At 68.1% G+C, this 43,389-nt stretch carries 40 protein-coding genes (1 of these 40 cut by a window edge); 17 read left to right on the top strand and 23 right to left on the bottom strand.

The window, feature by feature from the left end; all coding sequences use genetic code 11:
* A partial coding sequence (locus ABN034_RS28210) for a PASTA domain-containing protein (RefSeq protein WP_349694012.1) occupies positions 1 to 642 on the top strand: 642 nt, incomplete at its 5' end.
* A gap of 23 nt (positions 643 to 665) precedes the next feature.
* Here ABN034_RS28210 and ABN034_RS28205 read toward each other — a convergent pair.
* Positions 666 to 4,787 carry a S8 family serine peptidase gene (locus tag ABN034_RS28205; protein WP_349694011.1) on the bottom strand — a complete coding sequence of 1,374 codons (4,122 nt, stop codon included), beginning with the start codon at positions 4,785 to 4,787 and terminating at the stop codon, positions 666 to 668.
* A gap of 219 nt (positions 4,788 to 5,006) precedes the next feature.
* On the opposite strand from ABN034_RS28205, the gene ABN034_RS28200 reads away from it, so the two are divergent.
* Complete coding sequence (locus ABN034_RS28200) at positions 5,007 to 5,987, top strand: helix-turn-helix domain-containing protein (RefSeq protein ID WP_349694010.1); 981 nt, start codon at positions 5,007 to 5,009, stop codon at positions 5,985 to 5,987.
* A 30-nt stretch (positions 5,988 to 6,017) separates the two neighbouring features.
* Here the strand turns inward: ABN034_RS28200 and ABN034_RS28195 are convergent, their stop codons facing one another.
* A complete protein-coding gene (locus tag ABN034_RS28195; protein ID WP_349694009.1) occupies positions 6,018 to 6,620 on the bottom strand; it encodes a hypothetical protein in 603 nt (200 codons plus the stop codon).
* Positions 6,581 to 6,784: a hypothetical protein gene (locus tag ABN034_RS34615; RefSeq protein WP_502879105.1), complete on the bottom strand. Its 204-nt coding sequence runs from the start codon at positions 6,782 to 6,784 to the stop codon at positions 6,581 to 6,583. Before ABN034_RS34615 ends, ABN034_RS28195 begins: the two co-directional genes overlap by 40 nt.
* Positions 6,785 to 6,911: 127 nt before the next feature.
* Between ABN034_RS34615 and ABN034_RS28190 the strand changes: the two genes are divergently transcribed.
* Positions 6,912 to 7,601 (top strand): GntR family transcriptional regulator, encoded by a 690-nt coding sequence (locus ABN034_RS28190; protein WP_349694008.1) that lies wholly within the window; start codon positions 6,912 to 6,914, stop codon positions 7,599 to 7,601.
* Between the two features lie 58 nt (positions 7,602 to 7,659).
* Here ABN034_RS28190 and ABN034_RS28185 read toward each other — a convergent pair whose 3' ends face one another.
* The 3 genes from ABN034_RS28185 to ABN034_RS28175 all read right to left on the bottom strand — a co-directional run bounded on the left by ABN034_RS28185 (position 7,660) and on the right by ABN034_RS28175 (position 9,378).
* Positions 7,660 to 8,901 carry an ankyrin repeat domain-containing protein gene (locus ABN034_RS28185; protein ID WP_349694007.1) on the bottom strand — a complete coding sequence of 414 codons (1,242 nt, stop codon included), beginning with the start codon at positions 8,899 to 8,901 and terminating at the stop codon, positions 7,660 to 7,662.
* 116 nt (positions 8,902 to 9,017) lie between these two features.
* Entirely contained in the window at positions 9,018 to 9,152 is a 135-nt protein-coding gene (locus ABN034_RS28180) for a hypothetical protein (protein WP_349694006.1), read from the bottom strand.
* Positions 9,153 to 9,192: 40 nt separating this feature from the next.
* Positions 9,193 to 9,378, bottom strand: a complete 186-nt coding sequence (locus ABN034_RS28175) for a hypothetical protein (RefSeq protein ID WP_349694005.1) — start codon at positions 9,376 to 9,378, stop codon at positions 9,193 to 9,195.
* 492 nt (positions 9,379 to 9,870) lie between these two features.
* Between ABN034_RS28175 and ABN034_RS28170 the strand changes: the two genes are divergently transcribed.
* The 5 genes from ABN034_RS28170 to ABN034_RS28150 all read left to right on the top strand — a co-directional run bounded on the left by ABN034_RS28170 (position 9,871) and on the right by ABN034_RS28150 (position 13,399).
* Entirely contained in the window at positions 9,871 to 11,199 is a 1,329-nt protein-coding gene (locus tag ABN034_RS28170; RefSeq protein ID WP_349694004.1) for a TrkH family potassium uptake protein, read from the top strand.
* A complete protein-coding gene (locus ABN034_RS28165; protein ID WP_349329487.1) occupies positions 11,192 to 11,863 on the top strand; it encodes a potassium channel family protein in 672 nt (223 codons plus the stop codon). Before ABN034_RS28170 ends, ABN034_RS28165 begins: the two co-directional genes overlap by 8 nt.
* A 43-nt stretch (positions 11,864 to 11,906) precedes the next feature.
* Entirely contained in the window at positions 11,907 to 12,323 is a 417-nt protein-coding gene (locus tag ABN034_RS28160) for an ATP-binding cassette domain-containing protein (RefSeq protein ID WP_349694003.1), read from the top strand.
* Between the two features lie 132 nt (positions 12,324 to 12,455).
* Positions 12,456 to 12,710: a hypothetical protein gene (locus ABN034_RS28155; RefSeq protein WP_349694002.1), complete on the top strand. Its 255-nt coding sequence runs from the start codon at positions 12,456 to 12,458 to the stop codon at positions 12,708 to 12,710.
* Positions 12,711 to 12,718: 8 nt separating this feature from the next.
* Positions 12,719 to 13,399 (top strand): uridine kinase family protein, encoded by a 681-nt coding sequence (locus ABN034_RS28150; protein WP_349694001.1) that lies wholly within the window; start codon positions 12,719 to 12,721, stop codon positions 13,397 to 13,399.
* A 42-nt stretch (positions 13,400 to 13,441) separates the two neighbouring features.
* Here the strand turns inward: ABN034_RS28150 and ABN034_RS28145 are convergent, their stop codons facing one another.
* The 9 genes from ABN034_RS28145 to ABN034_RS28105 all read right to left on the bottom strand — a co-directional run bounded on the left by ABN034_RS28145 (position 13,442) and on the right by ABN034_RS28105 (position 22,922).
* Positions 13,442 to 14,452: a fumarylacetoacetate hydrolase family protein gene (locus ABN034_RS28145; RefSeq protein WP_349694000.1), complete on the bottom strand. Its 1,011-nt coding sequence runs from the start codon at positions 14,450 to 14,452 to the stop codon at positions 13,442 to 13,444.
* Entirely contained in the window at positions 14,449 to 14,745 is a 297-nt protein-coding gene (locus ABN034_RS28140) for a putative quinol monooxygenase (protein ID WP_349693999.1), read from the bottom strand. The genes ABN034_RS28145 and ABN034_RS28140 overlap by 4 nt, the downstream gene beginning before the upstream one ends.
* A 2-nt stretch (positions 14,746 to 14,747) precedes the next feature.
* Positions 14,748 to 15,629, bottom strand: coding sequence for an amidohydrolase family protein (locus tag ABN034_RS28135; protein ID WP_349693998.1), 882 nt, complete (start codon positions 15,627 to 15,629; stop codon positions 14,748 to 14,750).
* Entirely contained in the window at positions 15,626 to 16,789 is a 1,164-nt protein-coding gene (locus tag ABN034_RS28130; protein WP_349693997.1) for an NAD(P)-dependent oxidoreductase, read from the bottom strand. Before ABN034_RS28130 ends, ABN034_RS28135 begins: the two co-directional genes overlap by 4 nt.
* On the bottom strand, positions 16,786 to 17,910 hold the full coding sequence (locus ABN034_RS28125) for a mandelate racemase/muconate lactonizing enzyme family protein (protein ID WP_349693996.1): 1,125 nt from the start codon (positions 17,908 to 17,910) through the stop codon (positions 16,786 to 16,788). Before ABN034_RS28125 ends, ABN034_RS28130 begins: the two co-directional genes overlap by 4 nt.
* A gap of 55 nt (positions 17,911 to 17,965) precedes the next feature.
* Entirely contained in the window at positions 17,966 to 18,451 is a 486-nt protein-coding gene (locus ABN034_RS28120; RefSeq protein WP_349693995.1) for a VOC family protein, read from the bottom strand.
* Positions 18,448 to 19,716 carry a Gfo/Idh/MocA family protein gene (locus ABN034_RS28115; RefSeq protein WP_349694016.1) on the bottom strand — a complete coding sequence of 423 codons (1,269 nt, stop codon included), beginning with the start codon at positions 19,714 to 19,716 and terminating at the stop codon, positions 18,448 to 18,450. The genes ABN034_RS28120 and ABN034_RS28115 overlap by 4 nt, the downstream gene beginning before the upstream one ends.
* 13 nt (positions 19,717 to 19,729) lie before the next feature.
* Positions 19,730 to 20,518: a hypothetical protein gene (locus ABN034_RS28110; RefSeq protein WP_349693994.1), complete on the bottom strand. Its 789-nt coding sequence runs from the start codon at positions 20,516 to 20,518 to the stop codon at positions 19,730 to 19,732.
* Positions 20,519 to 22,082: 1,564 nt separating this feature from the next.
* Positions 22,083 to 22,922, bottom strand: coding sequence for a helix-turn-helix transcriptional regulator (locus tag ABN034_RS28105; RefSeq protein ID WP_349693993.1), 840 nt, complete (start codon positions 22,920 to 22,922; stop codon positions 22,083 to 22,085).
* 216 nt (positions 22,923 to 23,138) lie between these two features.
* Between ABN034_RS28105 and ABN034_RS28100 the strand changes: the two genes are divergently transcribed.
* Complete coding sequence (locus ABN034_RS28100; protein WP_349693992.1) at positions 23,139 to 25,436, top strand: glucosidase family protein; 2,298 nt, start codon at positions 23,139 to 23,141, stop codon at positions 25,434 to 25,436.
* Positions 25,437 to 25,445: 9 nt separating this feature from the next.
* On the opposite strand, the gene rhmD is transcribed toward ABN034_RS28100, so the two are convergent.
* From rhmD to ABN034_RS28085, 3 genes are read right to left on the bottom strand one after another with little or no spacing between them, the layout of a single operon-like run.
* Positions 25,446 to 26,720, bottom strand: a complete 1,275-nt coding sequence (gene rhmD / locus ABN034_RS28095; protein ID WP_349693991.1) for an L-rhamnonate dehydratase — start codon at positions 26,718 to 26,720, stop codon at positions 25,446 to 25,448.
* A 59-nt stretch (positions 26,721 to 26,779) separates the two neighbouring features.
* Positions 26,780 to 27,502 carry a class I SAM-dependent methyltransferase gene (locus ABN034_RS28090; RefSeq protein ID WP_349693990.1) on the bottom strand — a complete coding sequence of 241 codons (723 nt, stop codon included), beginning with the start codon at positions 27,500 to 27,502 and terminating at the stop codon, positions 26,780 to 26,782.
* A gap of 49 nt (positions 27,503 to 27,551) precedes the next feature.
* Positions 27,552 to 27,986 carry a MarR family winged helix-turn-helix transcriptional regulator gene (locus ABN034_RS28085; RefSeq protein ID WP_349693989.1) on the bottom strand — a complete coding sequence of 145 codons (435 nt, stop codon included), beginning with the start codon at positions 27,984 to 27,986 and terminating at the stop codon, positions 27,552 to 27,554.
* 83 nt (positions 27,987 to 28,069) lie between these two features.
* On the opposite strand from ABN034_RS28085, the gene ABN034_RS28080 reads away from it, so the two are divergent.
* The 3 genes from ABN034_RS28080 to ABN034_RS28070 all read left to right on the top strand — a co-directional run bounded on the left by ABN034_RS28080 (position 28,070) and on the right by ABN034_RS28070 (position 30,770).
* A complete protein-coding gene (locus ABN034_RS28080; RefSeq protein WP_349693988.1) occupies positions 28,070 to 29,260 on the top strand; it encodes an MFS transporter in 1,191 nt (396 codons plus the stop codon).
* A 108-nt stretch (positions 29,261 to 29,368) separates the two neighbouring features.
* Positions 29,369 to 30,283, top strand: a complete 915-nt coding sequence (locus ABN034_RS28075; protein ID WP_349693987.1) for an aminoglycoside phosphotransferase family protein — start codon at positions 29,369 to 29,371, stop codon at positions 30,281 to 30,283.
* A gap of 208 nt (positions 30,284 to 30,491) precedes the next feature.
* On the top strand, positions 30,492 to 30,770 hold the full coding sequence (locus ABN034_RS28070; protein WP_349693986.1) for an SHOCT domain-containing protein: 279 nt from the start codon (positions 30,492 to 30,494) through the stop codon (positions 30,768 to 30,770).
* A gap of 110 nt (positions 30,771 to 30,880) precedes the next feature.
* On the opposite strand, the gene ABN034_RS28065 is transcribed toward ABN034_RS28070, so the two are convergent.
* From ABN034_RS28065 to ABN034_RS28055, 3 genes are all read right to left on the bottom strand, one after another.
* The gene (locus tag ABN034_RS28065; protein WP_349693985.1) at positions 30,881 to 31,438 is read right to left on the bottom strand and encodes a phytanoyl-CoA dioxygenase family protein; all 558 of its coding nucleotides are present in this window, start codon (positions 31,436 to 31,438) and stop codon (positions 30,881 to 30,883) included.
* 37 nt (positions 31,439 to 31,475) lie between these two features.
* Positions 31,476 to 33,422, bottom strand: a complete 1,947-nt coding sequence (locus ABN034_RS28060) for an ABC transporter substrate-binding protein (RefSeq protein ID WP_349693984.1) — start codon at positions 33,420 to 33,422, stop codon at positions 31,476 to 31,478.
* Between the two features lie 269 nt (positions 33,423 to 33,691).
* Positions 33,692 to 34,561 carry a phytanoyl-CoA dioxygenase family protein gene (locus tag ABN034_RS28055; protein WP_349693983.1) on the bottom strand — a complete coding sequence of 290 codons (870 nt, stop codon included), beginning with the start codon at positions 34,559 to 34,561 and terminating at the stop codon, positions 33,692 to 33,694.
* 73 nt (positions 34,562 to 34,634) lie between these two features.
* On the opposite strand from ABN034_RS28055, the gene ABN034_RS28050 reads away from it, so the two are divergent.
* Positions 34,635 to 35,522: an AraC family transcriptional regulator gene (locus ABN034_RS28050; protein WP_349693982.1), complete on the top strand. Its 888-nt coding sequence runs from the start codon at positions 34,635 to 34,637 to the stop codon at positions 35,520 to 35,522.
* On the opposite strand, the gene ABN034_RS28045 is transcribed toward ABN034_RS28050, so the two are convergent.
* On the bottom strand, positions 35,498 to 36,979 hold the full coding sequence (locus tag ABN034_RS28045) for a sulfatase-like hydrolase/transferase (protein ID WP_349693981.1): 1,482 nt from the start codon (positions 36,977 to 36,979) through the stop codon (positions 35,498 to 35,500). The two genes, ABN034_RS28050 and ABN034_RS28045, sit on opposite strands and share 25 nt — an antisense overlap.
* Positions 36,980 to 37,204: 225 nt before the next feature.
* On the opposite strand from ABN034_RS28045, the gene ABN034_RS28040 reads away from it, so the two are divergent.
* Together ABN034_RS28040 and ABN034_RS28035 are read left to right on the top strand one after the other, a co-directional pair.
* Positions 37,205 to 39,340: an ABC transporter substrate-binding protein gene (locus ABN034_RS28040; protein ID WP_349693980.1), complete on the top strand. Its 2,136-nt coding sequence runs from the start codon at positions 37,205 to 37,207 to the stop codon at positions 39,338 to 39,340.
* A gap of 79 nt (positions 39,341 to 39,419) precedes the next feature.
* On the top strand, positions 39,420 to 40,229 hold the full coding sequence (locus ABN034_RS28035; protein WP_349693979.1) for a GmrSD restriction endonuclease domain-containing protein: 810 nt from the start codon (positions 39,420 to 39,422) through the stop codon (positions 40,227 to 40,229).
* Positions 40,230 to 40,551: 322 nt separating this feature from the next.
* Here ABN034_RS28035 and ABN034_RS28030 read toward each other — a convergent pair whose 3' ends face one another.
* Positions 40,552 to 42,018, bottom strand: a complete 1,467-nt coding sequence (locus tag ABN034_RS28030; protein WP_349693978.1) for an aminotransferase-like domain-containing protein — start codon at positions 42,016 to 42,018, stop codon at positions 40,552 to 40,554.
* 174 nt (positions 42,019 to 42,192) lie between these two features.
* Between ABN034_RS28030 and ABN034_RS28025 the strand changes: the two genes are divergently transcribed.
* The gene (locus ABN034_RS28025) at positions 42,193 to 43,323 is read left to right on the top strand and encodes a Gfo/Idh/MocA family protein (RefSeq protein ID WP_349693977.1); all 1,131 of its coding nucleotides are present in this window, start codon (positions 42,193 to 42,195) and stop codon (positions 43,321 to 43,323) included.
* Positions 43,323 to 43,389, top strand: the beginning of a protein-coding gene (locus tag ABN034_RS28020) for a cupin domain-containing protein (RefSeq protein ID WP_349693976.1). It continues 302 nt past the right edge of the window; the window shows 67 of its 369 coding nt (coding positions 1-67); it begins with the start codon at positions 43,323 to 43,325; its stop codon lies beyond the right edge, outside the window. The genes ABN034_RS28025 and ABN034_RS28020 overlap by 1 nt, the downstream gene beginning before the upstream one ends.

Below are 43,389 nucleotides of genomic sequence, written 5' to 3'. Positions count from 1 at the left end.
ACCCCCGCCCCCGAAGGCTCCACCATCACCGTCTACTACTCCAGCGGCCTCATCGAAGTCCCCGAAGTCCTCGGCGAAAGCCAAGCAGTCGCCGAAGCACGACTAGAAGACGCCGGCTTCAAGGTCAGGCAGGTGGAGCAGGAGTCCGCCGATGTGCCACGCGGAACGGTCATCGAGCAGACCCCGACCGCCGGCGAGCGTCGCCAACGAGGCTCCACCGTCACCATCGCGATCTCCGGCGGCAAGCCGCAGGTCACGGTGCCGGGTGGCCTGATCGGATCACAGGTCGCCCAGGCACAGGCGATGCTGGAGTCCCAGGGCTTCAACGTCGACACGGTCGAGGATCCCCGGTCCTCCGAGGCCCCCGGCACCGTCACCGCGGTCGACCCCGCCGAAGGGAGCAGCGTCGAGGCCGGCTCGACGGTCACCCTCTACTACACCCCCGCGCTGGTCCCCGTGCCCGACGTCGTCCAACAGAACGAAGACGACGCAGAGGCAGCGCTGAGCCAGGCCGGATTCAGGGTGCGGACGATGAAGCAGCGGACCTCCGACGTCCCGCCAGGCACAGTCATCGCGCAGGACCCGGGCGCCGGCGAACAGCTACCACAAGGCTCCACCGTCACCATCGTCGTGGCCGGGTAACCGGCAAAGAGCCACTGTCCGGCCTAGGCGCCGGCATCGAGGCCGTAGGCGCGGGAGATGGTCTGCTCGATCGTGTTGCCCTCCGCGTCCTCGGCGTACGCACGAATACCAACGGCTCCGCTGGTCTGGTGAAGTGGCGGGTGGGTGATCACGGCGCGGTAGGTGTTGCGGCCGAGCTCTGACGTCGCCACCCGCTGCCAGTGCTCACCATCGTCGAAGGTCACCGACAGCTCGACGGACGTGAGTCGGGGCTCGGGGTCAACCTGCGCACCGTGGTAACCGCTGATCGTGATCGCGTGGGTGCTGCTTGCCGGCCGCGTGTTGTCAGAGTCGAGGTCGAGGCCGTATCTCAGATAGAGCAGGTGTTCGGCCTCGCATGGTGCGTTCGGGTCACCTCCGATGAGAAGTTGGCCCCAGCAGCGGTATTCCGGCGAGGTCGCCCCGGACGCACGGCTCGAGGAGAAGGTCCAGGCGGTGTCGACGTTCCTGGCGTAAAGGGTGCCGGGATAGAGGTCGGCGTAGCTCAGCGTGTAGCGGTACGTCGACTCCCCCGCGGGCAGTTCGTAGGTGGGTATGGGAATCTCGATGCAGAAGAACAGGCAGCCCAGGAAGAACGTGCCGATCTCGAGGGGCACCTCTTCCGCTCCCCGGTAGAGGTGCTGTTCGTAGCTGGCGTCGCCTCCTTGGAGGTCCGGGCTGAGGTACCACGTGATGTCGCCCAGATGGTTCGTCTCGCTGTCGGTGAGATTGAACATCGGCGTGAACGTGTCGACCGTACGACATGCTGGACAGAACGTCGCGTCGACGCCGAACACCGGCACCGCGTTGCCGAGGGCCTGCACATCGCTGGCGAACCTGCTGACCCCGGGCACCAGCGGTGATGATCCCCAGGTCTCGGTTCTCCTACCCGGTCGGTCGAAAAGGTCGATCGCTTCCTGCCGCGGACCATCGCCGTAGATGGTCTGCCGCTGCCAGAGCATCGTGTCGCTGAGCGGCCCGACGTATTCCGTCCGCGACCGCGGAGCCGAAGACGCCAACGCGACGGAGTGGGCGGTGCCGACGATCTCGCCGGCCCGTTGGGCGGCCCACTCGGAGGTCACCTGTACCGGCTGGTCGGCGTGGATCCGGTTGTCGATCCGGTAGAGGTCGTGGCTGTCGACCTTGTGGTCCGGATCGCCGGACACCTTGTCCGCATAGAACTTCAGCGCATAGACGTACGTACTCTCGGCACTGCCCACGGTCTTGACGATGATCTTGTCGTGCGCGGACTGCAGAGTACGGACGAGCGCACGTCCCTCGTCGGCGGGCAGGCTGAGGGTGGGAATGGGGTAGACCGGCCACTGTCGCGTGGCGTCGAGAAATGCCCGACCGCTCGCACCGAAACCGACGACCGCGGCCGCACCGGCGTTCGCGGCGGTGGTCACCCGGTCGAGGGCGTCGGCGGAGCAGGTGTCCTGGCAGATGTCGTCCAACGACAGCAGGACGAGCTTGCCGCGAACGTCGACCCCCGCGAAGTCGTCGGGAAGACCGTTGCCGGCGTTGACCAACTGCAGGTCATGATGCCCGTCCAGCTTCGGATACTTCGGGTCGACGCCCTGGTACGCGGGGTTCAACCGGCCGGGTTGCCCAACTGCCGTCATGCGGATCAACGGCTCGCCACGAAGGTGCTGGCTGACCGAGCCGAACGTGCCCTGGGTGACCTTCCCGGTCGGCAGCATCCAGTAGTTCTGGGCGCCGTAGGCGGCGTCGACGTCCCCTTCCACGTGCCACCGCTTGCGCGCATCGATGCGCTGGTACCCCATCCAAGCGTCGTAGCTCTCAGTCGGTCTCGGCGTCTCGACGGTGAGCTTCTTCGCCTTCTGCAGGTCGAAGCTGACCCTGGTGTCGGCGGAGAGGTCGACCTGTGGGGCGATCGGGAGGGCGTGGTTCCACTCGCCGTCGACGTCCTTCCAGCTGACGCTGGTGGCCACCATGTAGGGGCCTTTGGCGAGCGTGACCGTGCCGGAGTCGCCCGGCAGGTAGACCGGGCCGTCGTCGAGGTCCTCCCGGCCGTCCATCCGTACGACGAGCGGTCGACCCACCCGCACCTGGGTGGCGCCGGTCGGCGCGTTGGTCGAAACGGTGAGGGTCGCCGTGGCTGGCGCGTTGTAGATCCCGATCGTCGTGGTGAGGCGAGTCTCCGCGTTCGCGTCGGTCGCGCGGACTGTTCCCTGGTACGCACCGCCGCCGATCACCTTGCGGGGATCGAGTCTGGCGCTGATGCCCACGCTTCCATGCGCCGGGACGACGACGGTCGTCCGGTCGAGCGTGAGCGTTCCGGTGGGCGCGGGCCCGCCGTCGTACGCACGAAGTTCGGGGAGCAGTGTCAACGTCACCGGTTTCGCCGTGATGTTCGTATAGGTGAGGGCCCTCGAGATCGGATCTGCCTGCGGGTAGGCCACGTGCCCGAAGTCGAGGCTGCCGTCGGCGTACACGCCCTGGCCGACCGCGCGAGCAAGGTCGACCCGCCCGGTGCCCTGCTCGTAGGCGGTGGAGTTGCCGGCTTTGGCCGTACTCATCAAGGCGTGCTTGAGCCGCGGCGCGGTCCAGTCCGGGTGTTGCTGGGCGAGGATCGCGGCGGCACCGGCCACGTGCGGCGTCGCCATCGAGGTTCCGGAGAGGCTGGTGTAGAAGTCGTTGACCGGGGTGCCCTGCGTCGTGTCGTTGGCCCGCGCGGCGACGATGCCGACACCGGGTGCGGCGATGTCCGGCTTCAGACCGCGGTCGCCGGCTCGCGGACCACGACTGGAGAACGACGCCACCGCATCGGACCGGTCGACCGCGGCCACGGTCAGTGCGGAGTCCGCGGCCCCCGGCGCACCGATCGTCTGTGCGGCTGAACCTCTGTTGCCGGCCGCGATGACGAACAACGCCCCCGAGGTAGCGGTCAGGTTGTCGACCGCCTGGCTCAGCGGGTCCGTCCCGTCCGTCGGGTCGCCGCTGAGGCTCATGCTCACGACCCGGGCATCGTGGTCGACGGCCCATTCCATGCCGTCGATCACCCAGGAGAAGTTGCCTGACCCGTCGTCGTCGACCACCTTGGCGTTCAGCAGGTCAGCGCCGGGCGCGACGCCCCGGTATCTCCCCTCCGACGCATCGCCGGTTCCTGCGACGGTCGAGGCCGTGTGTGTGCCGTGGCCCAGGTGGTCGGCAGGGTCGGCCTCGGTCGTGAAGTTCTGTTGCTCGATCACCTTGCCGGCGAGGTCGGGATGCTCGGCATCGATGCCGCTGTCGAGAACGGCGACCGTGACCCCGGTGCCGTCGAAACCGGCTGCCCACGCGTCCGGTGCGCCGATCTGCGGCACGCTCCGGTCGAGATCCGCATGCACCTTGCGGTCGAGCCAGATGCTGGCGAGACCACCACGCAGCGTGGACGGCGATCCCTGCCCCGCCTGCTTCGCTGACGCCACCACGGCCGACCAGAACGTCGTCGCCCGCTCCTTCTCCACATCGACCGCGACCGCGTGGACACTTTCCAGAGTGCGCCGTCGCGCACTGGCCGGCAGGGCCTCAGCTCGCGCGGGCACGGTCGTCCGCCAGGTCGACGCCGGATACCGAAGGATCACCGGAAGGTGGGTGCTCCGGCCGTCGGCGTAGCCGTTGGCTGCCAGGTAGCCGACGTCGAACAGGCCCAGGTCCAGCCGACGGTCGGCGATGAGCGCGGTCGCGTCGGACGGTACGACGTACAACTCCTCGCCGTGCTTCAGCGTCTGGAACGCCACCGGTGGCTGGCCAGCGCGCGCCGCGGGAGTGATGCCGCGAATCGCGGGCCTGCCGTCGGGAGCGACGCCGACACTCACCCGGTCACCGCTGATCAGCGTGACCTCGTTCACCGGCGTTCCGACGGCGGGTGCGGGCACCTGGGCGCTCTGGGGGGCGGCACCAACTGCTGCCGGCGCGGGTGCGGCGCTCGCGTTGGTCGCACTGGCAGCACGTTCACTGACGGCACCCGCCGCGCCGACGCCGCTGGTGGCGCTGGTGGCGCTGGTGGCGCTGGTGGCGCGCGCTGAGCTGGCGGCACCCGCGGCACCGGAGACGAGCAGCGCCACGACAGCCAGGCCGGCTATCCCCGCCCTCGCGCCGAACAGTCCGGATGGTTGTCTCATGGACGCTCCTTGGTCCTGGCACAGCGCAACCCCGGAACCGGGGAGTGGAGGGTGGAATTCGGCCGCGGGTGAGGAGGACGATCTGTCACCGAGAGCCGGCTACGCCGCCGTTGATCGTCCGTGGCGCTACTATCCCGCCGTACTCTCGGACGGCACAAGACCGCCAGACGGCGGATATGTGGCTGTTGGCGGATGTCCGCCAGTCCGGATCGGAGAGAGATGTTCGAGGTCCTCGGGCTCACAGCGACGGAGACGGCGCTCTACACGGCCCTCATCAACAATCCCCGTTCGACCGCGACCGAGTTGGCTGGCCACGTGGGCATCTCGGAGCAGGAAGCCGACCATGCCGCTCACCATCTGGTCCGGCGGGGGTTGGCCAACCGGCTACCAGGTGCGGAGCCGCGTTACCTCGCGGTGGCACCGGACATCGCACTCGACCCCCTGATCGCCCGACACGACGAGCAACTCCGGCAGGCCCGCCAATCCAGCCACGAGCTTCTGGCGGCGTTCCGCGAGTCCTCCCGCCACATCCACCCCGCCGAACTGATCGAGGTCATCACCGGAACGGACAACATCATCAGCCGCGTCCTCCATTTCCAGGAGACCGCACGGGTGCAGCTTCGAGGCTTCGACCGGCCGCCCTACGCGATGCGTCCGGGCTCCGGCAGGTCGACAGAGGTACGACGGCTCGCCGAAGGTGTCACCTATCGCGTCATCTACACGCCGGAGGCGCTGACGTGGCCCGGCCGCGCCGGCAGTGACATCCGGGCGGGATGCGAGCACGGCGAGCAGGCGCGTGTACGCCCGGACCTCCCGGTGAAGCTGATCATCGTCGACGACCGGCAGGCGTTCGTTCCCGTGCACACGGGGCGCAACCAGGTCGAGGCCGCGCTGGTGGTCCATCCCTGCGATCTCTTCGACGCACTGGTCGCTCTCTTCGAGTCCGAGTGGGAGCGGGCGGTCCCCCTGCGGTCGTTCGTACCCGGTGATGAGCATCCGGGCTACCCGAGCCAACCCGACGAGACCACCGCCGCGTTGCTGCTCTGCCTGTCGGCAGGGCTCACCGACACCAACATCGCTCGCTCCCTCGACAGCAGTCTGCGGACGACGCAACGGCACATCCAACGGCTCATGCGCGAACTCAACGCGTCGACCCGGTTCCAGGCGGGAGTGGAAGCGCGTGAACGGGGCTGGGCATAGCCCCCGCGACACGTCCTTGCATGTCGGCAGTCAGCGTGAGTGAGGAGCTGACCCGTCGATGATGTGATGCACTTCCTCGATCTCGAGCGTCGTTCGTGGGACTTCACGGATCCCGAGATCGGCGGTGATGCGGACGATCCGGTCGTAGAAGGCGCGGAGCGCCTCTTCGCTCTGCCATACAGACATGAGGCGGAGTTGGTCATCCTCGCGATAGCAGACGTGGTAGAGCCGCTCAGGCGGTGCGCCGAGTCCGGCTTCGTCGAGGCGTTTGCGGATCTCTTTGTACTGTCCTGCGTTCAGTCCCGGCGGATCGAACCTCACCAGGAGACGCGGCGGTCCCTCGACGTCTGTCCGTGGTGGCCTGATGATGTCGAACACGCGGTTGACATCGGGCTCCCACAGGACGACCTCGAGCTCCTCGGCTGTCGGCAGGAGCGTCTTGCCGAACTCCTGGAGCTGTTGGGGCGATTCCCAGACATCGGCGACTTTCAGCCGGTCCAGGGGTCCGTAGGCGACGTGGTAAAGACGGCCCGGTGGCGCACCCGCGCCCCTGTCTTCCAGCCGACGGACGAGCTCGTCGTAGAGTTCGGCCGTCATTGTGGCCATCCGGTCGAACCTGAACAAAAGCGCCATGCTGCCACTTCCCTCCAAGCCCGCCGGCGAGAGTGCTGAGCCAGGACCACCTTGGAGGACTTGCCTCCTCCATCCTCGCACCGCAGCGGGTCTCCCGCGCCGGTCCTCTCTTGCAACAGGTGCGACGCGGCCACCTGCACAGGATGCCGGACGACGTGCACGATGGGCGCGTCCGGAAACAGCTCCCCCAGGAACCGGATGGAGAGCAGGTTGTTCGGACGGATCGACGTCGAGGATCGGCATACGATCGACCGCGACAGCGCAGGATGACGCGTTCGGCTGGAGGCGCCGGTGGCACGCAGCGAGCGGACCGTGCTCGTCGACGGGGTCTACGACGCGCTGAAGGAACGCATCATGGACCGGGCGACCGCGCCCGGCACGCGACTCAGCATCGAGGGCATCGCCGCCGATCTCGGCGTGAGCGCGACACCGGTCCGCGAGGCGCTTGCCCGTCTGGCGGCCGAACGGCTGGTCGCGTTCGTGGCATTCAAGGGATACACGACCAGGCCGCTGCTCAACCAACGCCAGCTGGCTGACCTGCTCGACGTCCGGCGGCTCATCGAGACGGAGGCGGCCAGACTGGCGGCGCAGCGCGCGATCCTCGCTGACCTGCGGGCGATGGAGCGTGAACTCGCCGCGATGGACGTCCTCGCCCCGACTCCGCGCTATCGCGACTTCCGTACGTACCTCCAGCACGACCAGCGCTTCCACGAGGCCCTGGTCAGCGCGGCAGGCAATCCGGTGCTCCTGGAGACGTTCCAGGGTCTGCACACGCACACCCAGCTGGCCAGGCTGGTGCATGATGTCGGCGCGTTCGACGACAGCGAGAACGCCGTGGAGCACCACGCGATCGCGCAGGCCGTGAGAGACCGTGACCCCGACCGCGCGGCGGAGGCGGTGCGCGTGCATCTCGACCGGTACGAAGCGCAACTGGGCGAGCAGCTCGACTGTCCCGGCGCGGACAAGCGCTCTATCCGCTGATCGTGCCGGCGCTCTTCGGCAATGCGTTCTTCACTTTCCTTGTGCGGCGGTTCATCGGTCAGCTCTCGCCCGCTCCGTGTCGGCGGAGGAGATCGTTGACAGCTTCGTTGGCGGTGGGGAACTCGACCGCGGCCACGCTCGCCCCGGCTGCGAGCAGACTCTCGATGACCGGCACGAAGTCCTTCGACGGGGAGCGGTTCGCCGACCAGACCGCACAGCCAAGGACGGTGGCCCTGTGGTGGTTGTTCGTGTCCTCGAGTGGAGCGTGGCGCTCCAGCAGCAGATCCACGATGTCCAGGTGCCCGTAGATCGCGGCCCAGTGCAGCGCCGTCAGGCCGGCAAAGCCCCTCGCGGCCAGGTCGACCCCACGCTGAGCCAGGAACTCGACGATTCCAGTACGCCCGTGCACGGCTGCACACACGTTCGCCCACCCGAGGTTCGCTGTCGGGTCAGGCGCCGAACGCGGCGTGGGGACGCTCACCAAGCGGACCTCCGGGCGCAGGACGCCGTTGTCGGCCACGAAGGCCCGCACAAGGTCCTCCCGGCCGAGACCCGCTGCCGCGACCACATTGTCCACCCTCGCACCCCGCTGGACGAGCGCCTCGGCCGCGGCAGAGTACTGGAACATCACCGCGGTGAGCAGCGGTCCGCCGTCGTCTCCAGGCCCGTTGACGGCTGCCCCGAAGTCCAGGAGCTTGTGGACCAAGGCGACCTGTACACCAGCCTCCGCCGGATGCGCGCTGGAGACGAGCAGGCCCATCGTCGTCGCCGGCCCTCCGTACATGGACGCCGTGGCGTCGACCTCGGCGCCACGGGCCAGGAGGAGATCAGCCACGTCCACGGCATTGCTCGGCGTCTTCTGCCGATAGTTCTCCACACCGTTGGCGGCCACATAGTGCAACAACGTCGCGCCATGAACACGCGTCGACCGCTCCCGGACCAGTCGCGGATCGCTGTCCAGCAGCGACTCCAGGACCGCCACGTCACCCCGGACCATCGCGTCCACTGCCGACTCGTACTGTCGAACGGCGCCGTTGGCCAACCCCTGCAGGTGTTTCGAGAACTTCGGCCAACTCTCGAAGCCGTGTTCACGAGCGATCGCGAACTGGGACTCGGCAAGCGTGCAACCCGAAGCGGCGAGCTCACCGTCAGTCTCGCTCGCCCGGGGCCGCTGATGATTGATCCGCCGGATGGCCTCGGGATCTTCGGCCCTACAGGCTTTCAGGAGGTCCTTCGCCTGCTTCTTGTACTGCTCGAGGCTGGGGCGCGGCGGCAGCGACCGGGCATAGATGGCATCCATACGAACCTCTTTCGTACGTCGCCTGGAGTCCGCCCGAATCAGGCTGAAAGAAGGTTCGTCACCTTCACACTGATCAAGAGGGTGGGCACGGCCCTTTCCGCGGACTGGATGCGCACCTAGCGCTGAAGGGCACAGTACCTCCACGATTCCGCAGCCGGCAACTGCCAGACCGCACGGGTGGCGTCGCCGACGACTCCACCGAGCCCGGCGGCGTTGGCCTCGTTGATCGCGGCCTGCTGCGGGTCGTCCACGACCAGGAAAGCGACCCGCGGCGGCGACGCCAACAGCGTGTCAAGGGCATCTCCGGACGGTGCACGTGATCCCTGTCTTCTCCTCGACGTACCACCACGCGGCTGCCTGTCGTTCCGCCCCGCGCCGGGTGAGGTACCGCTTGCCGTACGCCTTCTCGTAGTCGGGCTGTTCGCTGTGGGGATGGTCCCTGTACTGCAGCACGATCTCCCATCGCTTGAACTTCATGGACGCCTCCTCGGCAGGGTTGGGCCTTGGCGTGTGGATGGCAGGCAAGGGTTTACGACCTGTCCGGTGCGGTCATAGGGAGGTAGGCAAAGATCGCCACGCGACCCAGGCGATGGCGGTCACGACGCCAGCATCCGGTCCAGCAGTGCGTCCAACGTGATCACGCCGGACAGAGTGTGTTCGTTGTCGCCGACCGCGAGGAAGAGGGGCCGGAAGATTCACCCCAGCCAGGGGGCGAGCCACCTCTAGATCCGGCGTATCCCACCCAACAGTCGGGAAATCCGCCGCCAACTCGCCAGCACGCATCAGGAAGCCCCTCACGGCACGACATCACCAACGACGCCGACCAGGCTTCCCGGCACACCAGCGGCCAACATATCGCACCCGCGAAAGATCGCCCTAGTGCCGTCGCCGGACCTGAACCCCTCGGTATCCCCGCCCGCGGTGACCCTGCCGAGAGGTCTCGGATGTGCTGAGGGATCATGGGCTCTCGTGCGTCGGACGATTCAGCACCCGGCACGGTTGGTGCCGCTCGCCTTCCTCGTGACGATCGCGGTCGGCACCCTGCTCTTGGCGCTCCCGCTCTCCCATGCCGGCGATGGCCGGGCGCCGCTGCTGACCGCACTGTTCACCTCGACGTCTGCGGTCTGCGTCACCGGTCTGATTGTGGTGGATACCCCGACGTACTGGTCGGTTTTCGGTCAAACCGTCATCATGGCGCTGTTCCAGGTTGGCGGCTTCGGCATCATGACCGGTGCCTCCCTACTCGGGTTGCTGGTGACCAGGCGGCTCCGCCTGCGCAACCGGCTGGTGGCACAGGCAGAGACACGTACCCTGAGCCTCGGTGACATCACCAGGGTGTTGAAAATGACTCTTCTGGTCACCGTGAGCGTCGAACTGGCGGTGACTGCGGCCCTTACCCTGCGAATGCACGCGGCGTACGAAGCGACGTGGCCCGGCGCCCTGTGGCATGGCGGTTTCCATGCGGTGTCGGCGTTCAACAACGCCGGGTTCTCCACCTACTCTGACAACCTCACCGGTTTCGTCGCCGATCCAGCGATCATCGTGCCCATCATGGTGGCGATCGTGATCGGCGGGATCGGCATTCCGGTGCTGTACGACCTGAGCCGTGAGCGACGACCCAGCAGGTGGTCGATCCACACCAAGCTCACCGTCGGCGGGACAGTGATCCTTCTCCTCGGTGGTATGGCAGCGTTCCTTGTGTTCGAGTCGGCCAATCCGGGCACCGTGGGGCCGCTTGACGTCAACGGCAAGGTGCTGGCATCGCTCTTCCACTCGGTGACGTCGCGGACTGCCGGCTTCAACTCCGTGGACGTGGCGGAACTTCGGCAGGAGACCCTCGGCGTCACCTATGTCCTGATGTTCATCGGCGGTGGCAGCGCTGGCACCGCAGGTGGCATCAAGGTGGCCACGTTCCTGTTGCTCGCGTATGTGATTTGGGCGGAAATCCGCGGCGAGCCGGACACCATCGTCTTCCGCCGACGGATCACGTTGGACGCCCAGCGCCAAGCACTCTCCGTCGCCCTCCTCGGCGTTGCCGCAGTCGCCCTTGCCACCCTGGTAGTCCTGTCCGCGACCGACTTCGCGCTCAGCGACGTCCTCTTCGAGTGCGTCTCGGCCTTTGCCACCGTCGGGCTGTCCACCGGCCTCACACCCGACCTTCCAGCACCCGCTCAGGTGGTGCTTATCATCGTGATGTACGTCGGGAGAGTGGGCACGATCACGGTGGCAACCGCTCTCGCGCTGCGCACCAGACACCGCCTCTACCGGCTTCCAGAGGAGCGACCGATCGTTGGCTAGACGGACAGTCCCCAGACCCGACAGCGTGGTCGTCATCGGCCTCGGCCGTTTCGGCAGCGCGGTCGCCGGCTCCCTCGTACGCCTCGGCCACGACGTGCTCGGTATCGACGAGAACCTCGACCTGGTACAGCGTTGGTCCGACCGGATCACCCATGTCGTCCAGGCCGATGCCACGGACGCCGAAACACTGCGCCAACTTGGTGTCGCCGACTTCGGCCGAGCCGTGGTGGCCATCGGAACCGACATCGAGGCCAGTGTGCTCACCGTCCTCGCCCTCGAAGAACTCGGCGTCGCTGACGTCTGGGCCAAAGCCATCAGCGACAAGCACGGACGGATCCTGGAACGCACCGGCGCCCACCACGTCGTCTATCCCGAAGCCGACATGGGCGAACGCGTCGCCCACCTGGTCACCGGACGGATGATCGACTTCATCGAGTTCGACGACGGCTTCGCCATCGCCAAGACCGGCACGCCCGGCGAGGCAGGCGGCAAAACCCTCGAACAGTCCAGACTTCGCAGCAAGTACGGCATCACCGTCGTCGGTGTCAAGCGGCCCGGCATGGACTTCACCTACGCCCGCCCGGAAACGACGACCCACGCGGGCGACTTGCTCATCGTCTCCGGCCCCACCATCCAGGTCGAAAAGTTCGCCGCCCTGACCTGATGACGGGACGACCCCGAGGGGTTGTCCGCCGAGGACGTCCTACGTGGTTGCACCTGGCCGAACAGGTCCGCCCCGAACGGAGTTCGGTCTGGTCCCGCGTCGGATACCTCGTGAGACGCCCGCTGTCTACCCGGAGCTGACGGTGCGGGAGAACCTCGAGATCGTCCGGCGGCTGCGAGGGTTGACCGGTCCGTGGGTTGTCGACGACGTCCTTGCGCAGTTGGGACTCGTGCCCTACGCCGGCCGCCGCGCCCGCACCCTCTCCCCTGGGAACAGCCAACGACTCGGGCTGGCGAAGGCACTCATCCACCGGACGGACCTACTGATCCTCGACGAACCAGCCAACGGCCTCGACCCGGCCGGGTTGCAGGAATCCGCGACCTGCTCCACGATCTCGCCCACCGCCACGGCGTCGCCATCCTGCTGTCCAGCCACATCCTCACCGAGGTCGCCCGGCTAGCCACCCGGATCGCCGTCATCCACCACGGACGCATGGTGGCGGAGCTCGCCGCGGCAGACCTCACCGCCCACACCCGCCCACGTCTGACCGTAGTCACGCGGAAACGGCTACGGCCACTACTTCCCGTGGAGCGTGCCGGCCCTGCTCGCCGGCGTTGCCGGGCCCGACCACACCATGCCGGGGACGCTCGGCTACAGCCTCGTGATGCTCGTCGGAGCAGGCTCCATCGTTGCCACGGCGATGTGGTGGAAACACGCCGACTACGACCGACAGCTACGTGTGCGTGCGTACGGACCTGCCAATCCCACGACGGCGGGCAAACCCACCGCAGTCATTGCGGCGTCGACCGAGCCGATCGCGCACCCGTTGGTTGCACATTGCCGATAATGGCGTACGTGGCCCTGAACGTGTATCCAGAGGAGCCGGCGGCCAGTGGGTGGCTGGTAGCACCTCTGGGCGAGGCTGCTGAGATGCTCCTCGATGGTGCGACAGTCGGGCGTCCCGCTATCGTCGCGGTTGACGGTCGATCCGGTGCAGGTAAGACCACGGTCGCCGAACGCCTTCGTGGAGTGCTGCCAGCGGCAGGTGTGGTTCACATCGACGATGTCGCTTGGTACCACTCTGACTCGTTCTTCGGCTGGGTTGATCTCCTCGTGACCGGGATCGTCGAGCCGGTGCTCCGGGGAGCACGTGTCCGGCTTCGACCACCGGCGTGGTCGCTACGTGGTCGCGAGGGCGCCATCGAGGTCTCTGCGCACCGGCGAGTACTCCTGATCGAGGGCGTCGGTGCTGGCCGGGAAGAGCTCGCCCATCTCGTCGATGCGACCATCTGGGTGCAGTCCGACTCCGACAAGGCAAGGCAGCGAGGCATCGCGCGGGACGGTGGAGACCAGGCGGCGGAAAACTTCTGGGACCGCTACGCCGCGGCGGAGCGGCCCTTCCTAGCCCACCACAGGCCGTGGGAACACGCGACCATTGTGATCGCCGGGACACCGCATCTCCACCACGACCCCCAGACCGAGATCCTCGTCGCGCCCGGACCAATCCGACCCGACATCGACGTACCGCACACCTGAATACTCGACCCGGCCGTTCGACCACGGTCAAGCGTGGGTTGCTCATCGCTCTGACGCCACGATCCGGTTGCGAAGAACGCCGATCCGGTCGACCTCGAGCTCCACGACGTCGCCGGGTGCGAGGCTCCGGTCCTGCTCGGCACCACTGCCGCCGCCCACGGTGCCGGAACCGAAGACCTCACCCGCCCGGATCCGCTCGCCGCGTGACGCATGCGCGATCATCTGCTCGAACCGCCAGTGCATGCCTGCGGTGCTGGTCCGCGTCCAGACCTCGCCGTTGACCCGCGACGTCAGTGTGAGGGAGTACGGATCGGGGATCTCGTCGGCGGTCACGAGGCAGGGACCGAGGACGTGGCCGCGTAGGAAGTCCTTGCCCTTGGCCGGACCGAGACCGACCGCCATCTCCTGTGCCTGGATGGTACGGGCCGAGAAGTCGTCGTAGATCGTCCAGCCGAAGACGTGGTCGAGTGCCTCCTCCGCGGCGATGTCGACACCGCCCGGGCCGATGACCGCGGCGATCTCGAACTCCAGGTCGAGCGCGTCGGCGTACGACGGGACCGGGATGTCGTCACCGTGCGCTCCGACCGCGGACGGATTCCCCTTGTAGTACACGGGAATCTCGTACCACTGCGGCGGGATCTCGCGGCCGAGCCGGGGATAGATGTTGCGCAGGTGCTCCTCGAAGCCCATGAAGTCGCGCAGCAACGGTGGCTCGGGCACAGCCGGCAGCCGGGCGATGTCGGCAACGTCGTAGCGCACCTGGGCGCCGTTCGGGTCGGTCGCCCAACCGGTGGTGACGGCCGCGGCGAGCGCCTCGCGGGCGGTGCCCAGTGTGCGCTCGCCACCTTCGATGTAGGCCGTAACACAGGGCGGGACCAGCGCCCGGGCGATCCGATCGGCCGCTTCGCGGGTGGCAGATCGGGAAGCGAGCAGGCAACGGGTCGCCGCGGTGAGGTCGACCAGCGTCCCGCCGTCGGCGTCACCCTCGACCAACGCTCCGAGGTGCTGCGTACATCCGGCCCGGCCAGCGACCGCGAACGGGACGAGTCTCATGCGACGACCTGGGTGTAGACCTCGCGTTCCCGCTTGTCCAGCAGCGGGACGATCTCGCCCTCGACGATCTCCGCGAAGTGCGGTGTCTCGCGGTGGGCGACGAGCGCGGCCTCGTCGGCGTACACCTCGTAGAGGCAGAAGAGGTTCTCGACCTCGATGGACCGGTTCGCCTGGTAGAGCAGGCATCCCGGCTCGTCGGCCTTGACCCGTGCGGCCATCCGGGTCAGGGCCTCCTGGACGGTGGCTTCGTGACCCGAGCGGACCTGGTATCTCGCGATGAGCGTGACGGGCATGGCTAGGTTCCTTCCGTTGCGGTGGCGGGGCGGCGGGTGTCGAGCAGGGTGGCCAGGGTGGTGCCGAGAACCAGGTGGAGGTCGGCCGGCTCGAGGAAGTCACAGTGGGAGCGGAGGACCTCCAACGACTGCTTGTACGTAAGGAAAGGGCGGGCGGCGGGGAAGTCGGAGCCCCAACACATCCGATGCGGTCCGTAGGCGGCGAAGAGGTGCCGGAACGTCTCGCGCGCGTCGGCGTAGGGGAAGTCCCAGCCGCGCGGGGCGGACGCGTAGTGGAATCCGGAGACCTTGACGCCGATGTTGGGCAGTTCGGCTGAGGCGACCACCTGCGCCATGTCCTCGTCGTACGACGGACGTGCAGGTGACAGGCCGCCCAGGTGGTGGACGAGGATCGGCAGCGTGGGGTACGCACGCGCCACCTCGCGGAGATCGGCCTGCCACGCGGGTGACATCGCCAGACTCGCGATCAGGTCGAGCTCGGCCGCCGTGGCGAAGAACTCCATGCCGTCGGCGGTGAGGAACCAGCCGTCGTTGGCGGAGTGGACGTAGTGAGTGAATCCGGTGACGCCGAACCGCTCGACGGTCTCCCGCAGTCGGCGGGCCGCCCCGGGCGTGTGGTGCTCGGGCCGCCACGAACAGTCGACGTCGGCGAGGACGACGAGCCGGTCCGGGTGGCGGGCCGCGGCCCTGGCGGCGTAGTCGTTGTTGTCGTCGTTGGCGCAGTCGTCTCTGCCGATCCGGGCGCAGACGAGCGCGGCCTTCTCGACGCCGTTCACATCCATCTCGTAGAGCAGTTGCTCGACGCTGCCGTGGGAATCCGGATCCGGCACCGGTGGTTCGTACGGCCAACGCCGCCAGGCATGGCAGTGGCTGTCCAGGATCACGGTTCACCTCCGGATGGGTTGGCGGTGCCGGATGGGTTGGCGGTGCCGGATGGGTTGGCGGTGCCGGACGGGTTGGCGGTGCCGGACGGGTCGGCGCCGTTGCGGACGGACACGATGCGCGATGTCAGCATGGCGCGTGGTTCTGCACCGGCGAAGACGCGTTCGAGCTCGTGAACCATCAGCTGGAAGAACCGGGTCCGTGACTCCACCGTCGTACCGGCGATGTGCGGGGAGAGAAAGACGTTGGGTAGGCCGCGGACGGCGGCGTCGACCGGAATGGGCTCGGGATCATGGACGTCGAGGCAGGCGACGATATCGTCACGCCTCAGCCGGGCGACCAAGGCGGCGGTGTCGACGATCGCACCCCGCGACACGTTGACGAAGACGCACCCGGGCCGCAACAGGTCCAGCTCTCGTGCACCCAGCATGCCGCGGGTCTTGGGCGTCAACGGAGCAAGGCAGATGACGACCTCGCCGGCGGAGAGTACGACATCCAATGGTGCGTAGGTCATCCCGAGCGCGTCGGCCAACTCGCGCGGGGCGTACGGATCGTGGGCCACCAGGTCGACGTCGAAGGGCGCGAGCAGCTCTACCAGCCTCCAGGCGATGTGCCCGAAGCCGATCAGCCCGACGGTTCGCCCCGTGAGCTCCCGGGGTCGGGCGACGTCGCCCTTGCGGTGTGGGGCATCCGTCATCAGCGCGCGGAACCGGCGGGCGGCGTCACGCAGACCGATGATCGCCAGGGCGAGGGCCCACTCGGCCACCGGATAGGACGACCCGTGGGTGGTGTCGATGACCGCGACGTCGCGTGCGGTCGCCGCTGCGACGTCGATCCGGGCGCCGAACCGGTCTCCCTCGAGGTCGCCGACGGCGCGCAGGCGCGGAGCGGCCGACAGTACTGCGCCGCTGACGAGGGGCGCGCCGTGGCAGACGACCAACGCGTCCAGGTCGGCGGCAAACTCTGCCAGCGCCTGCTCCGCCTCGGGGTCGTTGGGCGGTGGATCGGTCGTGGACCATTGACCGGTGACGTCAGCGAACCGGACCTCCGCAAATGCTTCCAGCCGCGCGAGGTCCGCTGGCGCGAGGTAGCCCTCGCGGACCCGCGGATCGCAGGCGATGCCGACTCTCGGCCGGCGTTCTTGCTCCGGATCGCGCCTCATCGGATGGCCACCGAGCCGTCCTCGCGGAGCGGTGCGCCGACTCCGATCGCACGGACGGGCGTCCGCGCCAAGCCCTCCTCGTCCAGCTCGACCCCGAGACCCGGCGCGTCCGGTGGGTACAGCCAGCCGTCGACCAGCGGGACCACCGCCTTCACCAGGTCGGACGCCGGCCCGCCGTCCTGCTCGACGTGCTCCTGCGCCTCCCAGTTGGGAACCGCGATGCCGAGATGCACATGCGCCGCCGTCGCCACCGGCCCCGATGGGACGGCGTGCGGCAGGATGCCCTGGTGGTGGGCCTCGGCGAGGGCGCAGATCTTGCGTACGTGCGTGATCCCGCCGGCCACCCCCACGTCGGGGCGCAGGTAGGAGACCCCTGGCTGGCAGGCGTACTCCCGGAACTCCCAGATCGTGGTGTTGCGTTCTCCCGCCGCCAGCGGGACCCGCACCCGCGCGCCGACCTCGCCGAACGCCAGGACCGAGTCCGGCGGGATCGGGTCCTCCACGAAGTACGGCCGCAGGGGCGCAATCTCCTCACACAGTTGCACAGCGTCGCCGGGCGCCATGTTCCGGTGGAGCTCGATGCCGACGTCGAGGTCCCAGCCGACCGTGTCGCGGATGGCAGTGAAGCGTTCGACCAGGTCGGCAAGGCGGGCGGCGTGCCGCATGGTGTGGTGTTCGTGGCCGTACAGGATGACCTTCGCCGCCGTGTAGCCCGCCGCCATCGCCCCGGCCGCGGCGTCGGCCACAGCGGCCGCCGAATCGCCCCTGATCACCTTCATCGCCCGGACCGCGCGCCGGGACCGCCCGCCGAGCAGCTGCCACACCGGTACCTCGAAGGGCCGGCCGCGGATGTCCCACAGGGCCTGGTCGATCGCGCTGATCGCGCCGACGACGACCATGCCGCGGAAACAGAGTGTGCGGTAGAGGTGCAGCCAGTGCGCCTCGGCGTCGAAGGGATCCGCGCCGACGAGATAACTCCGGAACGACCGGACCACCTCCTCGACGGCGACCGGCCACCCGAAGCAGGTCGACTCGCCGATCCCCTGGACGCCGGTGTCCGTGGTCAGCCGCACGTAGAGAGCACCGCCGGCCGTGAACGTCTCCACCTCGTCGATGCGCATCGATCCCCTCTCCTGCCGGCCCCTGGGCGCTTCTCCCGCGGAGCACCGGTGCTGTTCAGTGCTCCGGATAGCTGAAGTCGGGCTCGATCCGTACTTTCGGCGCGGAGATCAGCTCGACGACGGGACCGCTGCCACCGGGTGGTGCGAAGTACGCGAAGGCGCCGTCGCCCTCCGCGCCGAATCCCCGGGCGCTCTGGAGTGGCGTGAAGCCCTTTTCGAGGTACGCCACGACCTCGGCCGGGTGGTCCTCGACATAGCGGCCGAGGTGCTGCAGACCCTCACCGTGGCGTTCCAGGTGGTCGGCGAAGATGCTCGGGCCCGACAGCGGCTGGACGAGCTCGAACTGCATCTCGCCCGACCAGGCGAGTGCGTGCCGCAGCGAGAAGTCCACCCGCTCGCCGCGGTAAACGCAGTCGCGGAGCCGCGGCGGGGCCAGGGTGTACGCCGTCCAGGGACCGACACCGAGCGTCTGCCACCAGTGGCGCACGGCCGCCTCGAGGTCGTGCACGACAACGGCGACCTGGCGGAAGGGTGCGTTCATGCGAGCCTCGCCCCTGTCCCCTCGCTCGCGCCCGGGCCGGCCAGCCCGAGGACCTCGTCGATGTCGTCCTGGTAGCTACGTACGGCACCGGTCAGCACGTCATCAAGGCTCACCGGCCCGCCGAGAGCGGCCGACTCCAGCACCGCGAGCACCGCCGCCACCGCCCGGGTGCCGGCGAGGCCGTCGACCTCCGGCGGATGCCCGTCGAGGACGGCGCTCACGAAGTCCGCGATCTCCACCCCGAGATAGCCCGCGTCGACCTCGGCGAACGGGGCGCCGCCACCGGTGCCGTCCGGGCCGAGCAGGGCAACGGTGGTGCCGTCCAGGACGAACGCCTCCCCCAACTCGGCGGCCAGTTCGCGGCCGCGGACGACACCGTCCGCGCGGCGTAGCTCGACCTCGCCGTCCGTACGGTCCGGCGGGATCGCCATCGAGCCGGCCGAGCCGTGGATCGTGCGTTGGACGTAACGGTGTCCGGGACCGGCCGGCAGGTAGGCCAGCTGCACCTCGACGCCTGAGGCGGTACGGAACTGGCCGAGCAGCGAGTCCTCCCCCGTCGCCTCGACCGGCTCGCCGTCCGCCGTCCGGCGTACCGGCTCGGCGATGAGGCCCCGGCCGTACGCGCTCGCGATCGGGCCGAGATAGAACTCCACCAGATCGGTCAGGTGGACGCCCATGTCGAGCGCGATGGTGCCGCGTTCCTTGCGGTGCCGCCACGGCGTGATGACCACCCGATCGGTGCCACCGACGAGTTGCTGCACCATGAGGTACGGACGGCCGAGCAAGCCCGCCTTGACAACCGCGCGGGCCATCCGGTTGGGGCCACCGCGGCGGTAGTTCTCGGCAGTCGCGAGCACCGCACCACTGGAACGCGCCGCGTCGAGCATCGCCTGGCAGGCCCGGATGGTCAGGCCGAGCGGCTTCTCGCAGAGGATGTGTCGACCGGACTCCAACGCCGGCACGGCGATGGCGTGATGGGTCGACGGATCCGTCACCACGTCGAGGGCGGCGATGTCCTCATCGTCCAACACAGCCGCGAGTTCGGTGTGAACCCGCGGCCGGTTGCCCAGCAGCCGTTCCGCGTCGTCGGCCACCGCCTCCGCGGCCTCCCGGCGGACGTCGAACACGGCAACGAGATCCGTCCGCCAGAGCCCAGCGCGGGTCAGTGCGGCGTACCCGGACAGGTGCCGGCGTCCCATGCCACCACAGCCGACGAGACACAACGGCATGCGGCTCGCCTGGCGGCCGCCGTTCACGGAGTGCATCACGTGCAGCACCTCACTCGGTGTACCGATAGCGGAACCGTCCACTCGGCGCGGCATCACCGTTCTCGATCACATCGAGGATGTTGCCCTCGTCCTGCATGTGGTCGATCCACTTGAAGTCGATCCGTAACGGTGCTGCCCCGTCAAGGCCGAGGACACTGCGTGGGATCGCGAGCTCCAGCTCCCGGCCCTTGACGGCGTAGCTGATCTCGGCGACCTCGCGCCACGACCAACCGCCCTCGCTCGCCTCGAGAGAGGTGCGGCGCGGGTTCTTGACGCGCCGGTTGACCACGAAGTCGAAACCCTCCCATCCGGTGCCTGGATCACCAGTGAGGTCGAGGAAGAGCAGCATCCAGTTGCGGCCGTCGAAGGGGGTGATCCACTCACGGGTCCGCGCATAGAAGTAGACGTTGCGGTCGTCACGTGCGACCTTGGCGAGCACGATGTCGTTACGCCCTGACGTGTTGACGTAGCGGCCGACAGTGCCCCAGCCCGGATGGTCGCGGTGCGCCGTGTCGCCACGGTGGTCACGAAACTCCGGGCCGATCGCCCGCCAGTCGTCGAAATAGCCGTCGATCTGGATCGACCGTGGGGAGGACGCGCGTGGCAGCGGCCGCACGCCCTTGTAGCGACGGACGTTCGCGACGAGCTGGTAGTAGTACGCGTCCTGATAGTGGTTTCCTTCGGGAAACCCGCCCGCCGGCCCGCCGCGTAACGGCTCGATGTCGCGGCTGTGTTCCCAGTCGAACTGGTCCACGAAGACGACCGGGGCATCGACACCGGCGAAGCTGTCGAACCGCATGGCGACCCATTCGTTCCAGCCCGTGACGAAGACGAACTCCGGGTCGACCTCGAGCGCGCGGTCCCACTGCTCCTGGCCTTCAGCCCTTCCGGCGTACGGCTGTCGTCTGCCGGCAGTTGACCGTCGTGGTAGCTGCGACCCTGTGCGCGTGGCTCACTCATGGCACCGAGGCGACCGTCCACGGCGTTCTGTCCCACACCGACGGTCATCTGCTCGGCGTTACCTGCCGCGTCGCGGTAGACGTGTTGGGGCGCGACCTCCAGCCAACTCCATTGGTCGGGCTTGGTCGGCCCGACGAAGTAGGACGGCTGCGGCGCTCGGAACGTGAAGAAGGACTTGATCTCGGCGATCGGGCCGGTGGCGTACTCCACGTAGGTCGCGCGGTCGCCTGGCACCGGGGTGCCGTCCCGGTAGGCCTGACCGCCGCCATGCACGTCTGCCGGGTCGGTCCACCAGCCGATCGTCCCGCTCGGGTCGGACTGCTCGAGGTAGTACCTGCCGGCCGCGGCCGGGGTGTCCAGCTCCAGGGTGACGATGTCGTTGTCGACGACGCGTTCGAACCGACGCTGGACCAGAGGTTCGCCGTCGGGACCGTCACGGTGAAGCGAAACCGTCACTGCCGCATCGGTCGTGGCCCAGGTGGGGACTCGGCCACCGACCCGGCCGAATGCCTCCGTCGTGGTGAATGTCTGTCCCTGCGTCTGGCCAGTCTCCAGTCGCGAGGGGTCGGAACCATCGGTCCCGAGCGGTTCCATGCCGAACAGGTCCGGGTCGGCCAGGATCAACGGTTTGCCGTCCCAGCGGAACCACAGGTCCTCATGGATGCCCGGCTTGTACAGGTCCTCGTAGAGCTCCAGCACGACGTTCCTCGGTGTCCAGAACGGCGCGAGGAAGGCGACCTGTGGAGTCTTGCCGCCGTCACGCCGTACGGCGGCGAAGGCATCGAACAGCGTCTGGTAAGGGCCCGGGTAGGTGAAGTTGTTCGTCACGTCGAAGAAGATGGCGTCCACACCCGCGTCGGTGAGCATCTCGGCATGGCGCCGGAACACCCAGGAGTCGTCAGAGAGGTAGTAGCCGAAGTACGGCTCGCCCCAGTGGTGGAAGTGCTCCCTCGGTCCCCACGCAGGGTGGTCGCCGTCCTCGATCGCGCCCGGGTTGGCGGTGAGGATCTTGCTGATGTCGTGGGGACCGGTGGTCGAATGCTGGCCGAGCCACAGGAAGTAGAACATGCCGACGAAGCGGTCGGCCCGCGGTGGCCCCACGTCCTCATGGGTGGGCAGCGTCCGGCCGAGCCCGTCGGTGGCGACCCACGTGTCGCTCATCGTGTCCCAGGTTGCAGCTGCCGGGGCCCGATCAGCGGGGGACGCCGCCGATTGCGCCCTCTCGGCCGAAGCTCCGGACAGCGCGACGGCCATCCCGGTAGCCGTCACCTGCAACAGCTCCCGCCTGTTGATCTGCGGCGCGTTCGGTGTTGCCGGGTTCGGTGTTACCGGGTTCGACGTCTCTGCTTTCGAGTCGGTCATGCCCTCCCCTTCGTGCTTGCGTAGCTGTCTTCGCCGGGGCCTCACCTCTGGTGCGCTGCGGTGCTCGCGGCGGCAGGGCCGACTGCTGTTGCCGAGAAGATGAAGTTGATGTCGTGAACAGGGGCGCCGTCGATGTGGGCGGTCCCACCCACCGCGGCGATGCCACCCTGATGCCACCACCAGGTCGGCGTGCCAACAGGCTCGGAGAGTTCGAGGTAGTAGCTGCCGTGCTGGTACGACGGAATCGTCAGCCACTCGGTCGTGTTGTCGACCATCGGTTCGATCCGCTTCGCCGCCACCCGGGCGCGGTCACCACCGGGATCCTCACGGTAGAGCGTGACGGTGGCCCCCGACGTCGTACTGCTGTAGGTCGCCAGCATGAACCGCACCTGGGTGAGGCTGAGCCCGAAGGGCACGGTGAAGGTCTGGCCATAGCTGCCCCCGGTACGCAGCGGCGGCGGTGCGGAGGTGTGGACGGCCTGCTCGATCGCCGTGGGGGGCCACAGCGTGGCGGCCATCGCCCGCAGACCCACCGCCGCGAGCGGTATGTCCGCGTCATGGTCCGTACGCGACCGACGGTAACGACCGGGTGGTAGGCCATAGGTGCTGGAGAAGCGTTTGGAGAAGTGAAACGCGTCAGCGAAGCCGCACTCCTTCGCCACCACCGCAAGCGGCTGGTTGCCGCACAGCAGCATCGATGCCGCGCGGGCGAGGCGCAACCGCTCCAATGCAGCGACGGCGCCGATGTCGTAGTACTGACGGAACTGCCGCGCGAAATGGCCGGTCGACACCGACGCTGCCTCGGCAAGCTCGTCCAGGCGGATCGCCCGCAGCCGACCGCCCGCCCATTCATGGCGTACGAACGCAAGGGCGTCACTCACCGGTGTCGGCATGGCAGACGTCACAATTACGCATTCTCAACCGGGTGGCGCGGGCAGTGTCCAGCCCGCGTGTCCGCTGCTGGACTGCGGATTCGGACGCCTGGGCCGCCGATCACGAAGAGACATTTTTCTGCGCGAGAGCGACATTGTTGCCACGCGAGCCCGACAGCACTATGGGGCCGGCCATCGTCCGCGTACGCCTGACCGGAGGTGCACATGCGTGCCAGCTTCGCGGCCCTGCTCGTCGGCGGAAGTCTCGTACTGGTCGCCTCGGCCGCCGATCCGGTGCGGACCGAGCCGGCGGCACAACCGGGAACGGCCCCCGTCTCGTTGGCCGCGGGATCCGCGTCGTCGGCACCGCCCGACCGGTGCCAAGTGAGTCCTACGGTGTCGCCGTTCGGCACGTCTTCGCCTGCGGTCACGAGAAGAGCCAACCAGTTCTGGACGATCTACGGCCTCGGCGAAGGCGGACCCGAGGCGCCCGGCTCACCGCTCGGGGCCAACAGCGCATGGACCGAGTGGGACGCCAGGAAGTTCGCCTGGACCGACCAGCGGGGCCACCGCGACCGTGGCATGGAGCGGCTGCTCACGCTGCCGATCAACGGCTCGAACGGCGTCACCGGCAAGCAACCCGACGGTTTCCCGTGGTCGTGGGCCGACCTCGAGACCTGGCCGGACACGAACGACCGGCACGGGGGCGTCGGCTCGTACCACTTCGACCAGATCCCGCGGTTCATCAACGCGACGTACGACCACTACGTCTGGACCCGCGACGAGGAGTTCCTGGCCCGCGCGCTGCCGCGTGCCGAGCTCGTCATGGAGCGCTACGTCCTTCCGGTTCTGGGCGGCGACGACGGCATCTGGACGATCCCGCTCTCCACCAACGACGGCGTGGCGGACCGGTCGAGGCCGAGCACCTACTTCGACCAGCTGCGTTCCGGACATCAGGACGCCTGGGTCAACGCGGCGGCCTACACCGCCCTTCTCGACATGGCGCGACTGGAACGGCTTGCCGGCAAGCCCGACCAGGCCGCGCGCTACGGCGCACTAGCGGAGGCGTTCCCGGCGAAGTACGACAAGGCGTTCTGGAACAACGCCAGCGGAATGTATGCCGGCTGGCACGACGCCGAGGGCAACCTGCACGACAGCGGCTACCTGCACGTCAACCTCGAGGCCCTCGCTCGGGGCCTGGGCGATCCGGAGAAGGCCAGGAGTGTCTTCTCGGCCATGGCGGCACCCGCCGACCCGATCGCGTTCGGGCCGCACACGGGAAGCGCCGACGTCTACCAGAACGTCGTCGCACCACGGACGACCACGGGCAATCCTCCGGACTCCGACTGGGACGGGTGGTCCGATCCGGCCCAGGGCCGCAAGCCGTACGGCGACACCGTGCAGCATGGCGGGACCGTGCTGTGGTTGAGCTACTACGACGTGATGGCGCGGCTGCGTCACCAGGACGCCGACCATGCGTACGCCCGGTTCGTAGCGATGCTCGACCGGATGGCTGCCGACTCGCACTGCCTGACTTTCGACGCGCCGAACCGGCTTTACAACGACTTCGGGGAGAGCCTGGTGCAGGTCGGGTCCAATATCCCGTTCCCCGAGTCCGGCATCGCCGCCCTGCCCCTACTGGAGGGGTTCGCGGGTGTCGAGGCGACGCCTGCCGGGCTGCAGGCAACGCCGAACCTCCCGTCCGCACTGGTCGACGCCAGGGTGTCGCAGATCGACTACGCCGGCCAGTCGGTCAGTGTGGACGTCTCGCGGGCGCGGGTGGTCGTGCGGTCGGAGCCGGACGCCGGCCCGCAGGACCTCGCTCCCGGTGCCTCTGTGGCACGGGAGTTCGACGCCAGTACGCCGTTCAACCAGGCGCAGGTCCAGGTTTCGGCCACTCACGGAGGCCGGGTCACCGTCGCGTTGGAGCGCCGCGTCGACGACTCGTGGGTACACGTCGCGGCCCGCCGCCACGACGATCTCGCGAGCCGCGCGACCTGGCTCGACCTCGCGGTGCCGGCCCAGGACCCCGGGCGCTACCGCCTGCTCACCATCCGGCCGGGCACCGACGGCCCGCTGCCCCATCCCGAGGGAGAGGGTGGGGGCGGCATGACACTGGCAGCTTTCCGGGTACTCGACGCCGCCCAGGAGGACGTGACACCGCCGTCACTGGCCGCCGGCGGCGTCGTCACCAACGCACCGGTGGACAGGTTCACGGTCGATCTCGGGACCGCGACCGACGAACCGGTGGCCCTCACCCTGCAACGTCGTATCGGCATGCGCTGGGTCAGCGTTGCCGCGCAGGTGCTCGATCCGGCTGGCGGTCGACAGGTCGTCGTAGGAACGAGCGACCAGCCAGCGGGACACTACCGCTTCGTGGCGACGGACGACAGCGCGCAGGCAGGCGTCGTCCTGACCAGGCTCGAGCGCGCCCGCTACACCGTCGAGGCACCCGAGCTCGAGGTCCGTACGACCGCACCCGCGGGAGAGCCGGTTACGCTGGCCGCCCCGCCAGACAACTGAGAATGTCTGCTAGCGCACCGCACGTTCCAGGCGTACGCCCGGGTCCAGGGTCAGCCCGAAGCCAGGCTTGTCGCCGACTGTCAACAGACCCTTGTCAGGTACGTCCTCGCCGGTGAACAGCGGCGCGTGCTGCCGGGCGACCGACTCACCGTCGGCCGACAGCACCGGGAACTCCGCGAGGTCACCGCCCGGCTGGGTGACGACGAAGTGGTAGTTCGGCATGCCGCAGGTGTGCGGGATGACCTTGACGCCGAAGACACGTGCCACGTCGGCGATCCGTAGCACCTCGGTCATTCCGCCGCACCAGCCGAGGTCGGGCTGGATGACGTCGACCCCGGCCTCACACAGCAGCTTGAAGCCGGCCGCGGTGTACTCGTGTTCGCCGGTGTTCAGCGTCATCGTCGGCGGCATCCGATCACGGATCCTCCGCAGACCGGAGTAGTCGTCCGGCGGAAGCGGTTCCTCGATCCAGGTGAAGCCGAGCGGTTCGACGGCGTGTGCCAGGCGTACGGCATAGTCGACGTCGAGCGCCATCCAGCAGTCGTACATCAACGGGAAGTCGGCGGGCACGCTCTCGCGCGCCTCCCGGGCAAGCGCGATGTTGTTGCGGAACCCCGCCTCGCCCTCGCACGGGTGCCACACGAGCGGCAGCTTCGCGCCCGCGAATCCCCACGCGGCAGCGACTTCCGGCTTGGGACCCGTCGCATACACGGGTACGCCCTCACGGATCCGGCCGCCGATCAGCGCATGGACGGGCTCGCCCACGACCTTGCCGTGCAGGTCCCAGATCGCCAGGTCGACCGCCGAGATCGTGTGCAGCACAAGGCCTTTGCGCCCATAGCGCAGGGTGCTGGAGAACATCCGATCCCAGATCCTCGTATGCGCCGACGCCCGCTCCCCGACCACCAACCGGGCCAGGTGCTGGGTGATGATCGCGGCGGCGGCGAGCCCGTTCGTCGTCCAGACACCGACCTGGCCGGACTCCGCCTCGACCTCGACCACGACCGTCCCGCCGTCGTCCGCGCCGATTCCGGCGTCGCGGTTGTCGCGGAACTCCGCGTACTTCGTCATCGGGTTCGCGACCTTGCCACCGAGCCAGTGGTTCTGCCGCCTGGCGGAGGTCCGAGCGGACATCTCCCGCTGGCCCGATGACCCCCCGGTCTGCGCAGGTTCGTCCGTGGCGACGAAGGATGCGCGAACGTCGACGATGCGGTCCTCGGCCATCTCCTGCTCCCTTCCACCCTGACGCGGAGCCTTGATCAGGTCCGGGAATCGGTCAACCACCCTTCATATCCGTGAAGCGGCACACGTGCGTTGGCCCGGCGGACGTCACTCGCGGGGGGTCAGGTGCGGCGAAGGACGTACTTCGCGAAGATGCCGTCGTCGGAGTAGTCCGCGTTCTCGACGGCGAAGCCGGCTCGCCGCATCATCGGCTCGAGGAGCCAGCTGAAGGTCGAGTGCTCGTCGCGGACGTGTTCTTCGAGATCACGCCGGTTCCAGCCGTCCTCGACCGCCTCGGGAAGAGTGGAGCACCACGCTTCGATGCGTTCCTCGGTCTCGGTGGGTTCGAAGCTGTACACGATGTCCCACAACCGGAAGACGCCACCCGGTCGAAGGAACCGATGGATCCGCGCCAGGGCGACGGCCTTCCAGAAGTCTGGCAGGTGGTGCAGGGAGTACCGGGAGTAGACGAAGTCCGCCGGGCTTCCCTGATGGTCGTAGGTCAGAAACCCGGCGCGGACGGAGTCGATGTTGTCCAACCCCGTCTCGTCGATCTTGGCGCGCAGTATTCGTAGCATCACCGGTGAGACGTCCACCGCGACGATCCGCCGGCACTCGGGTGCCACGGCCAGGGTAAACTGTCCGGTTCCTGGCCCGATCTCGACGATCGTCGACTCGCGTGTCAGGCCGAGCTCGCGGCACAGGAGTACCTCCTCGGCTGCCCCCGAGTCCTCCTTCAGGTCGTAGCGGGCAACATGGTCGGCGTCGAGGTTCTCCCGACCCGCGGTCGCTATCTCGTCGAGCAACCAGCCAGGAACGCCGGCGGGATCACGGGCAGTCGCCATGGGCGGCATTGTGCCATCCGGGAGGGGAGACATCGCCCGGGCGACCTGGTCAACCTTGCGTGACGAGCACTTTCAACAGATCACGCAGGGACTCCTGCTGCGCCGCGGTGAGCGGGGCCAGTGGTGACTGGGTACGCAGGCGCTTGAGCACGACCGCGCGGGTGCGCCGGCCGGCCGCGGTGAGCACGATCTGCTTGGCCCGCCGGTCAGACGGGTGGGGTTGCCGCTTGATCAGACCCTGCTGTTCGAGCCGGTCGAGGATGAACGTCGCGTTCGACGCTTCGCAGTGCATTCTGGTGGCGAGCTCACGAGCGGTGATCGCCTCGGAGAGCTCCCGGAGCGCGACGACCTGCGCCGGGGTGAGGCCGAGCTCATCGGCGACGCCGCGAACGTGGACCTCGAGCCGCTGCACGAACTGGTGGACCAACCCGCACACGTCCCGATCGATCTGCACTTCTTCGGCCAGATCCCGCTGCCCTGCCATAGCCCCGAGTGTAGCGCTCGTACTTCGAACTGTGATAGTTCTAGCTCATATTATACAAGCTAGATGCATTGGAGCGCGTCGCCATGCCACTCCCCGTCCTCTCGCTCATGCTGGTGGTCTTCAGCCTGACGACCGGTGAGTTCGTGATCGCCGGCATCCTGCCGGACGTCGCCGCGGACCTCTCGGTGTCGATCCCCGCGGCCGGGCTGCTGGTGACGGCGTACGCCCTCGGCATGATCGTCGGAGGTCCAGTGGTCACGGTGGTGACGGCACGGCTTGCCCGCAGGACACTCCTCACCGGGCTCATCGCCGTCTCCCTGGTCGGGAACGTCGCGTCGGCGGTGGCACCGACCTACGCCCTGCTCCTCGGGGCCCGGTTCGTCGCCGGCCTGGTCGTGGCCACGTTCTTCGCCGTGGCGATCACCACAGCCGTCTCGATGGCGCCCGAGGGCAGGCAGGCCTCCACCGTGGCGAAGCTGGTCCTGGGCATGAACCTGGGCATCATCCTCGGCACCCCGATCGGCACGTTCATCGGCCAGAACCTCGGCTGGCGGACGACCTTCGTGGCGGTCGTCGCCTTCACGACCGCCGGGCTGCTGGCGGTCCTGCGGTTCGTTCCCGCCGGGCCCGCCCTTGCCACCGGTTCGGTCCTGGGCGAGCTGCGGGTGTTCGCGAGCAGCGACGTCCGGCTCGCCATCGCGCTCACCGCGGTGGGGAACGTCGGGATCGTCATGGTCTTCAGCTACATCACGCCCCTGCTCACCGACGTCAGCGGTTTCGCCGCCGGCGCGATCCCCGTGCTGCTGCTGGTCTACGGCACCGGCGCGGTGCTCGGGAACTTCCTCGGCGGTTGGCTGTCGGACAAGGCCCTGATGCCTTCACTGATCGGCATCCTCGGCGTCCTGGCCGGCACTCTGGTGGTGTTCTGGATGGTCAGCGGGATCCAACCGGCCGCGGCCGTGCTGACCTTCGCCCTCGGAGTTCTTGCGTTCGCGCTCATTCCGGGCATGCAGGCACGTGTCCTGACGACGGCGAGCGCGGCGCCGACACTCGCCGTCGCGGTCAACGCCTCCGACTTCCAACTCGCCGCCGCCTTCGCCGGCTGGCTCGGCGGCCAGGTGATCGGCAGCGGGCTGGGGCTGCGGTCGATCTACCCTGCCGCCGCCGCCCTCACAGTGGCCGGCCTCGCGATCGCCCTCTACTCCCTACGCCGGGACCGCCAACGCCTCGTCCGCCGCACAAGTCGTTGTCGTACGTACGCTCGCGACCGCTAGGGTCATTGCTCGTGGCGTGACCTCTCCCGCGCGGCCTCTGCCGCGCAAACGACCACCGCCCCGTCGGTCCCGACGGGCGGCTGTCCGACTCTGGGAGAGACCACCTTCATGAACGACGCCACAGACACCACCGACCACACCGACCCTGCCGTGGTACGAACCCGGCACGTCGTCAGCGCGATCAACCACCTCCATGGCCTGCACTTCGAACTGCGCGGCCGCTGCGAGGGCGGGATGAACGGCGGAGCATGGATCCTCGTCGATCCCGCCGGCGGGCACGCCATCCTCAAGTGCCGTGACGACGACCCAGCGTCGCGCAAACCGCGCCTCCTGGGCATGGTCGACGCCCTCAGAGCAACCGGCTACCCGACTCCGCGGTGGATCGTCGCCGGCGTCACCGAGGCCAGGACCTCCTATCACGTGCAGGAACTCGTGTCCGGTCAGCCGGGAGACCCGCTGACGGCCGAGTCCGTTGCCCCGCTGGTCGACGTGATCGAACGCCAGGCCGGGCTGGATCCTGACCCCGGCCATGACTGGTCGGACTACATCAGTGCCGTCGTGCTCGACCAGCATCCCGACGGCCCACGACCGTTCCTGCAGACCCTCGGCCAGCCTGGGAGAGACCTCCTCACCCACTTCGACCAGGTCCTCGCCCCGCATGGTGCCGTGCAGCTGCCCGGCGGCGACATGGTGCACGGCGACTTCAACAGCTGCAACGTCATGATGGAGGACGGTCGGGTCACCGGAGTGATCGACATCGAGGCGCTCGGCAGCGGTACCAGAGTCGTTGACTACGCATGGCTCCTCCGGGAGGCCTACGTCGAGACCGACAGCGCAGAGGTCCGCCAGCTGATCCGGCGCGCGGGGGAAGCCGTCGCGGGACCCGGACCGCTCGCGTTCTGTGTGGCCGCCACGGCCTTCGACATCGTGCGGTTCCAGGTCGTCCGCGACGACCCACGCAACGTACCTGGCGTCCTCGCCAGCCTGCACCTGTTGGCGGACGACTTCGCCCGTCCGCTGTGATCGCCGGTCAGGTGGACGCCGAACGGCTCCCGGGTTCCCCACGGTGCACCTTCGGCGTGACGTACCTCCAGGGCGGTACGCTGCAGCCCGCACCTGCGCTGGACGACGTACGCCAGGTGCCGCCGCCTGACCGATCCCGTGGCAGCGCCATCGAGACACGATCAAGGTACGCAGAAAAGCAAGGCGCATACCGCAGAAGGAGATCGTGATGGTGGCACAACTTGCGAGTTTCACGCAGTTCGCACAGGCGTACTGGGGCAACGGTCATCCCGGTTGGGGTGGCGGCGGGCCGGGCTGGTGGCTGATCTTTCCGATTCTGTTCTGGGTCGCCGTTCTGTCCGGCATCGGGTACCTGATCTACCGCAGGTCGCCCGCGCAGTCGGCACGCGGTGCCGCCGAGCGCACCCTTGCGGAGCGGTACGCCAGCGGCGACATCACCGAGGAGGAGCTGAAGCAGCGTCGGGCCGTCCTCCGCGGCAAGTCCTGACGGCGGTCTGGATCATCGCCGTCGGGTGCCGAATCGGTGCGGAAGGGCATGCCGGGCGCCGCCACGACAGGTGGCGGCGCACTGGCCCCTTCACCGTCGGCGTCGCGGGATCAGCAGATCAGGCCGCGCTTGGCATCCGGGCCGTAGGCGACGGGCGCCTCGCCGATCCAGCGGTCATCGACGGGTTCCGACGCGAGCTGGTAGCGCGAGTCCGACGAGAGTCGGATCCGGTCGGAGCGGTTGTCGAGACTGGCGTGCACGAGGTAGATGCTGAACGTCAGCAGGTCTCCCGCCCGGAACTCGGTGGTCAACCAACGTCCACCGAACTCCTCGCGCAGGCGCACCGGGTCCCGGGAGAGCGTGCCGTTGAACCGCGACAGGTCGTCCTCACCGTCGGTGTTCTGACAGTAGGTGTCGACGTCACGAGGGGCGTAGTCGTCGACGATCTGGCCACGGCGGTGCGACCCCTCCAGGACCATCAGGCCACCCAGGGTGAAGTCCGCGTCTCCGAGCGGTACCCATGCGGTGTAGACGTTGTGCGTTCCGCGGCCCATGAAGACCACGTCCCCGTGCGGAGCCGTCCCGCGCCCCGGCACCACCGCCCGCATCCAGGTGTAGTCGTAGTGCCGGATCGCCCCGCCCAACAGGCGTTGGCAGAAGTCGAGCATCCGGCGTCCCCGCCGGACCGCGCGTGCCTGACCCGGGTCAGGTGTGCGCGTCAGGGTTCACCCAGTACCACGTCTCCGGGTCGTACACGGCCGGGTTCGGGTGGCTCCACGGTCCGCAGAATCCGTTCAGCCGGAGGTTCTCCCGGCGCGGTACGTTCCCGAGATCCTTGTGCGCGAGGACGACCCGGGGGAAGTTCGCGACGGCACCCATGAAGAACGGCCCGTCGCTGACATGGATCTTGATCATTTCCCAGACCTTGGCGTAACGGCGCATGGCGTCGGGCTCTGTCTTCGCCTCGTCGTAGAGCTGCCACAGCCGCTCGATGGGTCCCCCGGGTTCGGGCTCGACACTCGGCGGGGTGCGAGAGTATGGATCAGTGCCGCGTAGCTTGGCGGCGTCAGCAGTGTTCCAGACCGCGTGGAAGTTGGCGTGGAGTGGTGCCCACCAGGCGGAGAAGCCCTCGAGTGGGACCAGCACCTGAGGTTCCACCAGGATCTCGTGGATGCCGCCGCCCATTTCCCAGGCGGTGGTCGACATCAGTTCGCCGGCGTCCCAGTCGACCGTCCACGCATCAGGCGGCACGGGGTTGAGCTTCGTCTCCAGCCCGATGCGTTCCCAGTCCTTCTTCAACAGCTCGTTCTTCTGGACGTGGTCGTGACTGGTCCCCGCCGGATAGTCGAGGCGGATGACGAGCTTGCCACCGTCGGGCAGGTTCCGCTTGCCGTCACCGTCGGAGTCGACCACGCCGATCTCGTCCAGAATCGCCTTGGCCTGCTCGGGATCGTGGTCGACATAGCTGTCGCGCCACTGCGTGTAGACATCCTTGGCGGTGTCGTCGGCGAGGAAGTCCAACGACTTCGGACTGTAGGTTCCCGTCGTCCGCTCGCCGGTGTTGAAGTAGATCGCCTTCTGCGCCTCGGCCCGGTCGAACGCATGAGACAACGCCTGGCGGAACTTCTGGTTCCGGATCAGCGCGCGCATCGTGGGTTCGCGATAGTCGTAGTTGAAGAAGAACAGCGATCCGGTCCCGTCGCCGCTGTCCCACAACAAGACCTCGAGTGCGCTGCGGTCCTGGGTCTGCTTGAGCGAGGAGACATCGCTCAACGTGACCGATCCGGAGAGGTAACCGTCCACGTGGTCATACTCCCCCTCCTGGATCTGGAGCTTCATCACCTCAGGGTCTGCGACGGCGGCGACTGTGACCGTGTCGACGTACGGCAACTGCCGCCCGTCCGGGTCGGTGCACCAGTAGTACGGATTCCGTTCGTAGACGACCTGGCGGCCCTCCTTGTAGCTCTTGAGCCGCCAGCCGGTCATCGTGGGGCAGTCCGGGTTGACCGTCCAGTTCCGCTTGAGCTCGAACTCGCCTCCGGCAGAGGCCCAGTCCTTGGACACCTGGTCGTTGTAGGCCGGATGGAACTGCTTCAGATAGTGCTTCGGCGCCATCCACGTCGGCCCGATACCGCCGTTGACCCAGCGGGCAAGATGAAACGGCGTAAGGGGCGCGGGCGTCTCGAACCGCATGACGAGGGTGACGTCGTCCGGCGCGGACAGGTCCATGAGCGCACCGTTTCCGGAACGCGTCTCATCTGGTGGAGTGTCCGGATGCGCGTCGTTGCCCACCATGTCCTTCCACCAGAACATGATGTCGTCCGTCGTCCACGGCGCGCCGTCGGACCAGTGGAGACCTGGACGGAAATGGAACGTCCACTCCGACGCGTCGTCGTTCGTCTCCCAGCTCTCGGCCAGCCCGGGTCCGATGTCCATCCCGTCGTTCAGCCACCGGATGAGGGAGTGACCGTACATGTACTCCCGGAACGCCGCGCTGTCGGTCGAGGAAGCGACCAGCCTGAGCTCGCCGCCGTACTTCCCCGGTGTGAGCCAGTGGTGGGGCACCACGTAGGGACGTTTCGGCAGCCGTTCGGCCACCGGGGGAAGACGACCAGCCTTCACCTGTGCGGCGAGCTGAGGTGCTTCGTCCAACGACGAGGGGGTCGGCAGCGGTCTGGTCGCGGATCCTCTCTTCGCCGCGCTGCCCGCACGTCTCGCCTTTCCGGAGCCGGTGCCTGTCGCCTGGCCAGCCGAGCCTGGGGAGCAGGCCGAGAGCATCACCGCACCTGCCGTGGCAGCGCACATGTACAGCACGCGACGGCGACCGACCTCGGTTCGGCGACCGCTCGACTCCGTCCGTTCCAAACTCCCCAACGATGCCACCTCCTCTGGCCGGCTGGCCCTCTCTACCGCTGCGAGCTCTACTGCTGCGACGGCCACAGGCGAGGACAGACCGCGGGATCGGAGTAGTCCGGATCCCCTTCTGCCGTACGCCGTACCAACGAATCAAGGCCATGCCGGGCGAACTCGCCATCGGGCAGCGGATGCCTGACGAAGTGGTTGTCGCCGGGCTGCAGGTGGATCGCGATCGACCGTCGCGCGCCGTGACTCAGGTTCGGTCCGCTGCCGTGGATCGTCCGACAGTGGTGGAAACTCATCGCCCCCTTGGGGATCTCGGTGACCGCCACCTCGAACTGATGGTCGGCGCGCAGCCGATCAAGGGTCGACAAGTCGGGATCGAAGAAGTTGAGGGCGACGTCCTCGTCCCAGCGATGACTTCCCGGGACGAACGACACCGAGCCTTCGGCGGCCCCGACGTCGTGGAACGGCACCCAGGCGGTGAGCATGTCCGTGCTCGCGCAGGTGCGCCAGTACTGCCGATCGGTGTGCCAACCGACATTGACCTGGCCGCTTTCGGGCAGAAGTCGTTCGGCAGGCTTGTAGAGAAGTTGGTCATGCCAGAGCCGGATCTCCTCGACTCCAGCCAGGCGAGCGGCACTCGCGGCGATGAGCGGATGGCGCACCAGTGCGGCCAGCTCGTCGACCACCAGCGAGGCGTAGTCGTTCTTCCGGAGGACGTCACCGTGTGCGGGCACCCAGCCGTGCTGCGACTCCCCGTTCGGCAGACGATGATCGACATCTCCTGCGTAGAGTCGCGCCATTCCGCGCTCCGCGGCGGCGATCACCTCGTCGGGGATGATCCGCCCCGAGATCCAGTAGCCGTGCTGGCGGAAGAACTCGACATCCTCGTCGGTCGGCAGCAGGTGGGCGGGGGCCCTCAGTGAGGTCATACCTCCGCACGCTAGGCCCGGGAGTACCCCGGCGGCGTTCACAAACACCGGTCAAGACGTACACAATCTTGCGATGACCGTCGAGCCGTCCGTCATCACGCCGAAGGGGATCCAGGCAGGGTTCCACGCCTATCTCGAGCGATCCGGGGTGGCCGGACTCAGACACGCCGGAGACCAACGCGCACCCACCTCATGGCTCATCGGACCGCACGCCCATGCCGTGTGGGAGTTCTACCTGCAGACCGATGGCCCGCCGACCCGTTGGCGGGTGGGCGCCAGCGAGTACGAGGTCGCCCGCCATGGCCTGCTCGCGGTTCCGCCCCGGACCCGCCACCACATGGTCCGCCCGGCGGCAAGGTCGTGGCAGTTCGTGTTCGCCGGCCTCGACGTATCCGTCCTTCTCGAAGATCTGCCCGACGTCGCGGCCTGCTGGCAGGCCCACCTGCCCTACCACCTGGCCGACGCCCACGCCGTCCATGGACCGTTCGACGCGTTCCTGCGTGAGGTCACGACGGCCCAGGCGTTGCGCGGTGAGGGACTGAAATTGTCCGTTCAACATCTTCTGGTCGAGATCACCCGCCAACTTGCCACGACCGGCCAGCGGCACGACCTCCTCCACCCCGCTGTCGCCCACGCCCGCCGGATTCTCGATGCCCGCTACGCGGACTCGGTTCCGCTGGCCGAACTCTCCGGCAACGTCGGCCTCTCGCCTACCTACCTGACTCAGCTCTACACCAGGCAGATCGGCGTCAGCCCCGCCCGCTACCAGGCCAACCTGCGGATCGAGCGAGCGGAAATGCTCCTCACCGAGACGGACCGCAGCATCACCACCATCGCCAGCGAGCTCGGCTTCTCCTCAGCACAGCACTTCGCGACCGTGTTCCGCCGGCACACCGGCCGGTCGCCCAGTGAGCTCAGGCGCCGCGACGCGGCCAGTCAGTGGCGTACGTCCACGCCATAGGACTCCGTGTGATAGCCGGGCCAGGCGGTGGCGCGGCGATCAGTGACCGGCTCCTGCCGCAGGGGTGTCTCGACGAGGCCCTCGCTCGTCGCCCACGGTGATCCCGCCTTCCTCAGCTGCTCGGCGAGGGCGGTGGACAGCGCCCGTCGGACCTCCTCGGTGTCCGGGCTGCCGCTGCGGTCCACCAGTTCGTCAGGGTCGGTGTCGAGGTCGAAAAGCTGCTCCTGGGCGCCTTCGGGGTACCAGATGTACTTCCACCGGCCGTCCGTCACGGCGAGGTAGACCGGCACGGGCGCGGCACCGGCACCGGAGCGGCCATCCGCGGCGAGGCCGCAGACGTACTGCCGTACCGGCGTTCCGGCACGCACCGTCGCCAGCAGGTCATGCCCGTCGAGGTCCGGCGAGGGCTCACCGCCCGCGGCAGCGACGAGGGTGGGAAGAACGTCGGCGTGGGTGACGAGCGCATCGCTCGTGGTGCCATGCAGGCCGTGCCCGTCGCGCTTGGGCGGTCGCACCAGGAACGGGACATGGGCGGACGACTCGTGGAACATGACCTTGTTGCCGGCGTGATGGTCGCCGAGGAACTCGCCGTGGTCCGAGGTGAACACGACGAACGTGTCGTCGAGCAGTCCCACGTCCTGCAGCCCGGCGAAGATCCGCCCGATCGCGTAGTCCACGTGGGTGATGAGCCCGTAGTACGCCTCGCGGGCGGCCCGGATCACCGGTGGCGGCACGAGATCGTAGCTGTGCCGTTGCCGCTGGCGCAGGAACGCTTCGGGCGCCGCGTCGTCACCGCTCCAGTCACCGTAGACGGGATCGGGCACGGGCGCGTCGCGGTACATCGAGGCGTACGGCTCGGGCGGGTCCAACGGCGGGTGCGGCTTGGTGAAACTCGCCCACAGAAAGAACGGCGTCGTCGGATCGCGCCGGTCGCGTACGTAGCGTACGCACTGGTCGGCGATCCACGTGGTGAGTGTCAGCGCCTCGGGAACGGTGGCCATCCCGGGGTAGAGCTCGTTCTGTCCCAGGCCGTGCCGCATGGGCTGCACCGGCGTGCCGCTCTCGCTCATCCAGCGGTAGTAGTCGGCGGGCAGCAGCATCTCGTCGAAGCCGTGGCGCGCCCGCTCCGGGGTGAAGTGCATCTTTCCGATCGCCGCCGTGGAGTAGCCGAGATCGCGGAGCACCGACGGCAGCGTGCCGTCGCGACCCATGACCGCCGAGGTGGAACCGTTGCCAGCCATGCCGTGGGAGAGCACGCTGCGGCCGGTCATGATGCTCACCCGGGACGGTACGCAGATCGGGCACTCGGCATAGGCCCGGTCGAAGCGAACGCCCTCGCGACTGAGCTGGTCGAGGTGGGGCGTCCGCAGAAAGTCAGGGGCCCGCGGCCCCACGGTGTCGAACCGTTGTTGGTCTGTTGTGATCAGCAGCAGGTGAGGACGGTTTCGCTGCTCCACAGTGCTTCCACCTCTCTCGCCGGTCGGGCGACCACCCGCTGGAGCGTCCTGACATGGCCTGGCCCCTGTCGGCCAACGGCCCGCCTCGCACCGGCTCCGACCAGCGCAGACGCGTTCCTCGACGCCCTCGGGCCAGCTGGCGAGAGCGTTCCTGGCCGCACCGCTCGGGGCCTACACTCATGTGCCCACGCGACGCCGGACACCGAATTGCATGGAGACGGGGCCATGATGGCAGAGCTTCACCAACGCCGCAGTCCGATGAGCCGCCGGGCGTTCCTGCACGCCTCCGCCGCCGGTGCGGGCGCGGTGATGCTGGGAGCCTGTACGCCGGACGGCAAGGGCGCAAGCGGAGACGGGCCGCCCGCCAAGACGAAGGCAGGCAAGGGATCACCGACGAAACCCCTGCCACTTCCGGACCGCTACACCGAGGCGCCCGAACTGGCGGCCAAGGTCAAGGCCGGCGACCTGCCGCCGCTGAAGGAACGCCTCCCCGGCCGGCCTTACGTCGTTCCACACCACTGGCTCGAGCGGGGACACTACGGCGGCTCCCTCCGCCTGCTCATCGACGACACCGAGAGCGCGGCGATGAAGGAGTACATGTACGGCCACTCCCCGCTCCGATGGCTCAACGACGCCATCGACGTCGGTCCCGGCATGGCCGAGAGCTGGGAGGCGAACGCCGACCAGTCGGTGTGGACACTGCACTTCCGCGAGGGACTTCGCTGGTCCGACGGACAACCGTGTACGACCGGCGACGTGATGTTCTGGTGGGAGGACATGGTTCTCGACGAGGCCCACCCGGAGGTACCGCCGGCGGAGTTCCGCTCCGCGGACGGGACCGTCGCGAAGTTCTCCGCACCGGACGACCTGACGCTCGAGATCGCCTTCGACACACCGGCCCCGTTGACGGCATTCTACCTGGCCAACTGGGTCAAGGCCGGAGTCGGGCCGACCTGGATCGCCCCGAAGCACTACCTGAAGGCGTTCCATCCCACCTACACCAAGGGTCTTGGCGAGGCGTGGGCAGATGCGTTCGAGCGGAAGCGGAACTTCGCCCTCAACCCGGACTGCCCGACGATGACCGGGTGGCGGCTTGCGGCCTATCACGAGGGCCGCACGATGACGTGGGAACGCAACCCGTACTACTGGTGCGTGAGTCCCGACGGCGACCAACTCCCCTACGTCGACAAGCTCGTGGTCAGTGCGGTGGACGACCAGGAGGTGGCCAAGCTCAAGGTCCACGAAGGTGAGGCGGACTACGTCCACGGCACCTTCATGGGGCTCGCCCTCGCCGATGTCTCCTCGCTCAAGAGTGCGCGGACGCGGCACCACCTCGACATGCTGCTCTGGGACAGCGGCTCGGGGTGCGGTTCGCTGTTCTTCTTCAACCTGAACTACAAGGATCCGGGCGTACGCAGGATTCTGAACGAACCGAAGTTCCGGCAGGCGGTCTCGCACGCCATCGACCGGTCCGAGATCCAGAAGGCCGTCTTCTTCAACACCGGCAGGAGGACGACCGGGACCTACCGCTTCCAGGCGACGGACGCGCAGGAGGACCCGGAGGGCAGGAAAACCTTCGAACGTTGGCGGGACAGCTACGTCGACTACGATCCGGCGAAGGCGGAGAAGCTGCTCGACGAGATCGGCGTCAAGGACCGCGACGGCGACGGCATCCGCGAACAGCCGGACGGCAGCCCGCTGCGGATCCGGTTGGACCATGTGGCCGACATCGCCCAGGACGGCGACCAGATCGGCGACTACTTCGCGAAGTACTGGCGGGCGATCGGGCTCGATGTCGTACGCAATCCGGTGCCGCCCGCGCAGTGGGCGACGAAGTGGCAGGCCGGCGAACTGATGTCCTACACGGCGTGGCTCTATCCCTCCATGCCCGTCCACGAATGCATGGTGAGCCCGGAGCTGCTGGTGCCGATCGGCAACTCCCTGAGTGCAGCTTTCTGGGCTCCGTTGTACGCGAACTACCACATGCTCAGGAACACCGACCAGGAGTCCGACGTCGCCGACATCGATCCGTACGAACGGAATCCGCCCAGCGAGAAGCCGGCGGCCGGTGGTCCGGTCGATCGGCTGTGGACGCTCTACGACGAGGCGAAGGTCGAGACCGACACCCTCCAGCGCTACCGGCTGGTGTGGGAGATGATCAAGATCCACATCGACGAAGGTCCCTTCTACATGGGGCTGGTGAGCAACTCGCCGGTCGTGGTGATGGCGCACGAGGAGCTCGGAAATGTCCCGGCCCGGGAGAATCTTCAGGCGGGCGGGCTGATCTGCCCGTGGCAGCACCCGACGCCGGCGGCGTACGACCCGGAGGCGTTCTTCTGGCGCGACCCGGACACGCACTGAGGCCGGGAGTCGATCCGCCGGGTACGCCGCGCCGGTGAAACCTTTTGCTGGCCAAGGACGGCTACGTGACAATGCGACCATGACAGGGACGCCGCGGCCCAGCTACGAGTGCGCGCAGGAGCCTCTCCCGCGACTTCTCGACGAGGCACACGAGGGCAGAATTCAGGTGCCCGAGTTTCAGCGGGAGTTGAGCCTGGACGACGAGTGGATCACGAGTCTGCTCGCGAGCGTCTCGCTGGGCTATCCGATCGGCGTGTTCCAGCTTCTCCAGGCGGGGGACCCCGGCCTGCGGTTCAGCTCCCGCCCCGTCACAGGCGCTCCCTCGTCATCGGATACGCCCGAGCGGTTGCTGATCGACGGGCAATATCGCCTGACCTCGCTCTACCAGGTCCTTGCCTCCGGCCAGGCGGTGCACACGCGAGATGGTCACGGAAATCCGGTACGACGCTGGTACTACCTCGACATCGCCGCGGCCACCGATCCGGCCGCGGACCGCGACGAGGCGATCATCTCCCTGCCGGAGACTCGGCAAGGAGTGACACCGCAGCGGAGGCCACTCGACCTCAGCACACCGGAACGGGAGTGGGAGGAACGCATGTTCCCACTCCGCCTGGTGTACGGCGACGCCGCGGAACGGCGGCACTGGCGGCACGGCTTCGTCACGCCAGGAAACGCCACGGCCGCCGAGGCTGCCGTGGACGGCGAGGGCGATGCGATCCGAGATCAGCTCATGGACCGATTCACCGCAACCGTTCTCACCGCCTTCGAGAACTACCTGGTTCCGACCATCGTGCTGGGGAGCGAGACGACCAGATGGTCGGTGCGGGTCCACGGCGGACCCGATGGCCGGACTCTCTCTGACCGGTTCCGCGTCGCCGACGATTCGTGAGGCGGCCTTCCTCTTCGTAGCCGTGCTTCAGGCGTACACCTCGAGTTCGACGATGCGGGAGTACCGCGGCTCGCACCCGAAGCAACACCCAGGCTGACAGCCTCCCTGCAAGAGACCTCAGCCGCCGGCGCACATGACCACGCTGAGCAGGCCTGCGGTCTCTGGACAGGTGCCGGCACCTGTTCCGGGTGCCGCAGGCCTGCTCAGCGTGGTCATGTGCAGGAGGTCAGCACCCCCGTTTCCCCGACAAGGGAGCACGGCGTTCCCGGCAAGGAGCGCCGCGCGGGCCTGTGCGGCGGCGGGCTCCACCGGGTCCGTGGGCTCAGGTGGTGACGGCCACGGTGGGGATGGCGCGATGACCTTCAGCGTAGCCATCCCACGCCCGAGCGAGCCGTTGTACGCCGGCCACCATCGCGGTGCGCGGAAGGGCGTACGGCAGCCGGGTGTGGTCGTCGGTCACGCTGTCGGGAGAGAACGCGGTACCAGGAAGGATCGCCACCCCGAACCGCACCGCGAAGTGCGCGAAGTTGGTCACCGAGTCGGTGGGTATCCGCACCCAGAGGGATGCGCCTCCGCGCGGCGTGCGCCATGTCCAGTCGGGCAGATGTTCGCACAGCAGGCCAGTCAGCGCCGCCAGGCCCTCGACGAGCTCGCGGCGGCGGGTGGCCTGCGCGTCCGGCAGCCGGTCGAGCAGGTGGATCGCGATCTGCTGGCTCACGAGCGACGTGCCGAGATCGGTCATGCCCTTCACCTGCGCCAGTCGCGAGACGACCTGGGCCGTGCCGCGGATCCAGCCGAGCCGAAGCCCGCTCCAGAACAGCTTGCTCATCGACCCGATCGTGAGGATCCGCTCACTCGTACTCAGTCCGGCCAGCGGTGTCGGCGGCGACCCCTCGATGAGCGTGCCGGCGAGCGCGGTGTCGTCGACCACGATGATCTGGTGGCGCTCGGCGAGCCGGGCCAGGCGGCACCGCCGGCCGTCGGCGAGGACCATGCCGGTCGGGTTGTGGACGGTCGACTGGACGTAGATCAACCGCGGCGGGCGTTCGGTGAGGAGATCCTCGACGCGCTCGACGTCCATGCCGTTGTCGTCGCACGGGACCGACCGGATCCGACAGTTGGCCAGCCTGAACGCCTCCAGCGCGCCCCGGTAGGTCGGCGCCTCGGTGACCACGCTGTCGCCCGGCTGCAGGCAGCCGTGGGTGATGAGCTCGAGCGCCTGCTGCGCCCCACTGGTGATGAGGATCTGGTCGGCGGTGGTCGGCACGCCGTGCTGGGAGTACGCCGCCGCGAGCCGTTCGCGCAACGCCGGCAGCCCGCGCGGCTGGTAACCGTGGTAGCCGGCGGTCAGGGTGTCGTACTCCGCCCGGGTCAGTCCCGCCGCCACCTCGGGCACCAGGTCGAGGCACGGTAGGGCCGCGGTCGAGAAGTCCATGGTGGGCAGCGGACCGTGCAGAAACTGCGCGCCCGCGTGGTCGCCCACAAGCGCCCGGGAGGACACGGTTTCGCGATGCCCGGGGCGGCCTGATCCGGTCACCCGGGTGCCGCTGCCCTGGCGGCGTTCGAGGCGGTCTTCCTGCCGGAGCGTGTGATAGGCGGCGACGACGGTCGTACGACTGAGCGAGAGCGCGTTCGCCAGGGCGCGCTCCGACGGCAGCACCGACTCGGGCGGGATCTCACCAAGATCGATGAGCTCGCGGAGCCCTTCACTCAGCCGCCGGTGCAACGGGCCGGGCCGGGCACCCGACTCGAGGAGCATCCCGGCCAATTGGTCTGCCGTAAACCTCATCGCCCCAAGGAAAGTCCAATTTCTCGGATTTGGCTATAGCTTCGCCGGGCCGAAGTCGTCAACCTGAGGGTCCGCATGGCATACGTCGCCTCCATTGGCTGTGTGCCGCAAGCCAATGGGCGATGACGAGGAGTGGGCCACGGGCGATCCCCGGCCGGCCAGCGAGGAGCGAACGTGCCCGTAGGCGATATCACGTACCAGTTCGAGTACGAAGAACGGATCCCGTGTGCGTTCATCGGCGCGGGCGGTCACTCGTACCGCAACGTCTATCCGGCGTTCCAGTACGCACCTGTCGACCTACGGGCGGTGTGCGACGTCGACGAGTCGCGGGCGCGGGACTACGCCCGCCAGTTCGGTGCTCCACAGGCGTACGCCGACCACCACGAGATGCTCGCCCGCGAGCAGCCCGCAGCCGTCTTCATCGTGACGAGCTACCACGAGGACGGCCGCGTCCAGGCGACACAGCTGGCCCTCGACTGTCTCGCGGCCGGCGCCCACGTCTGGATGGAGAAGCCAACTGCCGCGTCGACAGCGGAGATTCGTCAGCTGCAGGAGGCCTCGGCGGCCACCGGCCGGTTCGTCATGACGGGGTTGAAGAAGATCTTCACTCCGGCGATGGAGAAGACGAAGGCGATCATCTCCTCGCCGGAGTTCGGTCCCGTCTCCTCGGTCTTGGTTCGTTATCCGCAAGGGCTTCCGCCACCGGAGAAGCGCGACAATCCGCGCGACATGATCGGGTTCCTCGACCACATCTACCATCCAGGTGCCGTTCTGAACTACCTCATGGGGCCAGTGACGCGGTTCAGTCACGAGTGGGAACCGGTGGCCGGTGCGAGCACAGCGATGCTGCGGTTCGCCTCCGGCGCGGTCGGTACGCTGCATCTCGCGGGCGGCAGTGCGGCGACCAGTCCGCTGGAGCGGGTCGAGGTCATCGGGCGCGGGACCAACGTCGTGGTGGACAACGGCGTTCGGCTCACCTACTACCGGCGCGGAGGGCGGCTGGCGTACGGCCGGTCGCGTTCGTACGTCGTCGACGACGAGGCCGCACCGCTGACCTGGGAGCCGGAGTTCTCCCTCGGGCAGCTGTACAACAAGAACCTCTTCTACCTCGGCTACGTCCCAGAAGTCCTGCACTTCTGCGAGAGCGTCCTGGCGAAGACGCCGCCGAGCAAGGGGACCCTGGACGACGCACTGGCCATCATGACGCTCTTCGACGCGTATCGGCGAACTCCTCCCGGCACGGTGGTGGACCTGCCACTCGCCGAGGTCGATCCGACATCCGTTCCCTCGCAGGAAGGTCACTGATGGTGCATCCCACCTCCGCGGTCAGCCGCGCCGACGACCACACGATCGAGGAGACCAGCTGGGGAC

The organism is Actinopolymorpha sp. B11F2, from assembly GCF_040195635.1.
Classification (GTDB): Bacteria; Actinomycetota; Actinomycetes; order Propionibacteriales; family Actinopolymorphaceae; genus Thermasporomyces.
The sequence above is the reverse complement of the archived record's forward strand: the minus strand, read 5'-3'. Positions and strand labels throughout refer to the sequence as shown.

Excerpts from the sequence above, each read along its gene's own strand:
- ABN034_RS28175 (WP_349694005.1), bottom strand. The coding sequence starts at position 9,378 with ATGAAGTTCAAGCGATGGGAGATCGTGCTGCAGTACAGGGACCATCCC.
- ABN034_RS28185 (WP_349694007.1), bottom strand. The coding sequence starts at position 8,901 with ATGGATGCCATCTATGCCCGGTCGCTGCCGCCGCGCCCCAGCCTCGAG.
- ABN034_RS28195 (WP_349694009.1), bottom strand. The coding sequence starts at position 6,620 with ATGGCGCTTTTGTTCAGGTTCGACCGGATGGCCACAATGACGGCCGAA.
- ABN034_RS28120 (WP_349693995.1), bottom strand. The coding sequence starts at position 18,451 with ATGAACGCACCCTTCCGCCAGGTCGCCGTTGTCGTGCACGACCTCGAG.
- ABN034_RS28080 (WP_349693988.1), top strand. The coding sequence starts at position 28,070 with ATGCCACTCCCCGTCCTCTCGCTCATGCTGGTGGTCTTCAGCCTGACG.
- ABN034_RS28030 (WP_349693978.1), bottom strand. The coding sequence starts at position 42,018 with ATGAGGTTTACGGCAGACCAATTGGCCGGGATGCTCCTCGAGTCGGGT.
- ABN034_RS28100 (WP_349693992.1), top strand. The coding sequence starts at position 23,139 with ATGCGTGCCAGCTTCGCGGCCCTGCTCGTCGGCGGAAGTCTCGTACTG.
- ABN034_RS28070 (WP_349693986.1), top strand. The coding sequence starts at position 30,492 with ATGGTGGCACAACTTGCGAGTTTCACGCAGTTCGCACAGGCGTACTGG.
- ABN034_RS28110 (WP_349693994.1), bottom strand. The coding sequence starts at position 20,518 with ATGCGGTTCGACAGCTTCGCCGGTGTCGATGCCCCGGTCGTCTTCGTG.
- ABN034_RS28115 (WP_349694016.1), bottom strand. The coding sequence starts at position 19,716 with ATGCACTCCGTGAACGGCGGCCGCCAGGCGAGCCGCATGCCGTTGTGT.
- ABN034_RS28040 (WP_349693980.1), top strand. The coding sequence starts at position 37,205 with ATGATGGCAGAGCTTCACCAACGCCGCAGTCCGATGAGCCGCCGGGCG.
- ABN034_RS28200 (WP_349694010.1), top strand. The coding sequence starts at position 5,007 with ATGTTCGAGGTCCTCGGGCTCACAGCGACGGAGACGGCGCTCTACACG.
- ABN034_RS28085 (WP_349693989.1), bottom strand. The coding sequence starts at position 27,986 with ATGGCAGGGCAGCGGGATCTGGCCGAAGAAGTGCAGATCGATCGGGAC.
- ABN034_RS28065 (WP_349693985.1), bottom strand. The coding sequence starts at position 31,438 with ATGCTCGACTTCTGCCAACGCCTGTTGGGCGGGGCGATCCGGCACTAC.
- ABN034_RS28140 (WP_349693999.1), bottom strand. The coding sequence starts at position 14,745 with ATGCCCGTCACGCTCATCGCGAGATACCAGGTCCGCTCGGGTCACGAA.
- ABN034_RS28055 (WP_349693983.1), bottom strand. The coding sequence starts at position 34,561 with ATGACCTCACTGAGGGCCCCCGCCCACCTGCTGCCGACCGACGAGGAT.
- ABN034_RS28050 (WP_349693982.1), top strand. The coding sequence starts at position 34,635 with ATGACCGTCGAGCCGTCCGTCATCACGCCGAAGGGGATCCAGGCAGGG.
- ABN034_RS28090 (WP_349693990.1), bottom strand. The coding sequence starts at position 27,502 with ATGGCGACTGCCCGTGATCCCGCCGGCGTTCCTGGCTGGTTGCTCGAC.
- ABN034_RS28205 (WP_349694011.1), bottom strand. The coding sequence starts at position 4,787 with ATGAGACAACCATCCGGACTGTTCGGCGCGAGGGCGGGGATAGCCGGC.
- ABN034_RS28075 (WP_349693987.1), top strand. The coding sequence starts at position 29,369 with ATGAACGACGCCACAGACACCACCGACCACACCGACCCTGCCGTGGTA.
- ABN034_RS28125 (WP_349693996.1), bottom strand. The coding sequence starts at position 17,910 with ATGCGCATCGACGAGGTGGAGACGTTCACGGCCGGCGGTGCTCTCTAC.
- ABN034_RS28130 (WP_349693997.1), bottom strand. The coding sequence starts at position 16,789 with ATGAGGCGCGATCCGGAGCAAGAACGCCGGCCGAGAGTCGGCATCGCC.
- ABN034_RS28035 (WP_349693979.1), top strand. The coding sequence starts at position 39,420 with ATGACAGGGACGCCGCGGCCCAGCTACGAGTGCGCGCAGGAGCCTCTC.
- ABN034_RS28145 (WP_349694000.1), bottom strand. The coding sequence starts at position 14,452 with ATGAGACTCGTCCCGTTCGCGGTCGCTGGCCGGGCCGGATGTACGCAG.